The sequence below is a fragment of the Mucilaginibacter sp. PAMB04168 genome, from assembly GCF_039634365.2.
Lineage (GTDB): Bacteria > Bacteroidota > Bacteroidia > Sphingobacteriales > Sphingobacteriaceae > Mucilaginibacter.
The window spans coordinates 1,038,087-1,095,757 of sequence record NZ_CP155079.2 but is presented as its reverse complement, the minus strand read 5'-3'; the positions used below and the strand labels follow the sequence as shown (position 1 = coordinate 1,095,757).

51 protein-coding genes (2 of these 51 cut by a window edge) are annotated in these 57,671 nt (G+C 42.6%); 20 read left to right on the top strand and 31 right to left on the bottom strand.

Features of this window, described 5'->3' with window-relative positions; genetic code table 11:
- Positions 1 to 3,035 carry the 5' portion of a two-component regulator propeller domain-containing protein gene (locus ABDD94_RS04780; protein WP_345954898.1) on the bottom strand. It extends 1,165 nt beyond the left edge of the window, so only the first 3,035 of its 4,200 coding nucleotides appear in the window; it begins with the start codon at positions 3,033 to 3,035; its stop codon lies off the left edge, out of view.
- An 872-nt stretch (positions 3,036 to 3,907) separates the two neighbouring features.
- Between ABDD94_RS04780 and ABDD94_RS04775 the strand changes: the two genes are divergently transcribed.
- Entirely contained in the window at positions 3,908 to 5,416 is a 1,509-nt protein-coding gene (locus tag ABDD94_RS04775; RefSeq protein WP_345948675.1) for a GAF domain-containing protein, read from the top strand.
- Between the two features lie 19 nt (positions 5,417 to 5,435).
- Entirely contained in the window at positions 5,436 to 10,301 is a 4,866-nt protein-coding gene (locus ABDD94_RS04770; RefSeq protein WP_345954897.1) for a chemotaxis protein CheB, read from the top strand.
- A gap of 88 nt (positions 10,302 to 10,389) precedes the next feature.
- Here ABDD94_RS04770 and ABDD94_RS04765 read toward each other — a convergent pair whose 3' ends face one another.
- Both ABDD94_RS04765 and ABDD94_RS04760 read right to left on the bottom strand, forming a co-directional pair.
- Positions 10,390 to 10,914, bottom strand: coding sequence for a hypothetical protein (locus ABDD94_RS04765; RefSeq protein ID WP_345948677.1), 525 nt, complete (start codon positions 10,912 to 10,914; stop codon positions 10,390 to 10,392).
- Positions 10,915 to 11,838, bottom strand: coding sequence for a hypothetical protein (locus ABDD94_RS04760; protein WP_345954896.1), 924 nt, complete (start codon positions 11,836 to 11,838; stop codon positions 10,915 to 10,917).
- Positions 11,839 to 12,402: 564 nt separating this feature from the next.
- Here ABDD94_RS04760 and pta point away from each other — a divergent pair.
- From pta to ABDD94_RS04745, 3 genes are all read left to right on the top strand, one after another.
- Positions 12,403 to 14,502, top strand: coding sequence for a phosphate acetyltransferase (gene pta / locus ABDD94_RS04755; RefSeq protein ID WP_345954895.1), 2,100 nt, complete (start codon positions 12,403 to 12,405; stop codon positions 14,500 to 14,502).
- Positions 14,503 to 14,560: 58 nt separating this feature from the next.
- Positions 14,561 to 15,760, top strand: coding sequence for an acetate kinase (locus tag ABDD94_RS04750; RefSeq protein ID WP_345954894.1), 1,200 nt, complete (start codon positions 14,561 to 14,563; stop codon positions 15,758 to 15,760).
- A gap of 105 nt (positions 15,761 to 15,865) precedes the next feature.
- A complete protein-coding gene (locus tag ABDD94_RS04745; RefSeq protein ID WP_345954893.1) occupies positions 15,866 to 17,053 on the top strand; it encodes a heparan-alpha-glucosaminide N-acetyltransferase domain-containing protein in 1,188 nt (395 codons plus the stop codon).
- A gap of 11 nt (positions 17,054 to 17,064) precedes the next feature.
- Here ABDD94_RS04745 and ABDD94_RS04740 read toward each other — a convergent pair whose 3' ends face one another.
- From ABDD94_RS04740 to ABDD94_RS04720, 5 genes are read right to left on the bottom strand one after another with little or no spacing between them, the layout of a single operon-like run.
- On the bottom strand, positions 17,065 to 18,084 hold the full coding sequence (locus ABDD94_RS04740; RefSeq protein ID WP_345948682.1) for an asparaginase: 1,020 nt from the start codon (positions 18,082 to 18,084) through the stop codon (positions 17,065 to 17,067).
- Between the two features lie 49 nt (positions 18,085 to 18,133).
- Positions 18,134 to 18,901, bottom strand: coding sequence for a TatD family hydrolase (locus tag ABDD94_RS04735; protein ID WP_345954892.1), 768 nt, complete (start codon positions 18,899 to 18,901; stop codon positions 18,134 to 18,136).
- Between the two features lie 51 nt (positions 18,902 to 18,952).
- Positions 18,953 to 20,014 (bottom strand): FKBP-type peptidyl-prolyl cis-trans isomerase, encoded by a 1,062-nt coding sequence (locus ABDD94_RS04730; RefSeq protein ID WP_345954891.1) that lies wholly within the window; start codon positions 20,012 to 20,014, stop codon positions 18,953 to 18,955.
- 48 nt (positions 20,015 to 20,062) lie between these two features.
- Entirely contained in the window at positions 20,063 to 21,040 is a 978-nt protein-coding gene (locus ABDD94_RS04725; protein ID WP_345948685.1) for an FKBP-type peptidyl-prolyl cis-trans isomerase, read from the bottom strand.
- Positions 21,041 to 21,042: 2 nt separating this feature from the next.
- Entirely contained in the window at positions 21,043 to 22,053 is a 1,011-nt protein-coding gene (locus ABDD94_RS04720; RefSeq protein ID WP_345954890.1) for a DHH family phosphoesterase, read from the bottom strand.
- Between the two features lie 120 nt (positions 22,054 to 22,173).
- Between ABDD94_RS04720 and ABDD94_RS04715 the strand changes: the two genes are divergently transcribed.
- A complete protein-coding gene (locus tag ABDD94_RS04715; protein WP_345948687.1) occupies positions 22,174 to 22,593 on the top strand; it encodes a nucleoside-diphosphate kinase in 420 nt (139 codons plus the stop codon).
- Positions 22,594 to 22,758: 165 nt separating this feature from the next.
- On the top strand, positions 22,759 to 22,962 hold the full coding sequence (locus tag ABDD94_RS04710) for a hypothetical protein (RefSeq protein ID WP_345954889.1): 204 nt from the start codon (positions 22,759 to 22,761) through the stop codon (positions 22,960 to 22,962).
- Here the strand turns inward: ABDD94_RS04710 and ABDD94_RS04705 are convergent.
- Positions 22,949 to 23,239: a DUF721 domain-containing protein gene (locus ABDD94_RS04705; RefSeq protein WP_345948689.1), complete on the bottom strand. Its 291-nt coding sequence runs from the start codon at positions 23,237 to 23,239 to the stop codon at positions 22,949 to 22,951. The two genes, ABDD94_RS04710 and ABDD94_RS04705, sit on opposite strands and share 14 nt — an antisense overlap.
- Positions 23,240 to 23,335: 96 nt before the next feature.
- The gene (locus ABDD94_RS04700) at positions 23,336 to 24,445 is read right to left on the bottom strand and encodes a DNA replication/repair protein RecF (protein ID WP_345954888.1); all 1,110 of its coding nucleotides are present in this window, start codon (positions 24,443 to 24,445) and stop codon (positions 23,336 to 23,338) included.
- A 140-nt stretch (positions 24,446 to 24,585) separates the two neighbouring features.
- Between ABDD94_RS04700 and ABDD94_RS04695 the strand changes: the two genes are divergently transcribed.
- The 6 genes from ABDD94_RS04695 (at position 24,586) to ABDD94_RS04670 (ending at position 28,780) form a co-directional block, all read left to right on the top strand.
- Positions 24,586 to 25,263, top strand: coding sequence for a tetratricopeptide repeat protein (locus ABDD94_RS04695; RefSeq protein ID WP_345954887.1), 678 nt, complete (start codon positions 24,586 to 24,588; stop codon positions 25,261 to 25,263).
- A 63-nt stretch (positions 25,264 to 25,326) separates the two neighbouring features.
- Positions 25,327 to 25,821, top strand: coding sequence for a 6,7-dimethyl-8-ribityllumazine synthase (ribH, locus tag ABDD94_RS04690; protein WP_345948692.1), 495 nt, complete (start codon positions 25,327 to 25,329; stop codon positions 25,819 to 25,821).
- A gap of 220 nt (positions 25,822 to 26,041) precedes the next feature.
- Complete coding sequence (ytxJ, locus tag ABDD94_RS04685) at positions 26,042 to 26,371, top strand: bacillithiol system redox-active protein YtxJ (protein WP_345948693.1); 330 nt, start codon at positions 26,042 to 26,044, stop codon at positions 26,369 to 26,371.
- Between the two features lie 109 nt (positions 26,372 to 26,480).
- Positions 26,481 to 27,359, top strand: coding sequence for a lipoyl synthase (gene lipA, locus ABDD94_RS04680; protein WP_345948694.1), 879 nt, complete (start codon positions 26,481 to 26,483; stop codon positions 27,357 to 27,359).
- A gap of 33 nt (positions 27,360 to 27,392) precedes the next feature.
- Complete coding sequence (locus tag ABDD94_RS04675) at positions 27,393 to 27,944, top strand: sigma-70 family RNA polymerase sigma factor (RefSeq protein WP_345948695.1); 552 nt, start codon at positions 27,393 to 27,395, stop codon at positions 27,942 to 27,944.
- Positions 27,945 to 27,946: 2 nt separating this feature from the next.
- Complete coding sequence (locus tag ABDD94_RS04670) at positions 27,947 to 28,780, top strand: anti-sigma factor (RefSeq protein WP_345948696.1); 834 nt, start codon at positions 27,947 to 27,949, stop codon at positions 28,778 to 28,780.
- Positions 28,781 to 28,958: 178 nt separating this feature from the next.
- On the opposite strand, the gene rfbA is transcribed toward ABDD94_RS04670, so the two are convergent.
- The 15 genes from rfbA to upp all read right to left on the bottom strand — a co-directional run bounded on the left by rfbA (position 28,959) and on the right by upp (position 42,845).
- On the bottom strand, positions 28,959 to 29,828 hold the full coding sequence (gene rfbA, locus ABDD94_RS04665; protein ID WP_345948697.1) for a glucose-1-phosphate thymidylyltransferase RfbA: 870 nt from the start codon (positions 29,826 to 29,828) through the stop codon (positions 28,959 to 28,961).
- Positions 29,829 to 29,893: 65 nt separating this feature from the next.
- Positions 29,894 to 30,457: a DUF3109 family protein gene (locus ABDD94_RS04660; RefSeq protein WP_345954886.1), complete on the bottom strand. Its 564-nt coding sequence runs from the start codon at positions 30,455 to 30,457 to the stop codon at positions 29,894 to 29,896.
- 1 nt (position 30,458) lies between these two features.
- A complete protein-coding gene (locus ABDD94_RS04655; protein WP_345954885.1) occupies positions 30,459 to 31,268 on the bottom strand; it encodes a DUF3108 domain-containing protein in 810 nt (269 codons plus the stop codon).
- A 129-nt stretch (positions 31,269 to 31,397) separates the two neighbouring features.
- Positions 31,398 to 31,913: a DUF2480 family protein gene (locus ABDD94_RS04650; RefSeq protein ID WP_345954884.1), complete on the bottom strand. Its 516-nt coding sequence runs from the start codon at positions 31,911 to 31,913 to the stop codon at positions 31,398 to 31,400.
- 68 nt (positions 31,914 to 31,981) lie between these two features.
- Positions 31,982 to 34,087: a SurA N-terminal domain-containing protein gene (locus tag ABDD94_RS04645; RefSeq protein WP_345954883.1), complete on the bottom strand. Its 2,106-nt coding sequence runs from the start codon at positions 34,085 to 34,087 to the stop codon at positions 31,982 to 31,984.
- A 91-nt stretch (positions 34,088 to 34,178) separates the two neighbouring features.
- Positions 34,179 to 34,787 carry an LPS export ABC transporter periplasmic protein LptC gene (gene lptC / locus ABDD94_RS04640; protein WP_345954882.1) on the bottom strand — a complete coding sequence of 203 codons (609 nt, stop codon included), beginning with the start codon at positions 34,785 to 34,787 and terminating at the stop codon, positions 34,179 to 34,181.
- A complete protein-coding gene (locus tag ABDD94_RS04635) occupies positions 34,756 to 36,075 on the bottom strand; it encodes a hypothetical protein (RefSeq protein WP_345954881.1) in 1,320 nt (439 codons plus the stop codon). Before ABDD94_RS04635 ends, lptC begins: the two co-directional genes overlap by 32 nt.
- Complete coding sequence (locus tag ABDD94_RS04630; RefSeq protein ID WP_345948704.1) at positions 36,075 to 36,809, bottom strand: type III pantothenate kinase; 735 nt, start codon at positions 36,807 to 36,809, stop codon at positions 36,075 to 36,077. Before ABDD94_RS04630 ends, ABDD94_RS04635 begins: the two co-directional genes overlap by 1 nt.
- Position 36,810: 1 nt before the next feature.
- Positions 36,811 to 37,503 (bottom strand): phosphoribosylformylglycinamidine synthase subunit PurQ, encoded by a 693-nt coding sequence (gene purQ / locus ABDD94_RS04625; RefSeq protein ID WP_345948705.1) that lies wholly within the window; start codon positions 37,501 to 37,503, stop codon positions 36,811 to 36,813.
- Between the two features lie 45 nt (positions 37,504 to 37,548).
- A complete protein-coding gene (locus ABDD94_RS04620) occupies positions 37,549 to 38,535 on the bottom strand; it encodes a DUF6427 family protein (RefSeq protein ID WP_345954880.1) in 987 nt (328 codons plus the stop codon).
- A gap of 40 nt (positions 38,536 to 38,575) precedes the next feature.
- Positions 38,576 to 39,580 (bottom strand): glycosyltransferase family protein, encoded by a 1,005-nt coding sequence (locus ABDD94_RS04615; protein ID WP_345954879.1) that lies wholly within the window; start codon positions 39,578 to 39,580, stop codon positions 38,576 to 38,578.
- Between the two features lie 199 nt (positions 39,581 to 39,779).
- Entirely contained in the window at positions 39,780 to 40,634 is an 855-nt protein-coding gene (locus ABDD94_RS04610) for a UDP-2,3-diacylglucosamine diphosphatase (RefSeq protein ID WP_345954878.1), read from the bottom strand.
- Positions 40,635 to 40,892: 258 nt separating this feature from the next.
- Positions 40,893 to 41,417, bottom strand: coding sequence for a DinB family protein (locus ABDD94_RS04605; protein ID WP_345954877.1), 525 nt, complete (start codon positions 41,415 to 41,417; stop codon positions 40,893 to 40,895).
- Positions 41,414 to 42,109 (bottom strand): YjjG family noncanonical pyrimidine nucleotidase, encoded by a 696-nt coding sequence (locus ABDD94_RS04600; RefSeq protein ID WP_345954876.1) that lies wholly within the window; start codon positions 42,107 to 42,109, stop codon positions 41,414 to 41,416. The genes ABDD94_RS04605 and ABDD94_RS04600 overlap by 4 nt, the downstream gene beginning before the upstream one ends.
- 91 nt (positions 42,110 to 42,200) lie before the next feature.
- The gene (gene upp, locus ABDD94_RS04595) at positions 42,201 to 42,845 is read right to left on the bottom strand and encodes a uracil phosphoribosyltransferase (protein ID WP_345948710.1); all 645 of its coding nucleotides are present in this window, start codon (positions 42,843 to 42,845) and stop codon (positions 42,201 to 42,203) included.
- 208 nt (positions 42,846 to 43,053) lie between these two features.
- Between upp and uvrB the strand changes: the two genes are divergently transcribed.
- From uvrB to ABDD94_RS04575, 4 genes are all read left to right on the top strand, one after another.
- Positions 43,054 to 45,075: an excinuclease ABC subunit UvrB gene (gene uvrB, locus ABDD94_RS04590; protein ID WP_345954875.1), complete on the top strand. Its 2,022-nt coding sequence runs from the start codon at positions 43,054 to 43,056 to the stop codon at positions 45,073 to 45,075.
- 178 nt (positions 45,076 to 45,253) lie between these two features.
- Complete coding sequence (locus ABDD94_RS04585) at positions 45,254 to 45,508, top strand: DUF4834 family protein (protein WP_345954874.1); 255 nt, start codon at positions 45,254 to 45,256, stop codon at positions 45,506 to 45,508.
- A 5-nt stretch (positions 45,509 to 45,513) separates the two neighbouring features.
- Complete coding sequence (locus ABDD94_RS04580) at positions 45,514 to 45,831, top strand: hypothetical protein (RefSeq protein WP_345954873.1); 318 nt, start codon at positions 45,514 to 45,516, stop codon at positions 45,829 to 45,831.
- A gap of 63 nt (positions 45,832 to 45,894) precedes the next feature.
- Positions 45,895 to 48,384, top strand: a complete 2,490-nt coding sequence (locus ABDD94_RS04575; protein ID WP_345954872.1) for a YfhO family protein — start codon at positions 45,895 to 45,897, stop codon at positions 48,382 to 48,384.
- Positions 48,385 to 48,507: 123 nt separating this feature from the next.
- Here the strand turns inward: ABDD94_RS04575 and ABDD94_RS04570 are convergent, their stop codons facing one another.
- Entirely contained in the window at positions 48,508 to 49,254 is a 747-nt protein-coding gene (locus ABDD94_RS04570; RefSeq protein WP_345954871.1) for a methyltransferase domain-containing protein, read from the bottom strand.
- Positions 49,255 to 49,355: 101 nt separating this feature from the next.
- Between ABDD94_RS04570 and ABDD94_RS04565 the strand changes: the two genes are divergently transcribed.
- Both ABDD94_RS04565 and ABDD94_RS04560 read left to right on the top strand, forming a co-directional pair.
- On the top strand, positions 49,356 to 50,648 hold the full coding sequence (locus tag ABDD94_RS04565; RefSeq protein WP_345954870.1) for a glycosyltransferase: 1,293 nt from the start codon (positions 49,356 to 49,358) through the stop codon (positions 50,646 to 50,648).
- Positions 50,641 to 51,393: a glycosyltransferase family 2 protein gene (locus ABDD94_RS04560; protein ID WP_345954869.1), complete on the top strand. Its 753-nt coding sequence runs from the start codon at positions 50,641 to 50,643 to the stop codon at positions 51,391 to 51,393. Before ABDD94_RS04565 ends, ABDD94_RS04560 begins: the two co-directional genes overlap by 8 nt.
- Before the next feature lie 32 nt (positions 51,394 to 51,425).
- On the opposite strand, the gene ABDD94_RS04555 is transcribed toward ABDD94_RS04560, so the two are convergent.
- Genes ABDD94_RS04555 through ABDD94_RS04540 form a run of 4 tightly spaced genes read right to left on the bottom strand, consistent with a single transcriptional unit; the run spans position 51,426 to position 55,090 of the window.
- Positions 51,426 to 52,340 (bottom strand): glycosyltransferase, encoded by a 915-nt coding sequence (locus ABDD94_RS04555; protein ID WP_345954868.1) that lies wholly within the window; start codon positions 52,338 to 52,340, stop codon positions 51,426 to 51,428.
- A gap of 12 nt (positions 52,341 to 52,352) precedes the next feature.
- Entirely contained in the window at positions 52,353 to 53,126 is a 774-nt protein-coding gene (locus ABDD94_RS04550; protein ID WP_345954867.1) for a class I SAM-dependent methyltransferase, read from the bottom strand.
- 3 nt (positions 53,127 to 53,129) lie between these two features.
- Positions 53,130 to 53,777 carry an FkbM family methyltransferase gene (locus ABDD94_RS04545; RefSeq protein ID WP_345954866.1) on the bottom strand — a complete coding sequence of 216 codons (648 nt, stop codon included), beginning with the start codon at positions 53,775 to 53,777 and terminating at the stop codon, positions 53,130 to 53,132.
- Positions 53,774 to 55,090 (bottom strand): flippase, encoded by a 1,317-nt coding sequence (locus ABDD94_RS04540; protein ID WP_345954865.1) that lies wholly within the window; start codon positions 55,088 to 55,090, stop codon positions 53,774 to 53,776. Before ABDD94_RS04540 ends, ABDD94_RS04545 begins: the two co-directional genes overlap by 4 nt.
- Before the next feature lie 135 nt (positions 55,091 to 55,225).
- On the opposite strand from ABDD94_RS04540, the gene ABDD94_RS04535 reads away from it, so the two are divergent.
- Entirely contained in the window at positions 55,226 to 55,909 is a 684-nt protein-coding gene (locus ABDD94_RS04535; RefSeq protein ID WP_345948722.1) for an FkbM family methyltransferase, read from the top strand.
- Positions 55,910 to 55,987: 78 nt separating this feature from the next.
- On the opposite strand, the gene typA is transcribed toward ABDD94_RS04535, so the two are convergent.
- Positions 55,988 to 57,671, bottom strand: the 3' portion of a protein-coding gene (gene typA / locus ABDD94_RS04530) for a translational GTPase TypA (protein ID WP_345948723.1). The gene runs 131 nt beyond the window's last position; the window shows 1,684 of its 1,815 coding nt (coding positions 132-1,815); the start codon falls outside the window, past its right edge; it ends in the stop codon at positions 55,988 to 55,990.

Sequence of the window (57,671 nt, the reverse complement as noted above, 5' to 3'; positions counted from 1 at the left end):
CCGCCCTCAGGCGTAAATTTGAATGCGTTAGAGAGCAGATTAAATATTATACGCTCAAGTTTGTCATGATCGAACGATGCGTAAAGTTGCTTTACTTGGCTTTCGAATTTGAAAGTAATACGCTTGCGTTCAGCAATATCAAAAAAGGAATCCGCTGCTTCTTTCAGGAAACTTATAATCTCGCCATCGGCAAGGTTCAGTTTCAGTTCATGTTCTTCCATTTTCCTGAAATCCAACAACTGATTTACAAGGTTTAGCAACCGTCGGGCATTGCGTTTAATCATTTGCAACTGCCCTGCATTACTATTGCCGGGGTCTTGCGTCAGCATTTTTTCTGCAGGTCCCATGATGAGGGATATCGGCGTTCTGAACTCGTGACTCAGGTTTGTCAGAAACTTAATCTTCATTAAATCCAACTCGTGTAAACGCTCTGCTTCCCGCTTTTCTTGTTCTATAGCTTGCCTGGCTTTCAGCTGCTCTTGCTCCAGCGCAAACTTCTTTTGCAACTTAAGTATGCCCCTATGGCGAATGAATAATAGCAGTGCCGTAAAAAGCAGAGCGTATACGATATAAGCATAAACTGTCATCCAAAAGGGAGGCCTTATAATAATGCTGATACGTGTACTTTTATCATTCCATACACCGTCATTGTTACAGGCCTTTACCTCAAACACATACTTGCCAGGGTCGAGGTTTGTATAAGTGGCCGTAGTTGAAGACCCTGCGGGTATCCAGTCCTTGTCAAAATCAACAAGCCTGTATGCGTACTGATTTTGTTGAGGCGCTGTGAAATTGAGGGCCACATAGCTGATGGAAAAATTCCGTTTATAATTCAAGACTATTTCTTTAGCAACAGAAATCTGCTGCTGGATGGGCGACCCCGAACCGCCTGGGTTTACCGATTTATTAGCCACTTTTAAATCGGTGATAAGCACAACCGGAGGCGTTGTATTGGTTTTGATTTCCAGTGGATTGAAATAATTAAACCCTTCAACACCACCAAAAAACAGTTCTCCGCTGGCAGTACTTATACCGGCACCGTTCATAAAAACGTTATTTTGCAGCCCATTATAACGCGAAAAGCTCTTGAATTTTTTAGTGACCGGATCAAACCGGCTTATGCCCCGGTTGGTGCTCATCCAAATCATTCCGTTTTTATCTTCCAGTATTTTATGTATTAAGCCATTAGGCAATCCATTTTTATCGGTAAATGTGCTGAAGGTATGGGTTTTCTGGTTAAGCATGACCAACCCGTCGCCACTTGTTCCTATCCAAATGTTCCCCTGATGATCAGCTAATAAAGATAAAATCTTATTACTTGGCAGTTGGCTGTAATGTGCCTTATCATAAAGTATGCACTTTTTTAATTTGCGGTTATATACCGCCAGTCCGGAACCATAGCTACCTATCCATATATTACCCTGCCGGTCTTCTTCAATTGCCCTGATGAATCCGTTTAACGGAACAGCAACATCATCGGCAGATACAGGCTTATTGGTAAATCTCTGAAATGTACCACTTGCCGGATTATATACGCTAACGCCGCTACCGTTCGTACCTACCCACATTCTGCCCTCATGGTCTTCCTTTAAACAAAAAATGTCATCATCATTAATTTCGTTTGCTGCCCTGCCCTGCTTCACCTGCCTGTACTGCCCGCTTTGAGTATTGTATATAAACAGTCCGTTACGAAATGTGCCTATCCATAGTTGTTTTTGGCGATCAAGCGCCATAGTAAGAATTGGCAACCCTGATGAAAAGATGCCGTGAGCCGGCTGTATGTCCTGGTGAGTGAATAGTCCGGTTTTACGATGAAACAAGTTTAAGCCCCCGCCATCTGTACCTATAAATACATCACCGTTGGCAGCCTCAGCAAATGCTGTTATAAACGGGGCGCTTAGGCCAAAGGGATCAAAAGCATTACTCTGCTTTAAATTAAACAGTGTTAGGTTCTTATCGTACTTATTAATACCGCCTTCATAAGTACCCAGCCAGCAAATACCATGTTTATCAATAAAAATGCTCCTTACAGAACGGCTTGTTAAACTAAACTTATTCCGACCATCGGGTTTGTAACGGCTAACTTGGCCCGATTTTACATGGATGATATCGAGGCCGCCTTCGGTACCAACCCAAAGATTATCTTTATCCTCAGCAGCAATGGCATATATAGTATTGCTGCTAATACTTTGCGGGCTATGTACGTTAAACTTAAAGTTTTTAAACGTTTTGTTGTCGGGCATTAACATACTCAGTCCGTTTATAGTGCCCACCCATACGTTTCCTGATTTGTCTTCAGCAATTGTATTTACGGTATCGCTAACTAAACTGCTTGGATTAGAATTGTTGTGCCGGAACGGAATGAATTGCTTTGACTGACGGTTATAATGATATAAACCCTTGTTTGTACCTACCCACATCCGCCGGTGGCTATCCTCAAACACACAAAATATAGCTTGCGAGTCCAGGCTTGCCGACATTTTAGCGTTTACCGAAAGCTTGCTGATCCTTTTTGATTCCGGATCTAAAACGTTCACGCCATCCAATGTGCCTATCCATATTTTGCCCTTATAATCGCTGCAAATAGATTTGATATCGTCACTACTGGTATTTCTGTCTCCTTTGCCCGAGTTGTAGTGCGCAAATGTGTCGCTGTTTCGGTTATAACAGTGAAGCGATCCCCCCATGGTTCCTATCCATAAACGGCCCTGCTTGTCCTCATGCAATGCAACAACTTCTTTTGATTTTAAACCAGCTGTATCTTCGGGCCGGTAGCGGTACACTTTAAAGTCTTTACCATCAAACCTGTTCAATCCTTCGTCTGTTGCAAACCAGAGTAAGCCTAACTTATCTTTACATATTGCATTTATGGTGTTAGAAGAGAGTCCGTCTTTGGATGTTAACGCGGTAAAATTTATGTTCCCTTTTTGCGCCGTTGCAGTAGTGATAAATACTGCTGTGTAAACACACACGAGCAACAGCACTTTATTGATAAAAGTTGAATAAATTTTAGAGATAAAAAAGTTTGATATCATTGATTTTTATTCAAGATTATACACGCCAAACTAAAGCCTTATTTGCAAATAGGATTTTTACAGATCACACCCCGGCAATACGCTAAATGCTGGTTAACTTGGTTTTTATAATTGGTTTTGCTAAACCAAATTTATAAAAGTTAAACACATATTCAGCATGTTAAAAAACAGTACACCAAAATGTGCAGCTAAATGCTGTAGTGGTTAAATATCTATTGGATTAGGGCTTGTATTTAGCTAAGCCTATAAATAACAAAAGCCTGCAATTGCAGGCTTTTGTTATTTATATTGATTCGGTTTTTAAGAAGCCACTCGGTGTAACGTGACGGGCACAATGCTCTTTACGTTTCCATTATTCTTGTAACTACCTGTTAAACTAGCAAACTTTTGTTCTGATTCTCTCAGTGCTTCGCCAAGGCTACACAAGCTGTTCTGAAATGTAGACAAACTAGCTTTATAAGCGAGTAAATTGTTCCGGTTAATTTCAGCTTGCGCTTTGTTTCGGTTTATTATAGCTTTAATATATGCGGCATCCATGATTGTAACTCTGTATTCTTAAAATAATTATACAATCTCTGTTCCAATTCCCGACGGACAAAAAAACCGATTTAAATCATAGAATGCTTAATTTTCACTGCTTCACAGTTTCCTAAAAATTAAATTAATAATAACTACATGGAAAATACTCCACTCCAAATTTGAATAAATATTATACTTAATTCATTTATATGTATTTTGCCTACCTCTATCTATATTATTAAAAACAGGAAAATTGCAGGTTTTATACCTGCATCACCAGTAACAGCAGTGCAATTCGTGCTGTTGGAATATAGTTATTGACATTAGATTAAAAGATACGACGTTAATAATATATGTCCAGTAAAAATTTTGACTCTGAATTTTGCGGCAGCTTGCCGCTGCATCATGTAAATATGATACAGCCACATGGCTATTTACTGGTGCTTCAAAAAGATAGTTTAAACATAGTTCAGGTTAGCGAAAATATAAGCGATGTTTTAAACATTGAACCTTCTGAAGTTATTAATACCTGTTTTGACCGATACATACCTCGGGAGCAATTTGAAGATTTAAAAAACAAGCTGCAAAGCGGCATACAAAACAAGATTCCTATTACAATATCCTTAAGTGATAAGTCATTATTACTATTGGTGCATACACATCAGGATTACCTGCTGCTGGAGGTGGAAAAAAACGAGCCTAACGCGCAGCGGTCTTTTATCAATGTTTTTGAAGAGATAAAGTATGTAATGGGTGCTATTGACGTTGCTACCACAGTTCAGCATGCCTGTGATATCGCCATACATGAATTAAAGCGTATTTCGGGCTTTGATGGTATTATGATGTACCGTTTTGACAAAAATTGGAACGGAACCGTAATTGCCGAAGAGAAGGAGGATGGATTAGAACAATATTTAGGCGTAACTTTTCCTGCATCTGATGTGCCTAAACAAGCCAGAAATCTCTACTTAAAAAACCCGTACCGCCTTATCCCTAACCGCGAGTATATACCCATAAAGCTATACCCGGTACTTAACCCAATTACCAACTCATTTACCGACCTGTCAGATTGTAATTTGCGCAGCGTTGCAGCGGTGCACCTTGAATACCTTGCCAATATGGGGGTTACGGCCTCAATGTCGGTCAGGGTAATTCATAACGAGCAACTTTGGGGACTAATTGCTTGTCATCATAAAACGCCGTATTATCTCAACTTCGAGATATGCTCAATTTTCGAATTATTATCGAGTGTTATTTCCAACAAAATTTCTGCGATCATCAATAAAGAAGAGTATGATTTTGTAGCTCATTTACAGGCTAAGCGTAATCGTTTAATAGAACAACTCTATGCCGACAATGACATAGCAACCGGACTGCTAAATAATGACAATAATGTAATGAAGCTATTTAACGCTACCGGAGCTGTAGTTTATTTAAATGGCGAAATTACCACGGCAGGCAATGTGCCCGAGGGCGAAGTGCTCGAAAACCTACAATTGTGGCTGCAAGCCAAAAACACCAATCAGGTGTTTGCAACCATACAACTGGCCGATATATTTGACGAAGCCTTGGCTTTTACCGATATAGCCAGTGGCATGCTCGCCATTCCTATTGATATGGAAGCCGGCGACTACATTATATGTTTCAGACCGGAAGTAGTTAGAACAATTGAGTGGGGAGGCAACCCTAATCAAGCTGTAAATTTTGAACCTAACGGCTTAAACTATCATCCGCGCAATTCGTTTAAAAGCTGGCTGGAGACGGTAGACAAAACTTCGTTGCCTTGGCATGAACAAGAACTAAGTATTGCTGAAACTTTCAGAAGTTTTGTGTTCGAGTATAAAATTAAACAGACGCAGTAATATTCCAGCTTTCACAAAAATGTCTAAAAAAGAGTTTTTAAAGGGAAATTTTGCGGGCGCTACCGAAGGTTACGTAGTTGCCATCGGCGCATCGGCCGGCGGGCTTGAAGCTATACATGAGTTTTTCGACCATATGCCCGGTAACTCGAGCTTCTCATTCATAATTGTCCAGCATCTGTCTTCAGATTATAAAAGTCTTTTAGTTGAACTGGTATCCAAGCATACGCACATGAAGGTGTTTGAGGCTACAGAAAACATGAGCCTGCAACCCGATTGTGTTTATATAATTCCGAACAACAAACTCATGACCATCAGCCACAGCCGTTTAAAGCTGGCCGAAAAAAATCATGACAAGGCACCCAACACAGCCATTGATAACTTTTTGTTCTCATTGGCTCATGATAAGCAGGAAAAAGCTATAGCTATCATACTATCCGGAACCGGAACCGACGGCACTAAGGGCATTGAAGCAATTAAGGAATGCGGCGGAATGGTTATTGTTCAAGACCCGGAAACAGCGCGGTTTGATGGAATGCCCAAAAGTGCCATCACCTCAGGCAATGCTGATGCAATTACCTCGCCTGCACGCATGCATGAGGAGCTGTTTGCCTATGCCAGGCAAGAGCCGCTTAAAATTTTCGAAAACGGTAAAATTGACGATGCCCTGCTTAGCGAGTTGTTTCAGTTAGTGCACCAACAAAGCGGGCACGACTTTAACTTGTATAAAACGCCCACCATTATTAGGCGTATAGCACGCCGCATGAACTTTAACGGGATTTTTAAGCTGGAAGATTACGTTAAACTTTTGCGCGAAAACGATGAAGAAGCCAAGGACTTGGGTAAAGATTTTTTAATTGGTGTAACCAAATTTTTTAGAGATAAAGCCGCCTTTGATATACTGGCAAGCAAAGTAATACCCGAAATTATTGACGCTAAGGAAGACGGCGATTTACTTAAGGTATGGATTTGCGCATGCAGCACCGGTGAGGAAGCCTACTCGGTGGCCATTTTAATTGACCGTTACCTGCAAAAAACCGGCAAAGAACTCGAAGTAAAAATCTTTGCGTCGGATATTGACGAAGCCAGCTTAGAAGTCGCCTCACACAATCTTTATCCCGAAGCTATCGCCAAAGAAATAGATCCGGAGATATTAGAGCATTACTTTATTAAAGATGGTAAACACTATTCTGTTTTACCTAACATACGTAAACAGATTGTATTTGCCCGCCACAATGTAACCAAGGCCCCGCCGTTTATTAAAAATGACTTAATATGCTGCCGCAATATGCTCATTTACATGAATGTGCTGTTGCAGCAAAAGGTGCTGTCTACTTTTCATTTTTCTTTAAACCAGCGTGGTTATTTATTTTTAGGCTCCAGCGAAACTGCATCTAATATCAAAGACGGACTATCAGAGATAAGCAGCAAGTGGAAGATTTACCGCAAAACCGGCCCTATAGGCCATATACAACCCAATAGTTATTACACCAGCAGCGGAACAACTTCTATTTCACAACAGTTAAAAAAAACCGCACCACAAGGAACTAAAAAATCCATCGATGATGTATTCAAAGATTTTTTAACCGATGACCTTGGTTATGTTGGTGTTTTTATTGATAAAAATCACGAGATTAAAGAGACCATAGGCGACTTTAAAAAATACCTTTCGCTACCCGATAAAAAGCTGGAGCTCAATATACTGAAGATGGTTCCCCGTGAGCTGTCATTCATGCTAAATACGGCTATTCGTAAAGTGTGGCAGGATAATGAAAAGGCCAGCTTAAAACGTATTCGTATAAAACGGAACCAGGAAGACGTTTTTGTTAACATTTCTATAAATCCCCCCGTCCAAAATTCGGCAAAGCCGCTAACCCTTATTGTATTTAACGAGGTGCAGGTTGAGTTGGACGCCAAAGATGATATTACAACCCCTATTGTTGATCACAGTGAGCAGCACTCCGACTATGTAATGGAGCTGGAATCGGAATTGAACGAGGTGCGCAGCAACTTGCAAATGGCGGTTGAGGAAATGGAGACAACCAATGAGGAGCTTCAATCCAGTAACGAGGAATTACTTTCGGCAAATGAGGAATTACAGTCGAGCAACGAGGAGCTACAATCGTTGAATGAGGAGTTGCACACATTAAATACAGAGCACCAGCTTAAAATAAAGGAACTTATTGACTTAAATGATGACCTGAACAACTACTTTAAAAGTGTTGACATCGGACAAATTTTTGTTGATGTAAATTCGCATATACGAAAGTTTAACCCTGCCGCTGTAAATATGGTTAATCTGATAGAGGCCGATATAGGCCGACCGATCAGCCATATTTCGAACAACATTAAATACGATAATTTTGCAGAGGATATTAACCGGGTACAGCGCCACCATGATCTGGTTATTGAAAAAGAGATAGAGCTAAAAAGCGGCCAGCATTGCTTAATGCGTATTTTACCTTACATACGCAAGGACAGGCAAAAGGACGGTGTGGTTATCACTTTTGTTGACATTAGCACGGTTACCGAGCTGAGTAATATTGTTTCGGGTGTATTTAGTACCAGCTTAAGTGCTGTATTGGTATTTAATGCTGTACGCAATACGCAAGGTGAAATCACCGACTTTGAATGCGTTACGGCCAATAAAATGGCATCGCAATTATTAAGCAGGCCCGAGGTTGAATTAAAACACGCCTTGCTGGTTAAAAACTTACCAGAGCTGTTGCAGCACAACTTATTAGATAAGTTTAAATCAGTAGTAGACACCGACACCAACCTTCAAACTGAAGTAAACTTTGACAACAAGGGCTGGTACCTGGTTATGGCTACTAAAATTGTAGATGGCTTTGCCGTAACCTATACAAATATAACCGAGCGCAAACTAAACGAGCAAAAACTTAAAAAGAATTATAACGAGCTGATCAGCGCCCGTGAAAACCTAAAATCTTTAAACAACGAGCTTGAAGATAAAATTAAGGAAAGAACCCTGCGCTTATCACAAAGCGAAGAACGTTTTAAACTGGTTTCTCAAGCTACTAACGATACCATTTGGGATTGGGACCTGGCATCTAATGTGATGTGGCGCAGCGACAACTTTACAGCCATGTTTGGTTATCATAATAATGATGATACCAACAAAATAAACTACTGGTTTAGTAAAATACATGCCGATGACCGCCAACGCGTAGAGCAAAGTGTGCATGACGCTATTAATAACGGTAAAAATAACTGGTTAGCCGAATACCGTTTTTTAAAGGCCGATGGCACTTATACCATGATACTGGATCGTGGCAGCATATTACATGATGACTACGGTACACCATACCGCATGGTAGGTTCTATTGTAGACATAAGCCGCATAACCGAAGCCGAAAAACGGGTAAGCAGCAGTGAGAACAGGTTCAAAAAGATTTTTGAATCGAATATGATAGGCATGCTCTTTACCGATTTCTCCGGTAATATTATTGATGCCAACGATGCATTCTTACAGATGATTGGTTATACAGCCGAAGAAGTACACAATGGCCAGGTTAATTGGGACAAACTTACCCCGGTTGAGTACATGGGTGTGAGCAATAAAGCAGTTAACCAGTTAAAAAAGGATGGTTTTTGCCCTCCGTTTGAAAAAGAATACTTTCGTAAGGATGGCACGCGCGTACCAGTTTTGATGGGTTCGGCGCGGTTGGATGATGATAATTTGGCCAATGCAGTAACCTATGTAATCGATCTGTCGAAACAAAAAGAAGTAGAAAAGAACAGGCTGGAGCTACAAGGCTTTATTAAAAAGCAGCAGGATGAATTTTACAGCATTTTCATGAATGCTCCTGCGCTCATTAGCATACGCCGGGGAGCCGAGTTGCGTTACGAATTTACCAATAAGGCATTTAACGACTTTTATAACCGCAATAGCTTTATAGGTAAAACCACCCGCGAAGCACATATTGATTTTGCGAGCACACAGCTTTATGCCGGCGATAGCAAAATATTAAAAAACGGCCAGACCAAAGTTGGCAAAGCTTTGAATGTTAAGCGTATCGATCCTATAAGCGGACAACTGGTAGACACCTGGCTCGACTTTTTATTTACCCCGGTTTACAATGATAATGGCGATGTGGATGGCATTGCATTTTTTGGATTTGAGGTAACAGACCTGGTAAAGGCCCAGCAGGCCACCAAAGAGCTTATGCAACGCAAGGACGAGTTTATGAGCATTGCCAGTCATGAACTTAAAACTCCTATTACCAGTTTAAAGGGCTCGTTGCAAATAGTACAACGCCTTGCCGACCAGGAAAATGCAGTAAAGAAAATCTTCCCATTTATTGAAAAGGCCAGTAAACAAACAGGTAAACTTACAGCTTTGGTTGATGACCTATTGGATGTTACTCGTATACATGCCGGTAAAATGCGTTTCAATTATAGCTGGTTCAACGCCGGCGAAATGATACGCGAGTGCATGGAAGATACACAATCGCACACGCCGTCGCACAAATTCATCCTAAGCGGCAGCACAAACGTTCAGATTTATGCAGACAGGCACCGCTTGGAGCAGGTGCTGAGCAACTTTATGTCTAACGCCGTAAAATACTCCCCAGACTCTAAAGAGATCATTGTAACTAAAGAAGTTACCGACAACAACATGCTCAAGCTATCGGTGCAGGACTTTGGCATTGGCATCCCTCCCGAAAAGAAGGACATGGTGTTCGACCGCTTTTTCAGGGTTCAGGAATCATCACAAAAGTTTTCGGGATTGGGTTTAGGCTTGTACATCACTGCTGAGATAATTAACCGGCATAACGGCAAAATTGGGGTTGACAGCGTGGAAGGTGAGGGTTCAACGTTTTGGTTCTGCATACCACTTGTACAACCCGAGGAGGAATTGTATTAAGCTTTAAGTAACCTTTTTCATTTTTCTACTGCAAAAAATAAGCCTGCTCCTTTACAAGAGCAGGCTATAGGAATATATATAGAGTTAATTATTTTAAGCTTACGTTTAACCCTTGTTTAGCGGTGCGCAATGGTGGTTTCACTTCCCATATCTCGCCTGTATAACTATCAACGCTTATGGTTGGTGTATTAACAGTCTTTAGGTACGCCTCACGCGCTTTAAGCTTTTGTACAACTTCGGCTTGCAAATCGTGCAGCTCGTTCCAGGTCACGTCATTGCAAACTGAGTAGTCATAGCTCACTCCTGTTTCCTTTTCAATTATCTCCGCATCATAAAGCCGCAGCTTATCATGCTTGGGCACGCGGGCATGCTCTTCGGCATAACGGCGAACCTTTTTTTCTAAACTATTAAACAGTTCCTGCCCTTTTTTGGCTAATACCAGCATGCGCACACTATCCAGCTCGCCATCGGCTATAAGCTGTTCCGTATCATTCACAATGCGGGCAATAGTAGCCCTGTCCAGTTTAATGAGGCTCTCAGGAGCCAGATCTTTACCGGTAAACAGGGTTACCGCTTCGCAGGCAGGCAACTGCATGGCTAATGTATTTCTCATTTAAGCAGCTACTCCTTTTCTAATCTCTGCCTTTTTGGTTGATAACAGCTTTATGAACTGCTCATCGCCCTGCAGAGCAACGTTAGTTTTATGTATTAGATATAAAGCGGCCACATCCTTGGCTTCCTGTATAGCTGAGCGGGTATCATCCGGAATGCTGGATTTAACAGGCTCCGCCTTAGCTTGCACCTTCGGCTTAGCAGCTTTTTTCTCTTCCTTTAACTCTGATGGTTTAGCCTCACGTGGCGGCACCATACCCTTTCCTTCTTTAACCGGTTTAACTGCGGCTTTCTGCTCTGTTGCCGGTTCTACAACCGTAGCTTCTACATCAATAAAGCCCATGTCTTCCACATCCTGGGTAAAAAACTCAGATGCATTGGTGGCCAAAAGTATCGCCCCCACAAAGGCACGCTTTTGCGCCATCTTTTGCATGGTGTTTTGCAGGCCAAGTAAATCCGGGTTCTCGGTACGCTCCACCCAGATCCAGCCGGTGGCTCCTTTACGAAACTTACCATTTCCCTCGGCCTTCAACTTATCTTGAGTAGCCTGAACTGGTTTGGCTTTCTCTAACCATACATAGCGGTATTTTGGCTCAAAGCTATTTACCGAACCTTCGCACTGGGTTACAATACGGCCATCCCTATTCTTTGCGGTAGCCTTGTAGGTATACGCTATAAATTTCGATTGTATATCCAGTACTTTATCAGTGCACTCAAACTCAACCGATAAGCCGTATAAATTCATCAGCTTTTCGGCGCCGGGTTTTAGCAATGTTGGTTTTTGCACACCGGGCACCACGCCATAATCCTGATCCTTAACCAATACTTCTTTAGTAAAAGCAATTAAGGCATTACGCATTTGGGCCATGTGTGTAATGGATGATTGCATTTCATCCGTAATTGTTGTTAATTCAAAACTATCCATTTATCCTTCTAAAATTTAAGTATTCCATTACGCAAGCAGCACACCTTGTAACTGCCTTAACCGGATAAGATTATACTGTACATTAACTGTTAACAGGTTGAACGTTAACAGATATTAACTATTAAGCAAAGCACATGCCTTGCTGTTTTTTGTGCTAAAAAGGCAGGTTTTAATGCTTAAAAATTAATCCTTAACTCCGCGCTAATTTGCCCATTTGTAAAACCGCTTTTAAAGCGTTTAAAAGCAGCTTTTTCATGTAACCTTTTATACACATATAGTAAACGGAATACTAAAAATATTAGTATACAATAATCCAAAATAATGTTCCTGATTTACAACAACTTACAATTAACATAGATGGCCATTTTGGCAGCAAATTAATTCCGAAACTGTCAGTTATTTTTTTGAATGTTTGATACACTTACCTACACAGAAATTCAATTTCAATTGCTGACAAATTGTTAAGATTTTGTCCTTGTAATTTGAATTGCATCAGAACTATTAGATGCTATATTTGTCAATAAGCTTAGACGTGCCTTAACTTCACCGTAACTACTCTGCCGCATGATTAAAACCGTTTTTATTACCAGTACCGAACCTTACAGCGGAAAATCAATCGTATCACTCGGAATCATTAATATGTTGTTGGGCAAGGCCCAAAAGATTGGCTATTTCAAGCCTATTGTAAGCCGCAATCCTGCCGAGCACAAAAGCGATCATATCCAAACTGTATTAAGCTACTTTGACCTGCCTATTACTTACGAAGATGCCTATGCTTTTAGCTGGCAGGATGCCATGCACCAAAGCGAGAATGAAAGCCAGGGCGAAATGATCGATACCATCATTAGGAAATACAAAAAGATGGAGGATAAGTATGACTTTACCGTAGTTGAAGGCAGTGATTACCAGGGCGAGGGTACTGCCTTTGAATTTGAGGTAAATGCATCAATAGCAAAAAATTTGGGTGCACCGGTTATTGCGGTTATATCGGGCGATAGTAAAACTACGGCACAAATTGTAAATGCCGCCATTACCGTTATCAGAAACTTTGAAGGCCGGGAGATACAGGTGCTGGCCCTGGTTGCCAACAAGGTAAGCGCCGAGCAGGTTGATGATGTAAGAGAGCTGCTCACAGCTCAACTACCAGCTTCGGTTATCTTAACCATCATCCCGTCTACCCGTGGTTTGCAGGCGCCTACCATGAAAGAGATTTATGACGAGCTACCCAATAGCAAATTGCTTTTTGGTAAGGAGCGCCTAACCAACCAGGTAGATAACTTTGTTACCGGCGCTATGCAGGTGCCAAACTTCCTGAATTTCATCAAAGAAAATGTACTCATTATTACGCCCGGAGACCGTGGCGATATCATTATAGCAGCGCTTCAGGCCAACCTGTCAACCAGCTATCCATCTATAGCGGGTATTGTATTAACAGCAGGTACAGAGCCCGAGGAGCCGATTATCAGACTGATTGAGGGTCTGCAAACGGTAGTGCCCATTATAGCTGTTAAAGCAGGCACCTTTCAAACCACTACGCAGATCGGTAACATCCGATCAAAGATTTCGGCTGATAATACGAAGAAGATACAGCTGGCCATTGATGTATTTAATAAATACGTAGACGTAGCCAAACTGGATGAACGTATAGTAACCTTTAAGCACAGTGGCGGCATTACGCCACGCATGTTCCAGTACCAGCTTACCAATTGGGCTAAACGACAAAAGAAACATATTGTATTGCCCGAGGGTAATGACGAGCGCGTTCTGAAGGCTGCAGCCCGGCTAATTAGCCAGGAAATTGTGGACCTAACCATACTGGGTAACCCCGATGATATTACGGCCAATATAAAACGCTTGGGCTTAAACCTGGATGTGAGTAAAATTAACATTGTTAACCCGGCTGCCTCTAATAATTATCAGGACTACGTAAATACACTTTACGAACTTCGCAAGAATAAAAATGTAAACCTGGAGATGGCTACCGATATGATGACGGATGTGTCTTACTTCGGTACTATGATGGTTTTTAAAGGCCATGCTGACGGCATGGTATCGGGCGCGGTACATACTACGCAACATACTATCAGGCCGGCTTTGCAGTTTGTTAAAACCAAGCCCGGCATCTCTGTTGTGTCTTCCGTATTTTTTATGTGTTTGCCAGACCGGGTTTCTGTGTTTGGAGACTGTGCTGTAAATCCCAACCCTACTGCCGAACAACTGGCCGAAATTGCCATATCATCGGCCGAAAGCAGTCAGCGGTTTGGTATTGAACCACGTATTGCTATGCTATCCTATTCATCAGGCACATCAGGCGAGGGCGAGGATGTAGAAAAGGTACGCCGCGCTACTGAAATTGTAAAAACTAAGCGCCCCGACTTAAAAGTAGAAGGCCCGATACAATACGATGCCGCCGTTGATCCTATTGTGGGCAAAAGCAAGCTCCCCGGATCTGAAGTAGCCGGGCAGGCGAGCGTATTGATCTTCCCGGATTTAAATACTGGCAACAACACCTACAAAGCGGTACAGCGCGAAACCGGAGCCCTGGCCATTGGCCCAATGCTGCAAGGGCTTAACAAGCCTGTAAATGATTTAAGTAGAGGTTGTACGGTGGATGATATTTTTAATACGGTTATCATTACTGCTATACAAGCGCAGGAGGGCTAATAATTACATCTGTTATTGCAAGGAACGAAGCTATGACGATTTTTTAAGAATTTTTATTATGAACATATTTGTTGTTAACTCGGGCAGCAGCTCCATCAAATACCAGTTATTTAAAATGCCGGCCCAAGATCCGGTTTGCAGTGGCCTGGTTGAACGCATTGGCTTAAGCAATCCAACCATCACACACAAAGTATTTTTAAATGGTGAAGAGAAAGTAATTAAGTTAACTCCTGAGGAACTGGACGACCATGAAGCCGGGTTAAAGGAGGTGAACAAACTGCTTACGGAGGGCGAACTTGCCGTTATACAAAACCCGGCCGATATTGAAGTAGTGGGCCACCGCATTGTGCACGGCGGCGAAAGGTTTACCACCACCACTATTATTAACGCTAACGTAAAAGAAGAGCTCAAGCAAACTTTCCAATTAGCTCCACTACATAACCCGGCGAGCTACCTGGGTATTGAGGTTGCCGAAAAGATATTTTCGGAGGCTACCCAGATAGGTGTGTTTGATACAGCTTTTCATCAAACGCTCCCACCAAAGGCTTACCGCTTTGCTATTCCTAATAATTATTATTCCGATTTTAATATTCGCAGCTATGGCTTTCATGGCACCAGTCACAAGTATGTAACCGAGCAAGCGGCAGCTCACTTAGGCAAAAGCCAACACAAATTCATTAGCATACATTTAGGAAATGGCTGCAGCATGGCGGCTGTGCATAATGGGCAGTCGGTGGATACTACGATGGGATTTGGCCCGCTGAGTGGTTTAATAATGGGTACCCGTTCGGGCGATATCGACCCAACGGTCATATTCTACCTGGTTAATCAGCTGGGTTATGATATTGAACAGGTAAGCAACCTGCTTAACAAACGCAGCGGCATGCTGGGTTTAACCGGCCACAGCGATATGCGCGATATTACCGCCGCTATTGAACAGGGTGATGAGAATGCCAAACTGGCTTATGACTTGTACGCCTATCGTATCAAAAAATATATAGGTGCATATGCTGCAGTACTTAATGGATTAGATGCCATTATATTCACTGCGGGTGTAGGCGAAAACGATGCTTTAATCAGGCAAATGATTTGTACTGATTTGGAGTTTTTGGGCGTACAATTGAATACAGAAGCAAATGGCACACGTGCTAAAGGTATCCGCGAAATACAAGCAACCGAATCAACCGTTAAAATACTGATTGTACCAACTAATGAGGAGTTAGAAATTGCGCAGCAGTGCTTTAACTTGCTTAAATAACTTTCCTCAAGCTATTTTAGTTAGGCAGCGCAACAGACAACGTAAAGGTTCTTTGATTAATGTCTTTAAATACGTAGGTTAGGGTTAGCAAAGCCCTAACCTATCATGAACACTTCAGCTTCACAACGCATCCAATCCATTGATATACTGCGCGGATTAGTTATGGTAATTATGGCGTTAGACCACGTGCGCGACTTTTTGCACAATGACGCCATGTTGCACGATCCGCTGGATTTAAAAACCACCACGCCCATTCTGTTTTTTACCCGGTGGATCACGCATTTTTGCGCGCCGATTTTTGTGTTTTTATCGGGTCTATCGGCCGGGTTGGCCGGTCAAAAGCGTAGCCGGGCTCAAACGTCTTCCTTTTTAATTAAACGCGGTTTGTGGCTAGTTGCCGTTGAAGTGGTGCTTATTACGCTGGCTTTAAGTTTAAACCCACTGTACAACATGGTTTTCTTTCAGGTGATATGGGCCATAGGTATCAGCATGATTATACTAGGATTATTGCTGCGTATATCAAACAAAATAATTTTACCATTGGGATTGTTGCTTATTGTTGGGCACGATGCTCTGCAGTATTTACCGCAGCCAAAAAATGTTGTAAGCACGGCATTATTAAATATATTATTTACAGCACGTTTCTATATCATCCCCTTACCTGGTAATCATTTCTTAGCGTTTTTGTATGCTGTTTTGCCATGGACAGGTATTATGCTGCTGGGCTATGCCGTTTCGGCCTGGTATGTCAATGAGAGTCATCAAAAAAACAGACGCTTAGCATTATCGATCACGGGTTTCCTGCTACTCATCGCATTTATTTTGCTGCGCAGTGCTATAGGTTATGGTGATCCTTCCCCTTATGTTTCCCAACGCAATATAACAGGCTCCGTCTTGGCTTTTCTTAATGTGAGCAAATATCCGCCATCGTTACAATACACCTGCCTTATGCTAAGTTTTGGGTTTATTTTTTTAGCAGTCACCGAAAACAGCCATAATAGGTTAGCGAACCTATTTAAGGTATATGGGAAGGTACCATTCTTTTATTACGTACCGCACTTTTACCTTATCCGTATTGTTACGATAGTTGTCTTTTTCGCCTCCGGATACACGGTAAAAAATATCATATCGCCCAACATACCATTCCTGTTCAGGCCGGCAACCATGGGGTTTTCGTTAGGTGTAACTTACCTTTTTTGGATAGGTATTGTGGCACTGCTATACTGGCCGTGCAAATGGTTTGCAGGGTATAAGCAGCGCCATCGAGGCAAATGGTGGGCGAGCTATGTATAAACCAAAAGAGCTTACGAAACCGTAAGCTCTCCTCTAATATCAGTTTCCAGCCAGTGCTTTACTTCTTTTGGATCTTCAAACTGGCTGAGTAAAAACATGGTTTTAGTAATGGCGGCTTCAAAGGTCATGTCGTAACCATTGGCTACGCCAATATCTTTTAATTGCTTGCTGGTTTCATACCGGCCGAGTTCTACCGTACCTACCTTACATTGTGATATATCTACAATTACTTTACCGCTATCTATAGCGCCTTTCAGCATGTCAATAAACCACTGATCGGTTGTAGTATTACCGGCGCCAAAGGTCTCCATTACAATTCCTCTAACGTCCGAGTTTACAATGGTATCAACCACCTTAGGGCTAATACCCGGGTAAAGCTTTAACACCGCTACATCATTAACCAGTTCCTTATGAACAATCAGCTCTTGTGTTCCGGGTTGCCGTATATCGTTTATACTAAAACGCAAATGTACGCCCGATTCGGCCAGTACCGGGTAGTTGGGCGAACGGAAAGCCTCAAATTTAGAGGAGTTGTATTTGAATGCACGGTTGCCTCTAAACAGCTTGTAGTCAAAGTAAATACAAACCTCGGGCACACGAACTTTATCGTTCTTTTTAGCCTTAGCCAATTCTATGGCAGTCATCAGATTTTCCTTCGCATCAGTACGAATGGCGCTGATAGGTAGCTGCGAACCGGTAAAAATAACCGGCTTAGCCAAATTCTCGAGCATAAAGCTGATGGCCGATGCTGAGTAAGCCATGGTATCGGAGCCGTGCAAAATCACAAACCCATCAACCTCGTTATAATGTTTTTGAATCAGGCCCGCCAGCCGGCTCCATATAGCCGGACTCATGTTCGACGAGTCGATAATATCCTCAAACGAGTGTACTTTAATACGGCAGTTTAAACGTTCCAGTTCCGGAACGTTCTCCATAATTTGTTCAAAATTGATGGGAACCAAAGCTTTGGTTCTCGGGTCGCTCATCATACCGATTGTCCCCCCGGTATAAATGATCAGAATTTGGCACATGTATAACTGGTTATGCTATAAAAATATAAATCGTTAGTTATAATCGCACTCATACACCAAAAATAATTTTCGAATTTTCGGTTGTGATCTGTGCTACATTTTCCAGGCTGGTTTGATGCAAGTCGGCTACTTTTCGTGCCACATGTATTAAATACGAGCTTTCGTTGGGCTTGCCCCTAAATGGTACGGGAGTAAGATACGGAGAATCTGTTTCTAAAACGATATGTTCTAAGCTGATTTGCTCAACAACCTTATCCAATCCAGCATTTTTGTAGGTAACTACGCCACCTATCCCTAACTTAAATCCTAAGTCAATGATTTTGTTGGCCTGTTCAAGCGTTCCCGAAAAGCAATGAAAAACACCACGCAGCTTATCGTCGAACGCTTGCTCCAAAACGGCATACACCTCATCAAACGCATTGCGGCAGTGAATGTTTATAGGCAGTTGCGCATCTTTAGCCCAGTTGATTTGAGTGCGAAAGGCTTCCTGTTGTTCTGTTATGAAAGTTTTGTCCCAATACAAATCTATACCAATTTCACCTATAGCATAAACTTTGGCTTGTTGCAGGGCTGTATAAATGGCATCCAGTTCCTGCTCCCAGTTAGCTTTCACATCACATGGATGCAAGCCCAGCATCGGAAAACAGTGTTGCGGGTAGGCGCTTACCATCTCCATTACCTGTGGTATACTGGATGAATCAACATTGGGCAAAAATAACCGGCTAATGCCGTTATCCAGGCAACGCTGCATCAGTTCGACCTTTTTTACCGGGTCGGTTTCGTAATATTGATGCGTATGCGTATCGGTTAGTACCATGCTGCGAAAGTAAAAAGCCCTGCGTGGTTAATGCAGGGCTTTTTGATAATATTATTTACGGGTGACTTTTTTCTTCGCCACCGGTTTCTTAGTCGGCGCTTTCTTTTTGGCAACGGGCTTTTTGCCAGATGACTTCCAGGATGTTGAATCCAATACACCTCGGGAAGCAACAGGAGGCTTGCCAGTGCCTTTTATTATCTTAACCAACTCTACATCAAACACCAACGGGCTAAACGGCCGTATAACCGGTGCTGATCCGCGCTCGCCATAAGCTAACGCTGATGGAATGATGAATGTGGCTTTTGAACCTTCGTTCAGTAAAAGTAAACCTTCATCCCAGCCGGGTATCACCTCGCCGTTACCTAACAAAAATTTAATAGGTTCGTAATTACGGCCGGTTTGCTCCAAAGCTGCGGCCTTAGCCACCTCGGCTAGGCTTGAGTCAAATACTTTACCATCCAGCAAACGTCCGGTATAATTTACTACTACCGTATCATAAGCTTTTGGCTTAGGACCGTTACCGGGTGCAGTAACCAGGTATCTTAAGCCTGATGCAGTGCTAAGCGGCGTAAGCTTCTTATCAGCAACGTAGGCATTAATACTTGGCACTTCTTCTTTACGCCATTTTTCCATCATGGCAGTTTGCTCAGCACGGGCTTTTTCCATTTCAACTTTGGCTTCGGCCATGGCCTCATCGTAAGTTTGGATTTTTTCCAGTTTAATACCAAAATTCATGTAGCTGCCTTTTGGTAAAAACGGTGGACGCTTATCTTCCATGCCGGTAAAAATAGAATCGGTAGGAACCCGTACCAAAACACTATCGTTTACACTTAATAAGGAGAAAACTTCCATAAGGTCGGCCACATTCTTAGATGGCTGCACCTGCGCCTTAGCAGGCCTGCCCATTTGGTAAGAACTGCCTAAAAGCGAATCTTTATCTGTTTTCTGTGAAAATTGAAAGGTAATAACGTCGCCTTGTTTCACTTTAGCTCCGTTACCCTGCTTTACAATAGTGTATAATGCCCCCTTAGGTGTTTTAATGAAGTTAGCTTGTCCCAAAGCCGGGCTAACTGCAATACCTAGAAGCAATAAATTCAGAAATAACTTTTTCATTATATAAATAAAAGGCCTTCTTAAACGCTTAAGAAGGCCTGTATAAGATTAACGTTGAGTAGTAGGCGCTTGTTGCTGTTGCATTGGCATTTGCGGTGCAGCTGGTTTTGGAGCGTTAGGGTTTGGATGAACAATGTCAACCAGTTCCACTTCAAACACAATTGGTGCAAACGGCGGCACCGGACCTACGCCCTGCTCGCCATATGCTAAGCTCGAAGGAATAACCAAAGTAGCTTTGCTACCTTTGTTTAATAATTGCAAACCTTCATCCCAACCAGGTATTACAGCACCGGCACCTACCGCAATACGGATAGGTTGGTAAGGACGCATAGCATCATAAGTTTTGTTCTTTTGAGCTACGTCTTTCAAACTGGTATCAAATACTTTACCGCTGGTTAGCTTACCTACGTAATTTACAACGGCAGTGTCGCCTTTGGCAATTTTAGCACCCGAACCTTGTTTGGTAATTTCATAATAAAGACCTGAAGGTGTTTTAGATGCTTTAACATTGTTATCATCAATGTATTTTTTAATTTTTCCTGGCTCTAAGCCTTTCATTTTGGCTGCCTCACCTTTAAAGTATTCGCTGATGCGGCCTTGGAAAACCTGGTCGGCCAATTTTCCTTTAGGAATAATCTTAATAACTTTTACCTGATAAACAATGTATTTACCTTTAAAGCCCGGTGGCTTAGGACCAGTTTTGAAAGCCGAGTCGGCGTTTACTTTGATGGTGGCACTATCACCTTCGCTCAACAGGTTAATACCGGCATAAACGTCGCCTTTAAATTGTGGTTTCGGCATTAAGGTTGGTACTGGCTTGCCAGTATCATATGAATTGAATAACACTGAATCGGCATCGGTTTTGGCAATCAGGTTAACACTGATGAAGTCTCCTTCTTTAACAGCCGCACCATCTTTATCCTCATGAATATTATACAGCAGGCCGCCCTCTCCTTTTTTAAATCCGCTGTTGCAACTGGCTAAGCCAATAGCTGCCACAGCTAAAAACATAAAGCTTTTTCTCATTTTTATTGAATTAATAGTGTTTTATACTCGGGTAATATTTGTTTGAATTTCTCAATGGTTTGTTCGAGCGAAAGCTCAGACTGGCCGCCTGCCGCATTACGGTGACCGCCGCCTTTAAAGTACTTTTTACAGATCTCGTTAGCGGGGAATGTACCCGTAGAGCGTAATGAAAGCTTAACCAAATCTTTACGTTCTACAATAAACGCCGCAAGCTTTATACCTGCTATAGATAAGGCATAGTTTACTATACCTTCAGTATCGCCGGTATTTACGTCGTATTGTTTAAGCTCGGCATGGGTAACGGCAATAAGGGCCGTATTGTAATCAGATAGTATTTCTAGCTTAGCGCTCAGGCAGTAACCCAAAAAGCGCAAGCGATTTTCGGAAGCGTTGCTGTATACCAACTCATGTATACGCCAATTAACAGCGCCGGCATCAATTAGGCTGGCTACAATGCGGTGCACATTGGCAGTGGTGTTAGGCAAACGGAAGGAAGCTGAATCAGTCATGATACCGGTGTACAAACAAGTGGCCACATCGGCGTTGATCAGATCAGCGCGTTGCAGTTCATCGGTTATAAAGCTGTAAACAAGCTGGGCAGTTGCACAGGCATTAATGTTCCAATAACGGTAATTATCAAAGTCTTCTGGTTCCAGGTGATGGTCAATCATCACCTTAACGGCGCTGCTTTCACGCACCAGTTCGCCCATTTGGTTAATGCGGCTTAGTGCGTTAAAGTCAAGGCAAAAGATAAGATCAGCCTCGGCTATCAATAGTGCCGACTGTTCAGTTTGCTCAGTGTAAATGATCACCTCCTCGTTACCCGGCATCCACCAAAGGAATTCAGGATAATCGGTAGGTGCTATTACTTTGGCATGGTGGCCCTGCTGTATCAAATAATTGTACAAACCCAAAGACGAACCCATAGCATCGCCATCGGGCTTGTGATGCGTGGTAATAACAATTTTTTGGGGCTGGTTTAATATATTATTAAGCGAAGCGGTATCTAACATCAACTAAAAAAAGAAGACGCAAATCTAAATAAATTAATTATATACCAATGATGTTAATTATACAAAAAGCTTTATCTTTCAGTAACAAAGCCTTACTTTTGCGCGAATTATTCAATAATAATGGAAAATAACAAAACTTTCACCATGATTAAGCCAGACGCTGTACGCAATGGCCACATTGGTGCTATTTTAGACCACATCGTTAAGGGCGGTTTCAAAATTTCGGCCATGAAATACACTTACTTAACTGCTGAAAAAGCAGGTGAGTTTTATGCCGTGCACAAGGAGCGTCCTTTTTATAAGGACTTAGTTGGCTTCATGTCTTCAGGCCCTATCGTAGCTGCTATTCTGGAAAAGGATAACGCCGTTACTGATTTCCGTACGCTGATTGGCGCTACCGATCCAAGCAAAGCCGAGCCTGGTACAATCCGTAACCTGTTTGCCGAGTCGATCGAAGCTAACGCGGTACACGGTTCAGACTCTGATGAGAATGCCGCTATTGAAGGCAGTTTCTTTTTCTCTGCTTTTGAGAAATTCTAAGCATACCTTGTAATACGCTCTCTTGCAGAGCAATTTATAAGAGATTTAAGGTCAGATTTATCTATTGGGAAACACAGAATTACCCCTTAGGTAAATCTGATTCTTTTTTGGGTCTATTGGCACGTTTTTTTCAGTATAAGCGCTGAATTTAACTAGCTTAGCCATATGAAGACGACGTCGAGAGCCGCAATTTACTCTGTATTTGTAGTATTATTTGCTATAGGGAGCTGGGAGTTAGTAAGGTTACATCCTGAAGTACAATTTACCTTTTACATACCCGCTGCCATCATGATCATCTATGCTGTTATACGCGATGACCTTTTCGCCAAACCTGGCCTCAACAACCTGCGGCATTCTAAAGGAAAATAATTTCCTCTATCAGCACATCACCCGCTTCGGCGTTAATTTTTTCTATAATTTGAGAGCGCATCATCATCAGCTCGTTTTTAACCACCGATGACTCAATGCGCAAAAACATCTTTTTATTATTGATAAAAAGCTCGCTTGTACGGTTGGCTACAGGTTTACCCACAATTTCGGGCCATGCCGCAATAACTGCCGTTTCATCGAAACGGCGTTTTATTTTATAGACGTTCAGCATCTGCTCTATTGCCTGTTTAATCGTCTTATCGTTAGTTTTACGCATGGTTATTAGGTAAGTGGTTGCATAAAGTACATAGCATCAATTGTAGGCGTTAGGGCTAAATGGATAAGGTGTTAGTTTAAAGCAACGTTCTTTATTTCAACTTACAACTTCTGTAACTTCTCCTTTATTTACATTGAACAGTTTCACATCAACATTAATCTGCTTAAATATACCCGTTACACGGCTGGCACTGGCATCGGTTATGAAAACCTGACCAAACTCATGGTTAGATACCAACTGCATTAATTTAGTGATACGGTGCTCGTCCAGCTTATCAAATATATCATCCAGCAACAACAGCGGTTTAAAACCCTTTTGCTGTTGCAAATAACTGTATTGAGCAAGCTTTAATGCAATTAAAAAAGATTTTTGCTGCCCCTGCGATCCGAACTTTTTAAGCGGCATCTGATGAATGGTAAAAAGCAGATCGTCACGATGAATGCCCGCTGTGGTACGCTCGAGCACACGGTCTTTTTCGGTGGTTTTGGTTAACAGCGCAGCAAAATCACTGGTGAGCAGTTGCGATTCATAAACCAGTTCCACATACTCTGCATCCTCGGTTAAAAAACTGTAATACTGATTAAAAATCACAGTGAAGCTTTCCATAAAAGCCTTGCGCTTCTGATAAATGCGCGAACCGGATGCTACCAATTGCTCATCGAGCACTTCGAGCAAGCCGGGGTCAAAACGGCCGGTTTCAGCAATGTTTTTAAGGAGGGCGTTACGGTTGCTCAATACTTTATTGTAAGTAATCAGCTCGTCGAGGTAATGATTATCCGTCTGCGAAATTACGTTATCTATAAACTTGCGCCGCTCCTCGCTCCCTTCCATTATAATACTGACATCATACGGCGAAACCATTACCAACGGGAAATGCCCAATATGATCGGCCAAACGTTGGTAATCTTTCTTATTGCGTTTAAAGATTTTCTTCTGGTTACGCTTTACTGAGCAGGCAACGGTTTCATTTATGTCGCTGCGTTCAAAAGCTCCGTTAATAATAAAAAAGTCGTTTCCCTGCCTTATCTGCTGGCTATCAATAGTACTAAAATAGCTCTTACATAACGAAAGGTAGTGTATAGCATCTAAAAGGTTGGTTTTACCAGCGCCATTATTACCTGTAAAAGCATTTACCCCATCTACAAAAGACAGTTGAGCCTCGGCATAATTTTTAAAATTAATAAGGGATAATTGCTGCAGGTACATAAAGTGAGGTCAAAGGTAGCAATAGGCGGATATTTTCGCGGAATAAGAACGTTAAAAAACGTGCGCGAATATTTAATGTTTTTAGTTATTGATAAAAATTTTTAAATACCTATTTTTGCACACTTAATTTTAGCATAGAAATGTCAAAGACGGAAGTGAATGCCAATGTTGCAACTGAGCAAAAGACCTTTGTACCAACAGGTGGCTTTGTAAGAGAAAATCAGAAAAGCCTATTATTTATTGGTGCGGCCATAGTTGCATTAATTGCTGTTTATATAGCTTACCAAAAATTATACCTGGCCCCGCGCGAAACGGATGCTGCCAACCAAATGTATATAGCTCAGGATCATTGGGGCAAAAAAGAGTGGGATAAAGCTTTAAAAGGCGATGCCGGCTACCCGGGCTTTGAAAAAATCATTAATGATTACAGCAATACCAAAGCTGCTAACCTGGCTTATTACTATGCCGGTACAGCTTACCTGAATAAAGGCGAATACCGTAAAGCAATTGACAATCTAACCAACTTTCGCGGTGATGACAATATGGTGGCAGCTGAGGCCTTTGGCAGTATTGCCGATGCTTATGTTGAGTTGAAAGACTACGAAAAAGCTGAAACTTATTTCAAAAAGGCAGCCGATAAAGCCGCCAATAAATTCCTTTCGCCCATCTATCTTAAAAAGCTAGGCTTGGTTTATGAAGCACGTAACGACAATAAAAGCGCCGCTGAAACCTACCAGAAAATTAAGACCGATTACCCAACCAGCGCCGAGGCACAAAATATAGATGGCTATATTGCCCGCGCCGAAGCAAAACAATAAGCAATCATTATTCGTATAACCTTTAGTTACCGTTTTGGCTAATTGGTTAATTAAATTACATACATGGCAACTCAGCTTAAAAATCTTTCTGATTTTTCCAATACTACCATACCCAGTGCGGCACCATACCGCTTTGGCATTGTTGTAGCTGAGTGGAATGCAAAAATTACAGGCGCTTTATATGGCGGAGCTTACCAAAGCCTGATTGATAATGGCGCATTAATTGATAATATTTTCACCTATTCCGTTCCGGGAAGCTTTGAGCTTACAGCAGGAGCCGATATTTTATTAAACAACAAACATCTGGATGCCGTTATTTGCCTGGGTTGTGTTATACAGGGCGAAACCAGACATTTTGATTTTATTTGCAATGCCGTTGCAAACGGCGTTAGCAATGTTGCTTTAAAATATGCAAAACCTGTTATATTTGGTGTGTTAACCACTGATAACGAGCAACAAGCCTTGGATAGGGCCGGAGGTAAGCATGGAAACAAAGGCGTTGAAGCTGCTGTTACTGCTATCAAAATGGCTGACTTTGCAAAACAGTTAATTGATTAATTAGACAGCATTTATAAGTAGCTCCAACATGAAAAAGATTATATACATTGGTTTAGTAGCCGCCTTGTTAAGCACATTTGCTTCTTGCTCTAATAAACTTTGCCCGGCTTATGGTTCATACCCCCGCCGCGGCCGCTAACACGTAATTGTCATATTCTATATCTGACATAAGCATTACTATACTTAGCTGTACTTTTGTTTAAAATATCTTTTTGATTATATGAATTGGATCGCGTTAGACTCGGCAAATCAATTGAATGACATTAAACAACAAGCCGGTTACAGTATCATTTTTAAACACAGTACCCGGTGTTCCATCAGCATGATGGCTAAACGTCGTTTCGAACTGGATTGGGAACAATTGCCTGATGGCCTTCCTCTTTATTTTCTGGATCTAATTAAACATCGCGACATCTCCAACAAAGTAGCCGAAGATTTTCAAGTTCACCACGAGTCACCGCAATTATTATTGATTAAGGATGGCGAATGTATTCTTGACCAATCACATGGTGCTATCTCGGTAGACGAAGCTTTATCTGTATTAGCATAAATATTAGAATACAAGAGCATTATAATTGAGCTGGCATTTCCTGCTTTATGGATGTTGGTTCTTGGATTGTTGTATCTTGCTTCTAAACAAAATTCCCTAAATTTGTATTATGATTGATTTGCCGGTAATTCCAGCCAACCAGGTGCAACGTAAGCCAGATTGGCTTAGGGTTAAGCTTCCTGTTGGTAAAGAGTATGCTCATGTTCGCAGTTTGGTTGATACGCATAAACTGCATACCATTTGCGAGAGCGGAAACTGCCCTAACATGGGTGAGTGCTGGGGTGCCGGTACAGCTACTTTCATGATACTGGGTAATATTTGTACCCGCTCCTGCTCATTTTGCGCCGTGGCTACCGGTCGTCCACTTGCGGTTGATTTGGATGAGCCTAACCGGGTTGCCACCTCGGTAAAGCTGATGCAGGTAAAACACTGCGTTATTACATCGGTTGACCGCGACGACCTGAAAGACGGCGGCTCTATAATATGGGCTGAAACCATTAACGCTATCCGTCGCGAAAGTCCTGAAACGACGCTAGAAACCCTCCTGCCCGATTTCAAAGGCAATTGGGACAACTTAGCCCGTGTATTGGCCGTTCGCCCTGAGGTAGTATCTCACAACCTGGAAACCGTACGCCGCTTAACGCGCGAAGTACGCATACAAGCCAAGTACGACCGAAGCCTGGATTGCTTAAGGCAGATATCAGCAGCCGGCCTTCGCACCAAATCAGGCATTATGCTGGGCTTGGGCGAACGCGAAGAGGATGTGTTGGAAGCCATGCAAGATCTTCATGACGCCGGCGTGCAAATACTAACGTTAGGCCAATACTTACAACCCACTCGTAGCCATCACCCGGTTATTGACTGGGTAACACCCGACCAGTTTGCATATTATAAAGAGGTTGGCTTAAACATGGGTTTCAGATATGTTGAGAGCGGTCCGCTAGTCCGTTCATCTTATCATGCTGAAAAACATTTGTTTGATTTATAATGTTGCGGTATAATATTTTATATTTACCCAGTTTTGGCCAAGAAGCATAAATCAACCCTTACAGAAGAACAACTTGTACTCGCTTTGCAGCGGCACGAAAAAGTAGCCGCCGAAGCGTTATACGAAATGTATTCTGCTGCTTTATATGGTGTAATACTGCGTATTGTAAATGACACGGCAACCGCCGAAGACGTTTTACAAGAAGCTTTTGTTAAAATTTGGCACTCTGCCACCAGCTACAGCGCTGATAAAGGCCGGCTTTTTACCTGGATTGTAAACATTGCACGCAATTTGGCAATCGACAAAATCAGGTCAAAAGATTTTAAAAATCAATTCAAAAACCAAGAGCTCGAAAACAACGTAGGTTACATCGACAAGCACAATAGTACGGTGTATAAGCCTGAGCTTTTGGGTGTAAAAGAGTTGGTTGATAAGCTAAGGCCCGAGCAAAAATCAATACTCGACCTCATCTATTTTAAAGGTTACACGCATACTGAAGCTGCAGACGAGTTAGGAATGCCTTTGGGCACCATTAAGACCCGTTTGCGCATGGCTATACAACAGTTACGCAAACATTTTAATTAACATTGGAAGAGATTAGGGCATATATAGAATCGGGGGTGTTGGAACTTTACGTTCTGGGCGACTTAAGCGCAGAAGAAAAGTTGCAGGTGGAAGTTATGGCCCAAAAATATCCGGAGGTAAGAGCTGAGCTGGAGGAAATAGAGAACGCCCTGGAAGATTATGCTGATGTACACCACGTTGAACCAGCTGGAGAATTAAAGAACCGGGTGTTAAATAGTCTGCTCACTAACTTTGGCGATGACCGTAATTTTCCTTCTATATCGCACGACCAACAACCGGCCCGTGTAGTTGAAATGAAACCGCAACGGCCAACCACCAGTGTATTCTACAAATATGCGTTTGCTGCCAGCTTGTTGTTATTGTGCCTGAGTGTAGCTTCCCTAGGTGTTGTTTACAAGCGTTTGCAAACCAAAGAGCAACAACTTATCAGTTTAAGATTAAGTGAGCAAAAGTTTTCAAGGCAAGTAAGTGTAATGGATGAAGAGATTGCAGTCTTTCGCGATCCTTCTTTCCGTTTTGTACAGTTAAAAGGCACAGCTAAAACACCTAGTTCGGGGTTAACAGTTGCATGGAGCCCTAAAAGAAGAAAAGTGATGGTGGATCTGGTAAGCGCTAATCTCCCTGCTCCAGATAAAGACCACCAATACCAGTTATGGGCTATTGCAAATGGCAAACCGGTTGATTTAGGTGTATTTGATAATGCACATGCCGATTCGGCCGATATGAAGGAAATGAAATCCATTGCGCTTGCACAGGCATTTGCGGTAACTATTGAGCCACGTGGTGGCAGTGTAAACCCAACACTTAACCAAATGGTAGTGATGGCCAGTTTATAGATACCGGAATTCTTCCTTATAATAATTCAATAGACTTCAATATTAAACAACATAACTGTTGTTGCCAACGCTACCTGGCAGACCTTTTCTCTGGGTTTCAACTTCGAAAAAGATATTAAAAACAAAAAAAGGTCAGCACGTCTTAGGAGCTGACCTTTTCTGTTAAAGTCTTGATTTATTATTTTTTGTTCTTTAATAGCTTTAGCAGGAATTGGCCATAGCCGCTCTTGGTAAGTGGCGCTGCTATCTCCGCCAACTGTTCGGCATCAATAAAGCCCATGCGGTAGGCAATTTCTTCTATACAGGCAATCTTAATACCCTGGCGCTCTTCTATTACCTGTACAAACTGCCCTGCCTGCATTAAGGAGGCAAAGGTACCAGTATCTAGCCAAGCGGTACCGCGGCTAAGTATGGCCACGTTTAACTTGCCACGGTTTAAATACTCTTTGTTAACGTCGGTTATTTCATATTCTCCCCGTGGTGAAGGCGCTATATTTTTTGCTATCTCCACTACATCATTGTCATAAAAATACAAGCCTGGTACAGCATAGTCTGATTTAGGTTCAGCTGGCTTTTCTTCCAGTGAAATAACTTTGTTATCACTGTCAAATTCTACCACACCGTAACGTTCAGGATCGGCAACCTGGTAGGCAAAAACCATACCGCCCTCAGGATCGCTGCTATGCTGCAGTAAGTGCGAAAGGCCGTCGCCGTAAAAGATGTTATCACCTAAAATAAGCGCTACTTTATCGGTACCAATAAAATCTGCTCCAATTACGAAGGCTTGCGCCAGGCCATTAGGCTCGGGCTGTACGGCATACTCAAACCGGCAACCAATGCGCGATCCATCGCCCAGCAGCTTCTCAAACTGCGGCAAATCATGTGGTGTAGATATAATGAGAATCTCTTTAATACCTGCCAGCATTAACACCGATAGCGGATAATAGATCATCGGCTTGTCGTAAACCGGCATTAATTGCTTACTTACAGCTAAAGTTAGTGGGTGCAGGCGGGTACCGGAGCCACCGGCAAGTATTATTCCTTTCACAATAATATAGTTAGATGATTATTTATTGCTCCTAAGATATAAAAAAGCTTTAAATACCAGGTGTATTAAATACCCGCCAGCTTATCTACTAACTCCTGATACCACTCTTCACCATATTTACGTATGAGCGGTTCTTTTAAAAACTCATGCACATGCACCTTTAATTCGCTACCAAAGCTGCAAGCCGGGCTGCAAATGTTCCAGCGGTCATAATGCAATACGTCAAATTCAGGATAATTAGTTATGCGGATGGGGTATAAATGGCAGGATATTGGCTTACGCCACTCCACATCACCTGCCTCCCAAGCCTTTTCAATAGCACATTTAGTAATACCATTTTCCCAGGTTACATAAGCGCACTCTTTATTGGTATCCACACAAGGTGTGGTATAATCACCTTCAAAATCGGTTACATGAGTACCTACAGCCTCAACCGTGGCAATGCCTTTAGCGGTCATGTAAGGCTTCACTTTTGGATAAATGTCTCTTAATATATCTAATTCGTCGGCAGCAAGCGGTGCGCCCGAATCGCCTTCCAGGCAGCAGGCACCTTTGCATTTATTAAGATTACAAACAAAGTTTTCGGTTACTACATCCTCGTGCACCAATGCACTTCCAACTTCAATCATTTTATTTTTTTATAGGATTCAAAGGATACTTCAATCCTTTTGCACCGGTTAAATCCATGGTAACACTACCCACCACCAACTCAACATGGGCCTTTACCGGAATACGGTTATTATCATCAGTTACCCAAAGGTACAACTTACTGTTTTTGCGAAATATGCGGCCCGGTATAATGGTGGGATTAAATTTAAGACAGTTAAAGGTACCTAATGAACATTCTGCTTTCTCCTTACCCATATAAGTTATAGAAAGCGTCTGAATAGCATCATCTAAAAAATACTTTAAATCAATCTTATCGCCAATTTTAAGGTGAGATACATCCAAACAACGGGCAAAGTAATAAGCCGACGGAAAATCGAACACCTTGCCACTAAAAGGGTAAACACCGCTATTTGCGGTAATTTTACCTGTTTGATGGTTAAACGTAACCTTGTCGGTATGCTTGTACTTGGCTTCGTGCCGGTCTTCTGTATAAAAATAAGGTAACAGCGTTCGTTGGTCTATATAAGATTCATAACGGTTTCGAACCTTATAGAATACATCGAACGTACCCGCCGTTTTACCATCGGCTATGATATGCCAAGCCGGATTGCCTTCAAACCGGGTATCCGTTTCGGCTACCCGTAAATGCGCTTCGGCCCCGGTAAACCAACCATATTTTAAACGGTAGCTTAACTCCTCTCCCACTTTAAACGTCGGTTCGGCCACTTTAACAGGCTCCTGCGCAAAAGTGCTAAACACTAAACTTGTAACTATACAAGCAAGTAAAGCACCAGCTTTGATATATTGGCTTTTGAATATCTGGCGTGTCATTTTCACTGCGAACAATAATTGTTTAATTACATTAGCTTTGACAAGCATACATTAGCGCAGTTTAAACATATCTATTTAAAACAGCTATTGTTCGGCACAATTTTTTTTTAGTGAACAATAATCTGACACCTAATCCTTCCTTTTGTAAATTGGCACCGTTGAACATGGCTCGCCGAACATAAGGCTTTTGGCTATTGGTGTTAATCGCTTAGTGAGCTCCACATAGGCTGATGTGGGTACTTCTATGTCGCCGCAACCCTTTAATACAATACGCTGATCACGATACTGCTCAAAATCGGCCTTCGCCATTGCTTTTTCAAATAACACCGTTTCTAATACCTCTTCGTTACCAAACACCACATCACTGGCATAAGGCGCTAAGCGGTTTGCCAGCAGCATATAAGCCCAGGCCGGCACAATAGCATCGGCAGTGCAGGTAACGCCTACATTCTTGCCTGCATACTGCGACCAATCATGCCCCTTCACAAACTCCCTAAAGTCCTTCTCACGTAAAATAAGGCCCATGTACAGGTTGTCTTTTATATCATAGATCACCCGTTCACCTTTTGGATAAAAGCTGGCCGGATCGAGCGTTACCAAACCACTCTGGGCAACCTTGTTGACTATATTTTGCTGGATATCCATAATACTAAAATAAAAAATCCGGAGACAACTTAACGTTGGCTCCGGATGCAAAATTACTTTAATTTTTACTATAAGAATTTATAGCGGTAATCTTTTACATTCGCCTTATCTTTCAGTGCATCAAACAAACGGCTATCAACCTGCTGCAGCAATGTCTGACTCAATTGTTGCTTTTCGCGAACGGTATTGGTTAAAACAGCAGGGTTAAGGAAGCTGTTCAATGAAACTACATAAACACCATGCGAACCTTCAATTGGTTTTGAAACCTTGTTAGGTTTTGAACCGAATACAGTACCAATAACCTTGTACTCTAACGACAGGCCTGGTATAACCGGGTTAGCAAACACAATGTTTTCAACCGGAACGGCTTTAGCGCCTGCTTTTTGAGCAACCTGCTGTATGCCCGAAGCTCCATTAACTGCTGATTGCAATTTTTCGCTTAGTTGCTTTGCTTTCACTTTTGCAAGTACATCAGCTTTAATCTGATCTTTAACGTCTTCTAATGATAAAGTACCCGCTTTTTTGATTTTGGTTAAGTGTGCAATTACGTATTGGTCGCCCAGTGTGTAAACCTGATCTACCACATCACCTTTTTCAGCTTTGTTAAATGCCCATTTTACCAGTTCGCGTGCATTATCTAAACCTGGCAGTGCCGATGCAGTACCAATCACGTCATTAGCCGGTTTTACGGTTAAGCCTGCTTTTTTAGCCTGTGCTGCAAAATCATCACCCGACACGTTTGATAAGAAAGACTGCGCTTTATTATAAGCAGCTGATTGTGTTTTGTTACTTGCCACTACCGGTTTATCAACAGTAGCTACTTTAACTACTTTTGAAGAACCTTTTTGACTAACTACATTAATTAGGTGAACACCAAATTGAGAAGTAACTACTTTTAAATCGCCGGGTTTGCCATTAAAGGCAGCCTCTTCAAAAGCAGGAACCATTGCACCGCGGCCAAAAGTACCTAAGTCGCCACCCTTTTCGGCAGATGCTTTATCTTCAGAGAAGTTTTTAGCAAATTCAGCAAACGGACGACCGCCTTGTATTAATTTTTTTATAGAGTCGGCTTTGGCTAAAGCTTTATCCACACCACCGCTGGTAGCAGGATTAAGCAGGATATGACGGGCAGATACCGAATCAGGACCTACACGGCTGTCAACCAGCTTAGCAATCTTGAAGCTACCGTTTGACAGGTACGGACCATATACAAAACCAGGGGCAGCGTTAAACATTACTGAATCCAGTTGCGGCTCTAACTGGCCTTTGCGCTGGTAAGCCAACGGGGCCTTAGTTTCTGCATTTATCTGCACAAATAATGAATCATTAGTGCTGGCTTTAAAGTCGCCGGCTAATTTATCCATTTGTGATTTAATGGCTGCCTGATCTTCTGCAGATGCAGCAGCATTGAAAGCTACGTAGTCAAAGCTTCTGGTTTCTTGTGGGTTTTTAAACAGGCCTTTATGCTCATCGTAGTATTCCTGGTAATCATTGTCGGTTACGGATACTTTATTATCGGCCAACGAGCTGTATGGTAACTCTACATAAGTAAAGTTAGCGAGTTTGTTTTTAGCCTGGTAGCTATCTTGCGCCTCGAGTGAGTTTACATATAAGCCGTTATGCACTAAGGCAATATATTTTTCAATACGGCGGGTATCAATTTTAGGCTCCAGGAAACCGGCCCATTGCTCTACGCGCGGATCATTTGCTTTTGCAGTTGACAACTCGCGTAAAAAGGCGTTTAACCTGTTGCGGTCTAACTGACCGGTTTTGGGATCGCCAAAGTATTGCACAATTTGCGGATCGGGGTTTGGACCGCTAATGATAGCTTTCACTTCGTCATCACCCACTACTACCCCCAGCTTATCCATCTCCCTTTTCAGGATGATCTGGCTCATGGTTTGGTTCCAGGCATTCTCCTGCACATACTCTGTTATTTGCGGCGTAAGGCTTGTTTGGCCAGACTGCTGCATAAAAGCTTCAGTGCTTTGTTTTACCCTGGTATTGTAATCCTCAAAAGCAATTTTTTGCCCTGCAACCTCGCCCACGGTGGTGGCATCTCCGCTCATGAAAGAGCGCCCGTATGTTACTACTTCACTTGCAATAAAAGCAAAAAGCGCCACACCAATGATGACAACCAAAATTGTCCCCATGCGTTCGCGCAAAAAACTCATTATACCCATATAGCCTATAAAAAATAAATTTTCACTTCGTTTAAAAGAGGGCGCAAGATACAACTTTTAACAAAAAGTTGCGTAACAAAATTTACTGCCCAAAGTTTTGATTAACTGGAATTTGCCCGTTAGTATTTCCCATCGTCCAGTGGGTCATACTTTCGTCGCTTTTGAAGTTAGTTCCGAGCAAATGGGTGCCTGTTGCAAAGGTTACATCCACCTGTTTGTTGGAGTAAAATTCCTTTTTGGCCTGATCCCAAATCAGTTCATCTGACTTGAAAGTTTCGCCCTTCGCGTTAGTGGCTACCACATTTCGGCGTAATTCAATTATCTTATCGTTTTGCCGTTCAATCCCATAATCGGCCACTATTTGCCCCGATTGCTTAATGCCACTGGCATGCTCATAAGAAATAATGGTTACCCCCTTTGGCATCTCCCTGAATTTCTTGTCGATATAATCGAGCAGTAAAGGAGCTTTCAAATGTACTTTTACATGTGCTGAGTCGCTGTAGATAACGTCGAGCCCCGTAGTGGTGCTAATGGGTTTACTTACCTCCTGAGATGAAATTTTACGGATAGCTTTCAGGTCATTTTCGCAGGCAGTAAAAAGCAACAGGCCGGCTAAAGTAGCCAGCCAGTTCCATTTGCTGTAATGCATGAATTTCTTTTTAATCAAACCGGTATTTCTGGAACCAGGCATCGTTTAATGTGAAACCTAAATGAATGGTAAAAAAGTTTTCTTTGATAAGGTTGTTCTGCAACGTACCGCGTTGGCCATATTCGCCTGCTATATTAATTTTATAAAACGCGGTGTTATTACGCTGCAATGGTAAACCTAATCCAAAGCTTAACGCGTATTGTTTAATATCCGTATTGTTTATCCTGATATTAGTTTTATCATAACGAAAACCTAAGCGGTAATCAATCAAAGCAAGGTAGTTATTAATTGCATTGTTATTAGGGGTAATTTGACCGCCTATGCTCATACTTTGACTGTTTTGCAGACCTTGATTAACGCCGCCTATAGTTAAGGCAGACCAATTAGCCCTGCTGTATTCGGCTCCTATTAAAAATTTGCCGTCTTTTTGGTAAGATATACCAACCCGGTGCATTAACGGCAACTTAATTTTTCCATTAGCTACAACCTGGTTAGATATGGTATCGATAGCAGAGGTTTCATCACCTACATCACTGGTTAAATACTGACTTACCACGTTCGTGATCCTGGAATTTAAATTATTACCTGCAGAGCCCGAGTAACCAAACACCAGGTGACGTGTATCACTCAAATCGAAATTTAACTGTGCGCCGTAATCAAAATTAACACCGCTTACACTATTACTACGTTCGCTGCGGGAGTTTATGGCTCCCACCAAAGAAGGAACCTCAGTAGAGCGGAATTTACGCAGGTTACCAAAGATGTAAGACACGTTAGCGCCGACAGATAACACCCGGCCAAAACCAAATCCGTAACCAGCATAAGCTTTAGACAAGCCACCATCGCCACTGTAAATGTAGTTTACAGCATTAGTATCGGCTGCATTGCCAGTGCCAAAATTTGACAAGCTTTGACGATAATTATAGCCCAATTCTGTGTAAGGCACCAAACCAAAGCTCACCGCTGAACGTTTACTAACTGGCGCAGCAAAATTAAAGTGACTCAACCTGAAGTTACCATTGGTTTGGCTGCTGATGTTATTTTGCTTTAAGGTAGATACGTTGCCATACAAACCAATATCAATGCTGGTTAAGTTGATATAGCTGTATGATGCCGGGTTAACCACATTAACGGTATTATAGCCGCTTATACGGTTTATAGCAGTGGCAATACCACCCATGGCACGGGTTTGAGGCAGTAAACCCTCGTTCAAGGTTCCTAATCCGAATTGCGAGTAAGGCGAACTGCTGGTAGCCGTTGTTTGGGCCATTGCCCCACAGGCAAGTAAGGTTAGTAAAAAAGTAAAACCCGATCTTATATATCTAATCATTATGCTTTTATAGCTACGTTCAATCCTTTGAGAACCAGATGAGGTTCAGTTTTTATATAGCCGGCAAAGATGCTATTTTTCAGCACAGTATCCAAAAAAACACTATCGCCGCCGGTGAGTATGATATTAAGAGGTTTATTAGCCTGGCTGTAGCTGCGAATAAAACCTTCCGCCTCGTATTTAATGCCGTTTTGCACGCCTGAGCGTATGGCTGTCAGCGTGTCGTCGCCGTAGCTTTTATCAAATGTGGCATCAGCATCAACCAGTGGCAGCACAGCCGTGTATTGCTGTAGCGCTTTATAACGCATAACCAGCCCCGGAGATATACTGCCGCCGTAGTAATTACCGCCTGCATCGATGCCATCATAAGTAATGCAGGTTCCGGCATCGATTACTAAATTGTCCTCGCCCGGAAACAGGTGCCTGGCTCCTATTACGGCTGCCAGCCGGTCTGCACCTAAGGTTTGCGGCGTACGGTAGTGATTGTATATACCGTAAGCCATGTTGCGGTCAAAGTAAATTACGCTTAATTGATGTTCAAGCTCTGAAAGCCACGATTCCTTACCGTTTCTAACTGTAGATACAATGGCTTTGTTAATGGCATATTTTACAAGCAACGCTTGCAAAGTTTGGTAGCCTACGGTATTGTAATGATGTACGCTTACTAACTCAGCACCATTAAATACGGCTATCTTAATGAGTGTATTGCCTATATCAATTACCAGTTGGGCCATCTCAGGCTTTAGCCATGTTCAGTATTGATTCAAATATGGCCAATCCATCCTCGTTTGCCAGCAAAGTATCGGCCGCGCGCTCAGGGTGAGGCATCATAGCAAATACGTTACGTTTTATATTACATACACCAGCAATGTTTTCAAGTGAACCATTAGGGTTTGCCTCGTCGGTAATATTACCCGACTCATCGCTGTAACGGAACAGAATCTGGTCGTTATCTTTAAGACTTTGCAGTGTATCGGCATCTGCGAAATAGTTACCCTCGCCATGCGCAATCGGAATCTTCAATACTTTTTGCTCATCAATTTGTGAGGTAAGCAGCGAGTTGCTGGTTTGCGGCACCAGGTAGGTATTGCGACAAATAAACTTGCGCTGTTTGTTGTGCAGCAGCGCGCCCGGTACCAGGCCGGCTTCGGCCAGTATCTGGAAGCCATTACAGATACCCATTACATAACCACCTTTGGCAGCAAATTGGATAACTTCCTGCATAATGGGCGAAAAACGTGCAATTGCGCCAGAGCGCAGGTAATCGCCAAAAGAGAAACCGCCTGGAAGAATAACCATATCTACGCCTTGCAAATCATGATCTTTATGCCAGAGGCGAACCACCTCCTGACCCATAATTTTCTCGAGAACGTAAATGATATCTTCGTCGCAATTGGAACCGGGGAATATAACAACACCAAATTTCATGCTACAAAGCTAATATAACCGCTTGAACATGAACGAATGTAAAAGTTAAAAATTGTTAAACTGGAAGTAAATTATGCTGGCTAGCAGCAAAAAAAACAGTGTTTCATATACCCAGCGCTTGCCTGCGTACAAAAAATAGTAGGCAAAAAAGATAGCAGCCGGCACTGTACAGAGCAAAAAGTGGCTTAAGCCAAACTCGGGCCGTACATAGTAAGACAAGGCTGCAACCAAAACTATAAAAAACAATAGCTGAAAAGCCTTGCGTATGAGTACATAGCTTTTAAAAAAGTTTTCTTGCAATTTAAAAGTACCTAACACAAGTACAGCAAAAACGGGGATAAGCAATAAAAAATCGTACTTATCTAACACCTGCGGCATAGCAAATGTAGAGCCTAATGGAGCCCAAATTTGACGCAGATAAGGCAGGCGGTCATTTAAATAATAAATAACCCCTACAAAAAAGTAAACGGTGATGTATCCAATTAGGCTGGCTACCCATTCCCTCCAATCAAAAGGCCGAAAGATGATCAAGGCTATCCAAATCACAATCATAAGATAGGTGAAAGGCAAATAGATAAGTGACCCAACGGCGGCCAGCATTCCTAAATCATATGCCAGCGACTTGGATTCCTCAGCTTTATATAGGTCTAGAAACTTGTACAGCATCCAGATAAGTACAAAATTGCAAAGCAAAGGTGCACTTAGCACTAAAAACGGTGTAAACAGCCCCGATAAGGTTACATACATTAACGCCGGCAAAAAACTCGGCCTGCCTAGCAAATTATGGTTATTGATAAGATAATTGAGCAGAACGGCCTGTACAAGTACAACGATGCCAGCCCAAAACACGCTGATACCAGGCTCTAAAATACCGGCTATTTTCACCGGTAATATAGTATTTACAAAAGGCTCGGCTAAAGGTAACGGAATAGCCGCAGGCGCAAACAATACAAAGCCTGCCCGCAAAATAAAAAGCAGAATAGCCAGCCATAAAATGTTCAGCGGATTAAAACGCCTGAAAATATCAATCATGCACGCTGTTGATTTAAGCAGGCAATATTACCAAAAATGTTTAAGCTAAAACAGCCTGCGGCCGGGTATATTGTTTCACCAGGCTTTCTACAATTTGAGCAGTTTCATCCGGAAAGTCAACTTGTACACGGTGGTTGCTGTTAATCCAATCATTAATATGCAACACTGCATCATTATTGATAGCACTAATAACGGGTACGCCTAAGCGAGAGGCTGCCAGTGCATTGCAGCGTTGTTCATACTGGCCGGTCATGGGCACCATCATTACCTTTTTTTGCAGGTAAAGTGCCTCGGCGGGGCCTTCAAAGCCACCACCTGTAAGCAGCCCTTCACAACTGGCCATGCTTTGGTTAAACTTATCGTTATCAACCGGGCAAATGTGAATGTTACCGGTTCGGTAAGGTGTTTTTTGGCGTTTAGAAAAAATGTGCCATTCTACATCAGTGGCTTTGCCCAGGTGCTTTACCAGCGTTTTATCATCATAAGCCGGCAGGTACACCGTATAATGACCTTTATTAGTGGGCTCGAGACGGCGTATCTCGCTGCGGATTACGGGCGTGTGTATAAAATCGGCATACCTATCAAAATGAAAGCCGATGTGATGCGTAGTTGGCGAGTAATATTTAAAAAGCCATTCGGCGTAGTTCCACCTGGAAGGCCGCGGTGTATTTGGCGATATAAAAGAGCACTGATGACTTAATGATACAGACGGTATTTTTTGCAAACGGCAGGCCCAGGCACTCACCGGTTCAAAGTCATTTATAATTAAATCATACTGGCTTAAAGGCAGGTTATGTATATCGCGCCATAGCTGCCATAAGTTCATGCGTTTAAAGGTGGCCCATTTATCAACCCCTCCCTTTTTACCAAACACAAAGCTAAACCCATGAAACTTGTGCTTAAGCGGTTGCGACAAGCCAACCTCTGCTTCGGTACCACTCACCATTAAATCCAGTTCGCCATACTGCTGCAACAGCGGAACAATTTCGCGTGCCCGGCTAATATGCCCGTTACCGGTTCCCTGTATAGCAAATAGTATTTTCATGATGTGGTAGCTTGCAAATATAAACGGCTTTTAGGATAAAGCGTTTTGAAAGTACTCTAAATAATTGTTAAGATTAAACATTGAAGAATTTAAAGTTCCATCTAACATTAAGCATTGTACAATGCACCATTTTTTGGGGAAATAAGAAGGCTTTTAACGAAAACGCTTAATTGGATTGAGCTGTGGCGATATCTTGTTTTTAATGCGTCTCCAATTTAAACTTTTCTAACAACACCCTTACGTCTAAACTGGCGTTTAAATCTTCAGCATCAGCCTTGTCGTCATCATCAGCATCGCTGTTAAAGTCTTCGGGCTTATACTTGAAAATGGCCCATTTGCCGTCGGCATATTCAAGGCTTGTGAGGCTCTCAACCCAGTCGCCAGAATTTAGGTAGAGCACCGAACCGGGTTGGTCTGTAGCTTTAACCTGCTTAATCTCGGCGTGATGAATGTGGCCGCATATCACATAATCGTATTGCTTATCTACAGCTAAATCGGCCGCGGTTTGTTCAAAATGATTAATGAATTTTACAGCGTCTTTAAACTTGCCTTTAATTTTTTGAGAGAAACTCATTTTTTGTCTTCCGAGCGCGGTAAGGCCCCAGTTGACCAAACTATTCAGGATAATAAGGGTATCATAACCAACTGCGCCCAGCTTTGCAAGCCATTTGGAATGCTGCATGGTTACATCGAACACATCACCATGAAATATCCAGGCTTTTTTATTATCAACTTCAAGAACCAGTTTATTGAGCAACTGGAACTGACCCAGGTTAAAATCGGCAAACTTGCGCAGCATCTCATCGTGGTTACCTGTAAGGTAATACACCGGCACACCTTCGGTCACAAATTTTAACAGGCGGCGCACCACTTTCATATGCGACTCGGGCCAGTACGATTTGCTGAATTGCCAGATATCGATAATATCGCCGTTTAGGATGACCTTTTTAGGGCGGATGCTTTTTAAATAACGGAGCAGTTCTTTGGCGTGGCAACCGTAGGTGCCTAAATGCACATCAGAAATTACTACAATATCAACTTCGCGTTTTGCCATTACAGGTGTATCTGAACATAAGGCGTTATTACTACAGCAAGTGCAGTTCTAAATATAAGTCGATGCGGTGATGTAACAGACTTATTCGTCTTCGTCGTCTTCTTTTACGCTCAGCTCGTATGGGCTAAAGTAAAAAACAGCTAACAACAACAGTAAGCCGGTAACTATCAGGTATGGAAACTCGATATTCATAATAACAGGATAAAAGTCAGGTTAAAAAATTATTTTAACGTTAAGACTGTATTAAATATCAAATAGTTACTCCTGTGGAAAACTTTTTCGAATGCGCGACAACTGCGCTAAATGATGCTCCAGATGGATACGTAGAAATTTAATCCACTGCCCGGCATTCAACATACCCAGGCCGGGGTGACTTATCTTGTTATTGTCAGGCGCATGTTGAGTCAAAGGCACTACGCTTTCCAACCTCTTACGCACCTTTATAATGAGGTTGCGTGCTTCCTCCTTGGTAATGTTTTTGGTAAGTTCGGCAACTGCAGGCGGCGCCTTGCGCTTACCAGGCGGAAAACGGCCCAACAAAAAAACCAGCATACCTTTCCAGTTCAAACCCTCTGTGGTGGTTGAACCGGTTTTATTGCAGCATTTCTCGGCGGCGACAGACGAACCCAGGCTGGCCTGCATAATATGCGAATACACCTCAGCAAACGACCATCCGCCGATGGCCGGCGTTTCGGCAAACACATCATCTGGTATTTCGTCCAGTTGCTGCCGGTAAGTATCCAGCGCGGCATTAATGGCTTTAAGTTCGGCGGCCAACTTCATAACAATCGGGTTAGTTCATCTAAGCTATGTATTTGTACCGGCACATCAGTCGGTTTTGGCATTTTTAGCGGGTTAAAATAAATAGCGTCCATACCAAAATTCAGCGCACCATAAATATCGGCCTCCAGGCTATCGCCTATCATAATGCTTTCTTCTTTAGTGGCGCCTGCCAGATTAAGCGCATGCTCAAATATAGCTTGATGAGGCTTGTTAAAACCAACTTCTTCAGAAATGATGATATGCTGAAAGTATTCGGCCAACCCCGAGCCTTTTAACTTAACATCCTGAGATTCGCGAAACCCGTTGGTAATTAAATGCAGCTTATATTTTGAATGCAGGTAAGTGAGCGTTTCGTGCGCATGCGGAAAGAGGTTGGTTTTAGTTGGGCACAGCTGCACATAAGCATCCTCAAAACCCGCCGGTATCAAGTCCGGATGCATGCCTAAATCACTAAAGGTTTTATTAAAGCGCAACTGCCGCAGCGCATCTTTGGTAATTTTACCTAAATGGTAATCGGCCCACAGTTGGTGATTATTACGTGTATAGGTTTCAATGAAAGCCACTTTAGATGCAACGCCCAAAGCCTGCAAACCATGCAATTCATATAACTCATGCAAAGTCTCTTCAGCATTGCGGTCAAAGTCCCAAATGGTATGGTCAAGATCAAAAAAGAGGTGAGTATAGCGCTTCATATTTAGGTGCGGAATGCTGATGTACAAATATGCAGATAGATTTGGAAAACTCTTAGTGCAACCTTTAATTTGAACATATGCATATTAGCGGCTACATTTTTTCACCAAACGCCAAATCGCCGGCATCGCCCAGGCCGGGTACGATGTAAGATTTGGTGGTCATTTCTTCATCAATAGCCCCTATCCACAAGCTGGCCATTGGCAGGTTGGCACGTACATGCTCTACTCCCTCTGTACTGGCAATTACTGCTACAATGTGTAGGGCTGCTAACCTGTATTGGCCCATTATTTCCTTGCATACCTGTACTACGCTTTGGCCAGTGGCCAGCATGGTATCGCATAAAATAAAGGTCTTGCCATCCAAATCAGGGGTGGATATGTGCTCTATCTGTATTACAAAACTACCGTTCTTCTTACTTTTGCGATGAGCCGTTACAAAAGCCGATGCCGACTGATCGAACACATTCATAAAACCCTGGTGTAAGGGCAGGCCAGCACGCAAAATAGTGCCCAGCACCGGTTGCTCATCGGGTATGTTTAACTGGGCAATTCCTAATGGCGTTTGCACTTCTACAGCTTTATACTTTAAGCTTTTGCTTACCTCGTAAGCCAGCGCCTCTCCTATACGCTCCTGGTTACGCCTAAAACGCATACGGTCCTGCTGCAGGTCCGCATCACGCAGCTCGGCCAGGTACTGGTTACAAATGGTATTGGTATCATTTAATACAAAAAGCATAAGGTATCTCCCCTTCTCCTTTTACCGGAGATTTTTATTGAACGTACATCAGTAAATATAGCCAGCTTTCCCCACAAAGAAACTATTTATGTGCCATAAACGTTTGCATTATAACAGTAAAAAAGTTTACCTGTTTATTACCGTTTATTAGTTAAGCATACCTGCCTGCCCGTTATGTTTGCTAATATTTTTCGTATCTTTATATTCCATGGATTTTAAGATCAATTCACATTATATTCCCTCAGGCGATCAGCCTGCAGCCATTAAACAACTGGTGGATGGCGTAGAGAGCGCCGAACTTTATCAAACCCTGCTGGGTGTTACGGGCTCAGGTAAAACGTTTACCATTGCCAATGTTATTGAGCAAACCCAACGCCCTACGCTCATATTAAGCCACAACAAAACACTGGCAGCCCAATTGTACGGCGAGTTTAAGCAGTTCTTTCCGGAAAATGCGGTAAACTACTTTGTGTCTTACTACGATTATTATCAGCCCGAGGCATTTATACCCACCACGAATACTTATATAGAAAAAGATCTGCAGATAAACGATGAGATTGAAAAGTTGCGCTTACGCACAACTTCTTCGCTCATGTCGGGCCGCAGGGATGTGATTGTAGTATCGTCTATATCGTGCATATACGGTATGGGTAACCCTGAGGATTTTACGAACTCTATATTCAAATTTGCAGTAGGCACGCGTATTAGCCGTAATGCATTTTTGCACCGTTTGGTAGAGATATTATATGCCCGTACCACCGTTGAATTTAAGCGCGGAACGTTTCGTGTTAAAGGTGACACTGTAGATATTTACCCGGCCTACCTGGACTATGCTTACCGCGTTTCGTTCTATGGTGATGATATTGAGGAGCTCAGCAGCTTTGACCCGCAAACAGGTAAAACACTGGAGAAGATGCCGAATATGGTGCTTTTCCCGGCAACCCTGTATGTAGCCCCCCGAGACCGGTTTACCAGCAGCATTTGGGCCATACAGGAAGAACTCGAATTACGTAAACAACAGTTTATTGACGAGAAGCGCTTTTTAGAGGCCAAACGACTGGAAGAACGTGTTAATTATGACCTGGAAATGATTCGCGAACTGGGCTACTGCTCGGGTATCGAGAACTACTCCCGCTTTTTTGATGGCCGCAAGCCAGGCATGCGCCCCTTTTGCTTGCTGGATTATTTTCCGGATGATTACCTGATGGTGATAGACGAGAGCCACGTAACGGTACCCCAAATACGTGCTATGTATGGCGGCGACCGCTCGCGTAAGATATCACTGGTGGAGTATGGTTTCCGCTTGCCGGCAGCTATGGATAATCGTCCGCTTAATTTTGAGGAGTTTGAGCGCCTGGCGCCGCAAACTATTTATGTAAGCGCTACGCCCGGTGATTTTGAGTTGGAAAAATCGGGTGGCGTAGTGGTTGAACAGGTTATACGCCCTACTGGCTTGCTGGATCCGCTTATTGAAATACGCCCTATTATTAACCAGGTGGATGATTTGCTTGACGAGGTAGATAAAACCATTAAAATAGGCGACCGCATACTGGTGACAACCCTTACCAAACGCATGGCCGAAGAACTGGCCAAATACATGGACCGCCTGGGCATCAAATGCCGTTACATACACTCAGAAGTAAAAACGCTTGAACGTGTGGAAATTTTACGTGGCCTGCGTTTAGGCGAATTTGATGTCCTGATAGGTATTAACCTATTGCGGGAGGGCTTGGACTTACCTGAAGTTTCCCTGGTAGCCATTCTGGATGCCGACAAGGAAGGTTTCCTGCGTTCTGAACGATCATTGATACAAACCATTGGCCGGGCCGCCCGTAATGACCGCGGCCGGGTGATTATGTACGCCGATACCATTACCGAGAGCATGCGCGTAACGATTGATGAAACTACCCGCCGCCGCGAAAAGCAAATGGCTTATAATGAGGAACATGGTATAGTACCTAAAACGGTAGGAAAATCAAAAGAGGCTATTATTGAGCAAACCTCGGTAGTGGACTTTAAAGGTGGCGTACAGCGTGCTTATGTAGAGAGTGAGGAAATCACCGTAGCTGCCGATCCTATTGTGCAGTACATGAGTAAAAGTGAGCTGAAAAAGGCAATTGAAAACACCAAAAAAGATATGATGGCTGCCGCCAAGGATATGGACTTTTTAGCCGCTGCCAAATTGCGGGACGAAATGTTTGCTTTGGAAAAAATGATGAGTGAAAAATAAGCGAATTTCGAAACCCCGGATGTTCCGCTTCAGATTCAAGTCGGTTTGCGCTTGCTTATAGCCCTTTAAAGGGCTATAAGCAAGCGCAAACTGTTTTTTCAAACTGGTAATATACTGGTTATCATATCCAAACTTTTTTATCGTTATAAACTTATATTTGTAGCCAAATTATTATCAAATGTTACTCATACGTATTCTGATTATAACTATCTGTGTTTTGTACATTGTTCGCAGCTTGGCACGTATATTTTTGCCTATGCTGTTTCAGAGCGTAGTAAACAAGGCACAGCAGCAACATAACCAACATTACACACAACAACGCCCACACAGCCGCCCCGAAGAAAAAATAAAGGTTGATTATGTGCCACCGGCGCCTAAAACCACCATACCCGACAACGAGGGCGATTTTATTGATTACGAAGAAGTAAAATAAGCGGCATGATTAACGAGCCACAAAATTATTTTAAAGACAGGCACTACAGCCTGCAGGCATTAGTATCACTTACAACGGCCAACTATATCATCTTTGCACTGGGCGTGCAAGCCTGTGTAAATTGTGAGCGGGTACATTGGTTCTTTTGGCTAATTTTGGCAGGCCTGGCCTGGTACAATTACTACACCATACGCCGCAACCTCGAAGAATTTGAAGAAAAAAGAACGCAGATTATCTACGGTATAAGCCTGGCAGGCCTGGGTTTGCTGTATTATTTGTTGGGTGTGGTGGCACTGCACTGTGATATGGTTAAACCCCTTTAAACTAATCGTTTCTATTATCGCTCATTTTTATATTTTTGAGGAATAATTTTTCCCTAAAGATAAATGAGTAACTGGTTTAAGCGCAATGGCATTCACTTTGCCATCTTCGGAGTTTTTTTAGCAATTTGTTTCCTGTATTTTACACCTGCTTTTCAGGGTAAAACATTAGGACAAAATGACGTAACAAGAGCCCAATCCACCCAAAAGGAAATTATGGATTACCGGGCCAAAGGTGAAACCATTTTATGGACAAACCAGATTTTAGGCGGTATGCCTGCGTTTCAGATCTGGGCACCGTATTCCAGTAATATCACCTCACACATCGTTTCTACGCTTAAAGCCGTATTTCCAAGCCCGGTTGATACCGTGCTGCTTTTATTGGCCGGCGCTTATTTCCTGTTTAGGGTGTTAAGAGTAAATCCGTGGCTTTCTGCTACAGGTGCGGTAGCTTTTACCTTCTCATCCTATAATATTATTCTTTTGGTAGCAGGCCATGCTAACCAGGCTTTTGCCATAGCATTTTTTGCACCTATTATAGCCAGTATAATACTCACCTTACGTGGCAGACATTTGCTTGGCGGCTCGCTCACGGCATTATTTTTAGCTTTAGAGATTAGAGCTAACCACATACAAATGACGTATTACTTAATGCTTGCCTTGTTTATACTGGTGGGCATAGAGCTTTACCATGCTGTAAAAGGCAAAACGCTTAACAGCTTTGTTAAATCTGTTGCTTACCTGGCTGGCGCATTATTACTGGCAGTGGCTGTAAACGCTTCAATTTTGTGGAGCGCTTATGAGTATGGTAAAGAAACCATTCGTGGCAAATCAAACCTTACCAAAAACACTACCGAACCGGCTGAGGGTTTACCTAAAGATTATGCTTATGCCTGGAGCCAGGGTGTAGGCGAGTGTATTACCTTTTTAATACCAAATGCTTACGGCGGCGCCTCGGGGTTGCGAGAAATTGACCCAGCAAAGTCGGAGATCACCAAAGCCTTTACTTCCAGAAATGTACCGCAAGAACAGGCCGAGGGCATTGTACAGCAATTAGGTGGTGCAGGCGTTTCTACTTACTGGGGCGAAAAGCAGTTTACCGAAGGTCCGTTCTACTTTGGTGCAGTTATTTGCTTCCTATTTGTGCTGGGTTTATTCATCATCAAAAACCGCATCAAATGGTGGCTTTTAGGAACGGTTGTATTAACCATGCTGTTATCCTTCGGCAGGCATTTTCCGTACGTTTCCGATTTATTCTTCAACTACTTCCCACTTTATAACAAGTTCAGGGCTGTTGAGTCTATACTGGCTGTCGCCGGTTTGTGTTTCCCAGTTATGGCGATTTTAGCCATACAAGAGGTTATTCAATCAACCGATAAGACAACATTATTAAAAAAGGCATTCATTGCCTTATATATTGTTGGCGGTTTAACACTTCTGCTTATTGCGCTGCCAAGTGTGTTCCTGAGCTTCAGATCTTCTAACCAGCAAGACATTATTACTTACCTAACACAGGCGCTACAGGGCGACAGCGGGCTAGCTAACTCCATTATGACTGGTGTGGTAAATGAGCGGATTGCGATGGAACGTGCTGATGCGATCAGAACGCTGATTTTTATTCTTTTAACATTTGGCCTGGTTTGGGCTTATTTAAAGCAAAAACTTAATGCCACTGTACTTTCTGTGGGCTTTTTGTTAGTAGTGATGATAGATATGTGGCAGGTGGATAAACGCTATCTGAATACCGACAGCTTTACTGAAAAGCAGGATACCAAACAAATTCAACCACGGGAAGTAGATCAGTTTATTTTACGTGACACTGATCCAAATTATCGTGTTTTTGACATGACGCAGAGTATCATGCAGGATGCCTTTAGCCCTTATTTTCACAAATCTATTGGTGGTTATTCTGCTGCACGACTAAAGCGTTATGACGAATTAATTGAAAATCAGTTTAGTAAAAGCATTAACCACGATGTGCTTGATATGCTAAATACCAAGTACATTATTAATGCAGATCCAAAAACCCAGGCTGCGCAAATGCAGGCCAATGCAACAGCTTGCGGTCATGCCTGGTTTGTAAAAAGTATTAAATACGCAAAGGATGCCGATGAAGAAATGCAAGCCATTAGCAGCTTTGATCCTAAGAATGAAGTGATAGTTGACGAACGCTTTAAAAAAGTAGCCGAAAGCAAACCACATGCCTTAGACCCCAACGCTACAATAAAATTGACCAGTTACAACCCCGATCATTTGGTTTACGAAACCGGCTCACAAACTGAGCAGGTGGCTGTTTTTTCGGAGATATATTATGATAAAGGCTGGAAAATGCTGATAGACGGCGAAGAGAAACCCTACTTCAAAGCCGATTACCTGTTGCGTGCAGCTCAAATACCCGTGGGTAACCATAAGGTAGAGTTTGTATTTCATCCGGCATCTTACTACACCGGCGAGGGCATATCACTGGCCAGTTCAGCGCTGCTGGTGCTGATTCTAGGCGGTGCTGTTTATATGGAAAGCAGAAAGAAAGGCCACGCCATTAATCAAAAAGCATAAAACTAAAAAATTATAAAGAAAAAGGGATAAGCCATTGGCTTATCCCTTTTTCTTTATAAAATAACAGTTAGTAACTTGTATATGTAGTAGCATGCAGATAGCATCAGCTTAAACGACAGGCAATTACATCACCGCCTTAACTACAATATAAGGCGATAACGATTTACTTTCAATAGGGATAACCTTGGTAAACACTTTGCCGGCTAACCATAAACCTTTTAAAAAAGCCCTGGTCACACTGCTTTGCTGTTTCATGTTCTCGAGCCAGATGGAGTAGTGCCCATAGTAATAAGCCTCAACATTTTTTAGTCCTAACTGCTCACAGTAATCGGCCAGAAGGGCCGGATTCATGCTGTTAATGTTATGCTTGTTGTAGTTATCCATATCATACCGGCGCTGCACCCATCCGTTTACACCGGTAAAGTTGGGCAAAGTGATAAACAAGGTACCGCCGGGTTTCAGGAACTGCAGGTGACGGCTGATGATATCCTTAGTATCATTAAAATGCTCAATTAAGCCGCACGATAATACCAGGTCATATTGCTGATCTGGCTGGTACTTGAACAAGTCACCCTCAATAACTTTAACGTCCTGCTCATGGAGCTGGTTAGCAGTCAGCACCTCTTTTAAAATGGGCTGGTGCACATAAAAATCAAATAAGGTGGTATCCAGACCAAAATACTTTTTCAGAAATATGGCGTAATAGCCAGGAAAGCCACCCAGCTCAATGGCCGTTTTAATCTTATTATCGGCCAAAAGCTGTTTCAGCAGCTTGTTAAAAGTATAATTAGCCGGCACCTGAAAAGCCAGGTCAGTTTTTGATTCCCAGTAATTTGCCCAGAATTTACGGTCGGTGAGTTCGTTGCTCATTTAGATTGCAAAGAAAAGATTTTTAAGCTGATAAAACACAGCACTTTTCATATTGCGCGATTTAAGTGGCATGCTGTTACGATAAAATGTATTTTTGAAGCATGCTAAAAGTGGTGCATATTAATACGTACGATGGTAATGGTGGCGCTGGCCGGGCCTGTTTACGCCTGAACAAGGCATTGTTAGCTGAAAATATTGATTCGAAAGTAATAGTGCACTATAAGTTCGGCAAAAATCCGTTGATACTCACCTTCAATTCAACGGCTGTACAAAAGGCGTACACTGCGGCTACTATTGTACTAGAGCGTATTATAGCGAAACGGTTGCTAAAACCTTTAAAGCGTACACCCTTTTCATTTACCTGGTTTGGTCGCTCGGTTATTAACCACCCGGATGTTAAGGCGGCAGATGTGATACATTTACACTGGGTTAATCATAGCTTTTTAAACCCTAAGCACCTGGCCGAACTTGCAACGCTGGACAAACCCATTATCTGGACCTTCCATGACAGCAATGGCTTTACCGGCGGTTGCCATGTGCGTTATACCTGCGATCACTTTGTAAGGCAGTGTGGCTATTGCCCCCTGCTCAAAAAAGCAGACGCAGATGATGCCTCGCATAAAATATGGCAGCAAAAGCATGATGCGTATCAACAGTTAAAATTTAACGTTATAGCGCCGAGCAACTGGATGCTAAATTCGGTTTTGGTAAGTAGCCTGATGCAGGATAAGCCGGCTATACAAATACCTAATACGCTCGAAACCGATGTGTTTAAGCCGGCCGATAAAGTCTGGGCAAAAGAACAATTGGGCTTGCCAAAAGATAAATTCATTTTTTTAACGGGCTTTATGCCCTCGCGTAAGGATTTGCACAAAGGCACCAGTTATTTGCTGGAGAGCCTGGAGTTACTAAAAGAGAAATTGGGTGTATCTGCTGATAAAGTGGAGCTGGTTGTTTTTGGTAATCGGAATGCCAAGGATGTACCAGAATTTTCTTTTAAAACCAACTTTTTAGGTACCATAAATGATGATGCCAGGCTAGCTATGTGCTATGCAGCGGCAGATGCGTTTCTGATACCATCACTCGAGGATAATTTACCTTATACTGTTATGGAAAGCCTGGCCTGCGGCACGCCGGTTGTTGCATTTACCACGGGGGGAATACCCGACATGGTTGAGCATCAGCAAAGTGGTTACTTAGCCGAGTACCGCTCATCAAAGAGCTTTGCCGAAGGCATGGAGTGGATCTTAACTCATCCTGATAAAGCAAGTTTGCAAAAACAAGCGCGTAACGCAGTAATAGAAAGGTACTCTGAAAAAGTGATTGCACAAAAGCACCTGCAACTATACCAGCAGGTGGTCAACAAGCCGGAGGCGGGAGGGCAAAATGTTTAGGCCGAAGCTTAGCGTAATTACTGTAGTTTATAACAACGTTAGGGATATTGAACGTACGCTTCTTTCGGTTATTAATCAAACCTATGATAACCTTGAGTACATTGTGATAGACGGGCAATCGACCGATGGCACGCTTGATATTATACACCGGCATGAAGGCCGGATTACCAAATTAATAAGCGAAAAGGACCAGGGAATTTATGATGCCATGAATAAAGGTCTTGCGCTGGCCACGGGCGACTATGTGTTATTCATGAACTCCGGCGATGAGATTTACTCGAAAGAAACGGTAGCTAATGTGTTTGCCACCGCCGATAATGCCGACATCTACTACGGTGAAACCGAAATGATAGACAGCAATGGTAACAGTTTGGGCCGCCGCCGCCATGAGGCACCAGAGCAGTTTACCTGGCGCGATTTTAAATATGGCATGAGCATTAGTCATCAGGCCATTTACATTAAAAAGTCCTTAACCCAACCCTATAATTCGCAATATCAGCTTAGCGCCGATATTGATTGGATACTGCAAGCCGCTAAAAAAGCACGTCATATTGTAAACGTGCATGCCTATGTGGCTAAATACCTGGTGGGCGGTATGTCAAAAAAAAAGCACAGGCAAAGCCTTTTGGAACGTTTCTCCATTATGCGCAAGCATTATGGGTTGGTGCCAACGGCCATCAATCATGTAATTATTGCTTTTAAATTGGGTGGGTACTGGTTAAAGCACAGAAGAACGAATGATTAAACCGGCTTGCTGCTCATGAGCCACAGGCTCAATTAATTCTTCAAATACTTATCGCGCATTTGCATAATAAACCTTACCCCTCTTTGCCATAAATTACCTTTTCGTGTTTTCAGGAACTGTTTAATGGCTTGGTACGCCTGCACGTTTTCTTGTAGCGCATCCGGAAAATCGGTAACGGGCTGGCGTGAGATATTAACCTGGTAAATGTCCTCATTGTTGGAGTGCACGCCGGTACCATCATGACCTATATTTTGTATAAGTGATTGTGCGGGGTTTAGCGTTAAGCCATTTTTGAGGAAGATAGATGCATACCATCGTATAGCCCATGAGTTATTTTTACCGGCTTTAAATTGCTGCATTTGTTTCCAGAAATTCATGGTTCCCTCTATCGAAAACGCATTAATCTTCGACTTATCGAACTGCTGCATCAGCGTATCCACATTGGGTTCAAAGTGCTGCCAGGCACGTGCCCAGGTAGCCCAGCCCCAGCTGGTTGCCGCGCGGTAAAAAAAGGTTTGCGGCAAGTTAGGTGCTTTTAAATTATACATGTAAGCGCCTATGTGCATCACTTTTTCATCAGTAGAATAACGATCCAGCGCTTCGTTAAAATATTGTAATGTGTAGGGTGATGATAGCAGGTCATCTTCAAAAACTATTACCTTGCCGTAATCATTAACCAATTGCGTTACCCCGCTGATAATGGAATTAGCCAATCCAATATTCTCAGTCCGTTCTATCAGTTTAACTGATTTAAAACCTGTGATAGTTTTGGCCAGCTGCCTGATCTGTTCCACCTTTGGTTTATCGGCCTCTGTTTTTGGCCCGTCCGAAAAGATAAACAAGCGCGAATTCTCCGCCAGTTGGTTTTTTTGCAAATAGCTTAGTGTACGGCGCGTATGCTCGGGCCGGTTATATACAAACAGGGCTATAGGAGCCAGATTTTGCATTTAAGCGTCTGATTAAAATATTTCGGTTTGCTGATTGGTTTTACTGCAAAGCACCGTATAAGCATTAGCCAACTGTTCTTGCTTCCTTTTGCCCATTAAGTTACCCATAGCGTTCTTTACCGCATATTCGGCTTTAATTTTCAAGTCAGTTACAAAACTTTTAGGCTTTTTCAGATTTATATAAGCGTTAAATTGGGTAACCTCAGGCTCAATCATCGAAGTCAGATCCTTCATAATCTCAAAGCCCTCGGTACGCAACAAATACCTTAAGGAGGTGGGTGTATAAACGTTGATATGCCCGTAAGCCAAGAAGTGCTTAATGCGGTCATCAACGTTAGTTTTATAATCGCGCGGAACTTCAATTACGCACATTTTGGCTACGCGTTTCAGCTCCCTCAGCAGCAAACGCTCGTGTTCCACATGCTCCAGCACGTGTGATAGAATGATAAGGTCGACGCTATCATCAGGGTAAGGTAAATGGTAACCATCAAACACCTGCACCGATTTTAAACTTTGAATCTGGCGCGATTGGATATAAGACACACCGCTCTCTGAAATTTCGACAGCATGATATTCAGGTGCAAAGTTTTTTTCTGAAAGTATCTTGAGTATGCTGCCATCGCCTGCACCTACCTCCAGCACTTTGTTGAAAGTAAAGCCCTGGCAAACGTCAATAATATGCTGCGCTTTGTACTTAGCGCCCAGCATACGCCAGGCTTCGTCATGGGTCTTATAAAACTCGTCGTAAGCGGTCTTTACATTGCCGCTCAGTTTATCATCAGCCATAGGTTAAATACCTAAACAGTTGTCAACTTTATAAAATACAGTGGTGCTTTTGTAGTAAAATAATCCCGGCGATATACCACTAAACGGTATCTGCTTAAAGCCTTTATCAAGTAAGTGGTTGATACCATCACGGTATTCAGGCCGTTCTGAGTCATCCAAAACAATCACACCATGTTCTGAAAGCGCTTCAACAGCTTGTATGCAGCAGTTTACGCGGTCGCGGCCGTCTACAATAATAATATCAAATTCTTCGCCAAGCTTTACCGGCATACGGCAATAATCGCCGTCGCGCTGTAGTTCGCAATAAATCAGTTCGGCATTATCAGGCTTACCGGCGCTTATCTTGTCAAACCACTCCTTATCATGCTCAACCGATACCACTATGCCCGTACGCTGTGCATAAAAAGCGGTTGAGTTACCCGATCCAAACTCAAAAACGGCATGCTCAGGTTTCAGCCTGTCTTTTATAAAATCAATAAAAGAGTACGTAACCCAGGGGATAGGGTTACCATTGCCATCTACCGGCGCTTTTTTATCAAAGGCATTGAACCAGCCAATTGTATTCAGGTAACCTTTTTCATTGTAGGACAGCAAGGCCTTTAAGCGCTCGGGCTGCTTGAGTATGTTTATAAGGGCGGTAAATTTGCTCAACGTTTAGTAACTTTTTGAAAAAGTGAAATTAAGAATAAAGATTTTAACATCATTATGCCTTGCTTATTTACTTTAGGAATAGCCAAAATAAAGAACGCAGCGCTTGCATAAGCTATCAAGGTGGCTATGGCAGCCCCCATCATGCCCATTTTAGGTATGAGCAGTAAATTCAGCACAATGTTAACAATGGCGCCAAAACCGGTGCGGATAAAAGTAAGCTTGTTCAGGTTTTCGGCAATAAGATACTGCCCGCTGGCTGCTCCCAAAAACACAAACACGCCCGACCATATATGCACCGATAGCACCGGTGCAGCATACGCATACTCTGGCTTGTAAAGTTTATAAACAAGGGGCGATGCAAAGGTAATAACTAAAGCAGCCGGCACGCTCAGGTAAACCATCAGATCATAAAGGTTCTGTATTCGTTTTTTATACCGCTCGGGGTCATCCCGACGGGCATTCAGGATAGCCGGAAACAGCGACGACACTACGACGGCTGGCACAAAGTTCCAGGCTTCGCTTAGCTGAGCTACTGTAGCATAAGCGCCCGATTCTTTTACGCCAATAATATTTTGCAGCATCAGTTGGTCTATCTTCATATACAACGCCACCATAATGCCCGATATAATGAGGGGCCACGAGTAACTTAACAACTTTACTGCAAGCGGCTTATTAAACGACCAGTTAAATATGTTACGCTGCTTACGCTGATAAGTAAAAAAGTAACCTGCAGACAACAGCACCACATCGAGCAAGTAAGCGTATACAAAATATACCATAGGCGTCTTGAGGTAGATGAAGCTAATTTTGATAGCGGCCGACACTAGGTTACCCGCTACCTGCACCTGCATAATGTATTTAGACTGAACCTGCGACTGGAAATAACTATCAATTACATTAAATGCCTGGGCCACGCCAATAAACGACAGGATGAGCACATAATGATAAGGTGTAGCCCGGGCGGGATAAACTTGATAAGCCAGGAACATTAACGGTATACAGACAAAGCCTGAGATTACTTTAAGCCAGAACGAAGTACCCAAAATAGTATCGCGCTGTTCGGGGAACTGGTGTAGCTCCTTGATAATGAATTGATCGAGACCCAGGGTAGCAATGGCCGAAAAGAAGTAGATGTAAACTGTTCCGCCTGTTACAATACCGTTATTAGTAGGTTCCAGGTAATTGGCTATTTGGATGCTTACAATCATTTTTATGAGTAAGCTGCCAATACGGCCAATAAACAGCATCCCGGTATTCTTGAAATACTTTTCTAAAGCTTGCTGATCAAAACCTGGAATATTGGGAATACGCATATATTGTGTGCAAATGTATAAAATGTATACTTACAACCTGTGCATTAACTGCTTTAAGCCGCAATGCATACTTATTTTGTAAATAATTGCTTTAATTTGGAAGAGTACAATACTCCAATAATTCTATAAAAAAACATGATACCCGATCATCCAGATTTCAGACCGCTGCACTCCTACTCCCAGGATGGGGAAGATATGCTGCTCCGTCCGTTGCTTATGGAACATATTAAAGACTATGACACCTACAAGGGCTTTTTTGTGGATATAGGCGCGCATCACCCCTTTCGCTACTCTAACACCATGCACTTTTATGAACAGGGCTGGCGTGGTATAAATATTGAGCCCACTCCTGCTGCTATTGAGCTTTTTAACCAATACCGCGAGCATGACATTAATTTAAACGTAGGCATAGGCGCCGAACGTACCCGGCAAACCTTGTACTGCTTCAACGATTCGGCTTTTAACAGTTTTGACCAGGTAGGCTCACAAAGCCGCCACGCTGATACCAGTCCTTATCACATTGTTGAAACTGCCGAAGTGGAAATTTATCCTTTAGCGCAAGTACTTGAGGAGAACCTGCCGGCAGGCCAGGTAGTAATTGATTTTATGAGCGTAGATGTTGCAGGCCTTGATATAAGTGTGCTGCGATCTAATAACTGGGAAAAATACCGTCCTAGCTTTGTATTGGTTGAGGATGTGGACGTAAATTTTAGTCACCTGGATGCATCTGAAGCTTACAGCTTTTTAGCTGAACAAGGCTACCAAATGGTGAGCAAAACGCCGCGCACCTTAATATTTAAGCAAACACTAAGCCGGTAAACCAAAGGCATAAAAAAGCAAACCCCGGACTTAATGCCGGGGCTTGCTTATGGATATATAATAGATGCCTAAATCTAGTTAGGCAGACTGGAACTTCTTAGCGTTAATCTTTCTTTCGTTTTCGTTCAGATAGATTTTGCGCATACGAATGCTCTGAGGAGTTACCTCAATGTATTCATCAGCCTGTATGTATTCCATTGATTCTTCTAAAGAGAATTTGATAGCAGGTGCAATACGCACGTTGGTATCACTACCAGATGCGCGCATGTTGGTTAACTGCTTGCCTTTAGTTAAGTTAATAACCAGGTCATTATCACGAATATGCTCGCCCAAAATCTGGCCTTCATAAATATCAACACCCGGCTCTATGTGGAAACGACCACGATCCTGCAACTTATCTATAGCAAATGCAGTTGTTTTACCAGTATCCATTGATACCAATACACCATTCGCACGGCCAGGAATAGCTCCTTTCCAAGGCTCGTAAGCTTTAAAGCGGTGGGCCATAATAGCCTCGCCACCAGTAGCAGTTAATACGTTGTTACGTAAACCAATAATACCACGGGCCGGAATTTCAAATTCTAAGTGCTGTAAATCGCCTTTAGGCTCCATAACCAAAAGATCGCCTTTACGCTGTGTTACCAGCTCTATTACCTTACCGGCAACATCACCAGGTACGTCAACTGTAAGTACCTCAATTGGCTCACATTTAACACCGTCAATCTCTTTAATAATAACCTGTGGCTGGCCAACCTGTAACTCATAACCTTCGCGGCGCATGGTTTCGATCAGTACTGATAAGTGAAGAATACCACGACCATAAACCAGGTATGAATCCGGAGACTCAGTTTCCACAATTTTAAGGGCCAGGTTTTTCTCCATCTCTTTGTACAAACGATCGCGCAGGTGACGTGAGGTTACAAACTTGCCTTCTTTACCAAAAAACGGTGAAGTATTAATGGTGAAGAGCATGTTCATGGTAGGCTCATCGATATGGATAACTTCCAGTTGTTCTGGTTTCTCAAAATCGGCAATGGTATCGCCAATGTCGAAACCTTCAATACCAACAACCGCACATATATCGCCCGACTTTACTTCGGTTACTTTAACTTTACCTAGACCTTCAAAAGTGTAAAGCTCCTTAATTCTTGATTTTTGAATAGTGCCATCGCGTTTCACCAAAGATACCGGCTGGTTTTCTTTAATTACGCCACGAGCCACACGACCAACAGCAATACGGCCCACGAAAGATGAATAATCTAACGAAGTGATTTGCATTTGTAAAGTACCCTCGCTGATAGGGGCCGGTGGAATGTTAGCCAGGATAGCATCCATTAAAGGGAAGATATCATCGGTTTTAACTTTATAGTCGGTGCTCATCCAACCTTGTTTTGATGAACCGTAGATAACCGGAAAATCCAGTTGCTCTTCGGTAGCATCCAAGTTAAAGAACAACTCAAAAATTTGTTCATAAACCTCTTCCGGACGGCAGTTTTCTTTATCTACTTTGTTTACAACCACAATTGGTTTTAAGCCTAAAGCCAAAGCCTTTTGGGTTACGAAACGAGTTTGTGGCATGGCGCCTTCAAAAGCATCACACAACAATAAAACGCCATCGGCCATTTTTAACACACGCTCAACCTCACCGCCAAAGTCGGCGTGACCAGGAGTATCAATAATGTTGATCTTTACGTCTTTATACCGTACCGATACGTTTTTAGAAACGATGGTAATGCCCCGCTCGCGTTCCAGATCGTTATTG

Bases quoted from the DNA above. Each gene is read 5' to 3' on its own strand.
- ABDD94_RS04775 (WP_345948675.1), top strand. From the start codon at position 3,908: ATGTCCAGTAAAAATTTTGACTCTGAATTTTGCGGCAGCTTGCCGCTG.
- ABDD94_RS04770 (WP_345954897.1), top strand. From the start codon at position 5,436: ATGTCTAAAAAAGAGTTTTTAAAGGGAAATTTTGCGGGCGCTACCGAA.
- ABDD94_RS04765 (WP_345948677.1), bottom strand. From the start codon at position 10,914: ATGAGAAATACATTAGCCATGCAGTTGCCTGCCTGCGAAGCGGTAACC.
- ABDD94_RS04760 (WP_345954896.1), bottom strand. From the start codon at position 11,838: ATGGATAGTTTTGAATTAACAACAATTACGGATGAAATGCAATCATCC.
- pta (WP_345954895.1), top strand. From the start codon at position 12,403: ATGATTAAAACCGTTTTTATTACCAGTACCGAACCTTACAGCGGAAAA.
- ABDD94_RS04750 (WP_345954894.1), top strand. From the start codon at position 14,561: ATGAACATATTTGTTGTTAACTCGGGCAGCAGCTCCATCAAATACCAG.
- ABDD94_RS04745 (WP_345954893.1), top strand. From the start codon at position 15,866: ATGAACACTTCAGCTTCACAACGCATCCAATCCATTGATATACTGCGC.
- ABDD94_RS04740 (WP_345948682.1), bottom strand. From the start codon at position 18,084: ATGTGCCAAATTCTGATCATTTATACCGGGGGGACAATCGGTATGATG.
- ABDD94_RS04735 (WP_345954892.1), bottom strand. From the start codon at position 18,901: ATGGTACTAACCGATACGCATACGCATCAATATTACGAAACCGACCCG.
- ABDD94_RS04730 (WP_345954891.1), bottom strand. From the start codon at position 20,014: ATGAAAAAGTTATTTCTGAATTTATTGCTTCTAGGTATTGCAGTTAGC.
- ABDD94_RS04725 (WP_345948685.1), bottom strand. From the start codon at position 21,040: ATGAGAAAAAGCTTTATGTTTTTAGCTGTGGCAGCTATTGGCTTAGCC.
- ABDD94_RS04720 (WP_345954890.1), bottom strand. From the start codon at position 22,053: ATGTTAGATACCGCTTCGCTTAATAATATATTAAACCAGCCCCAAAAA.
- ABDD94_RS04715 (WP_345948687.1), top strand. From the start codon at position 22,174: ATGGAAAATAACAAAACTTTCACCATGATTAAGCCAGACGCTGTACGC.
- ABDD94_RS04710 (WP_345954889.1), top strand. From the start codon at position 22,759: ATGAAGACGACGTCGAGAGCCGCAATTTACTCTGTATTTGTAGTATTA.
- ABDD94_RS04705 (WP_345948689.1), bottom strand. From the start codon at position 23,239: ATGCGTAAAACTAACGATAAGACGATTAAACAGGCAATAGAGCAGATG.
- ABDD94_RS04700 (WP_345954888.1), bottom strand. From the start codon at position 24,445: ATGTACCTGCAGCAATTATCCCTTATTAATTTTAAAAATTATGCCGAG.
- ABDD94_RS04695 (WP_345954887.1), top strand. From the start codon at position 24,586: ATGTCAAAGACGGAAGTGAATGCCAATGTTGCAACTGAGCAAAAGACC.
- ribH (WP_345948692.1), top strand. From the start codon at position 25,327: ATGGCAACTCAGCTTAAAAATCTTTCTGATTTTTCCAATACTACCATA.
- ytxJ (WP_345948693.1), top strand. From the start codon at position 26,042: ATGAATTGGATCGCGTTAGACTCGGCAAATCAATTGAATGACATTAAA.
- lipA (WP_345948694.1), top strand. From the start codon at position 26,481: ATGATTGATTTGCCGGTAATTCCAGCCAACCAGGTGCAACGTAAGCCA.
- ABDD94_RS04660 (WP_345954886.1), bottom strand. From the start codon at position 30,457: ATGATTGAAGTTGGAAGTGCATTGGTGCACGAGGATGTAGTAACCGAA.
- ABDD94_RS04655 (WP_345954885.1), bottom strand. From the start codon at position 31,268: ATGACACGCCAGATATTCAAAAGCCAATATATCAAAGCTGGTGCTTTA.
- ABDD94_RS04650 (WP_345954884.1), bottom strand. From the start codon at position 31,913: ATGGATATCCAGCAAAATATAGTCAACAAGGTTGCCCAGAGTGGTTTG.
- ABDD94_RS04645 (WP_345954883.1), bottom strand. From the start codon at position 34,087: ATGAGTTTTTTGCGCGAACGCATGGGGACAATTTTGGTTGTCATCATT.
- lptC (WP_345954882.1), bottom strand. From the start codon at position 34,787: ATGCCTGGTTCCAGAAATACCGGTTTGATTAAAAAGAAATTCATGCAT.
- ABDD94_RS04635 (WP_345954881.1), bottom strand. From the start codon at position 36,075: ATGATTAGATATATAAGATCGGGTTTTACTTTTTTACTAACCTTACTT.
- ABDD94_RS04630 (WP_345948704.1), bottom strand. From the start codon at position 36,809: ATGGCCCAACTGGTAATTGATATAGGCAATACACTCATTAAGATAGCC.
- purQ (WP_345948705.1), bottom strand. From the start codon at position 37,503: ATGAAATTTGGTGTTGTTATATTCCCCGGTTCCAATTGCGACGAAGAT.
- ABDD94_RS04620 (WP_345954880.1), bottom strand. From the start codon at position 38,535: ATGATTGATATTTTCAGGCGTTTTAATCCGCTGAACATTTTATGGCTG.
- ABDD94_RS04615 (WP_345954879.1), bottom strand. From the start codon at position 39,580: ATGAAAATACTATTTGCTATACAGGGAACCGGTAACGGGCATATTAGC.
- ABDD94_RS04610 (WP_345954878.1), bottom strand. From the start codon at position 40,634: ATGGCAAAACGCGAAGTTGATATTGTAGTAATTTCTGATGTGCATTTA.
- ABDD94_RS04605 (WP_345954877.1), bottom strand. From the start codon at position 41,417: ATGAAGTTGGCCGCCGAACTTAAAGCCATTAATGCCGCGCTGGATACT.
- ABDD94_RS04600 (WP_345954876.1), bottom strand. From the start codon at position 42,109: ATGAAGCGCTATACTCACCTCTTTTTTGATCTTGACCATACCATTTGG.
- upp (WP_345948710.1), bottom strand. From the start codon at position 42,845: ATGCTTTTTGTATTAAATGATACCAATACCATTTGTAACCAGTACCTG.
- uvrB (WP_345954875.1), top strand. From the start codon at position 43,054: ATGGATTTTAAGATCAATTCACATTATATTCCCTCAGGCGATCAGCCT.
- ABDD94_RS04585 (WP_345954874.1), top strand. From the start codon at position 45,254: ATGTTACTCATACGTATTCTGATTATAACTATCTGTGTTTTGTACATT.
- ABDD94_RS04580 (WP_345954873.1), top strand. From the start codon at position 45,514: ATGATTAACGAGCCACAAAATTATTTTAAAGACAGGCACTACAGCCTG.
- ABDD94_RS04575 (WP_345954872.1), top strand. From the start codon at position 45,895: ATGAGTAACTGGTTTAAGCGCAATGGCATTCACTTTGCCATCTTCGGA.
- ABDD94_RS04570 (WP_345954871.1), bottom strand. From the start codon at position 49,254: ATGAGCAACGAACTCACCGACCGTAAATTCTGGGCAAATTACTGGGAA.
- ABDD94_RS04565 (WP_345954870.1), top strand. From the start codon at position 49,356: ATGCTAAAAGTGGTGCATATTAATACGTACGATGGTAATGGTGGCGCT.
- ABDD94_RS04560 (WP_345954869.1), top strand. From the start codon at position 50,641: ATGTTTAGGCCGAAGCTTAGCGTAATTACTGTAGTTTATAACAACGTT.
- ABDD94_RS04555 (WP_345954868.1), bottom strand. From the start codon at position 52,340: ATGCAAAATCTGGCTCCTATAGCCCTGTTTGTATATAACCGGCCCGAG.
- ABDD94_RS04550 (WP_345954867.1), bottom strand. From the start codon at position 53,126: ATGGCTGATGATAAACTGAGCGGCAATGTAAAGACCGCTTACGACGAG.
- ABDD94_RS04540 (WP_345954865.1), bottom strand. From the start codon at position 55,090: ATGCGTATTCCCAATATTCCAGGTTTTGATCAGCAAGCTTTAGAAAAG.
- ABDD94_RS04535 (WP_345948722.1), top strand. From the start codon at position 55,226: ATGATACCCGATCATCCAGATTTCAGACCGCTGCACTCCTACTCCCAG.